The organism is Streptomyces galbus (genome assembly GCF_005280195.1).
GTDB classification, from domain to species: Bacteria; Actinomycetota; Actinomycetes; order Streptomycetales; family Streptomycetaceae; genus Streptomyces; species Streptomyces galbus.
Window position 1 is genome coordinate 1 of the sequence record NZ_SZPR01000022.1, and the last position, 56,244, is coordinate 56,244.

General features: G+C 70.3%; 54 protein-coding genes and 4 pseudogenes (1 of these 58 only partly in view). 35 read left to right on the forward strand and 23 right to left on the reverse strand.

All coding sequences use genetic code 11. The features are described 5' to 3' along the window. Positions 1 to 137 precede the first annotated feature (137 nt). Together E4U92_RS26815 and E4U92_RS26820 are read right to left on the reverse strand one after the other, a co-directional pair. Positions 138 to 590, reverse strand: a complete 453-nt coding sequence (locus E4U92_RS26815; protein ID WP_137303037.1) for a DUF6292 family protein — start codon at positions 588 to 590, stop codon at positions 138 to 140. Between the two features lie 31 nt (positions 591 to 621). Continuing rightward, positions 622 to 1,629 carry a DNA polymerase Y family protein gene (locus E4U92_RS26820; protein ID WP_137303038.1) on the reverse strand — a complete coding sequence of 336 codons (1,008 nt, stop codon included), beginning with the start codon at positions 1,627 to 1,629 and terminating at the stop codon, positions 622 to 624. 129 nt (positions 1,630 to 1,758) lie between these two features. Here E4U92_RS26820 and E4U92_RS26825 point away from each other — a divergent pair, with 129 nt between their 5' ends. From E4U92_RS26825 to E4U92_RS26835, 4 genes are all read left to right on the forward strand, one after another. Beyond that, entirely contained in the window at positions 1,759 to 1,959 is a 201-nt protein-coding gene (locus tag E4U92_RS26825) for a hypothetical protein (protein ID WP_137303039.1), read from the forward strand. Between the two features lie 450 nt (positions 1,960 to 2,409). After that, the gene (locus E4U92_RS26830; RefSeq protein ID WP_229863581.1) at positions 2,410 to 2,781 is read left to right on the forward strand and encodes a hypothetical protein; all 372 of its coding nucleotides are present in this window, start codon (positions 2,410 to 2,412) and stop codon (positions 2,779 to 2,781) included. After that, a complete protein-coding gene (locus E4U92_RS36815) occupies positions 2,782 to 2,970 on the forward strand; it encodes a hypothetical protein (RefSeq protein WP_229863583.1) in 189 nt (62 codons plus the stop codon). A 166-nt stretch (positions 2,971 to 3,136) separates the two neighbouring features. Further along, complete coding sequence (locus E4U92_RS26835; RefSeq protein ID WP_137303040.1) at positions 3,137 to 3,811, forward strand: HNH endonuclease family protein; 675 nt, start codon at positions 3,137 to 3,139, stop codon at positions 3,809 to 3,811. 100 nt (positions 3,812 to 3,911) lie between these two features. Here E4U92_RS26835 and E4U92_RS26840 read toward each other — a convergent pair whose 3' ends face one another. The 3 genes from E4U92_RS26840 to E4U92_RS26850 form a co-directional block, all read right to left on the reverse strand. Beyond that, complete coding sequence (locus E4U92_RS26840; RefSeq protein WP_308433344.1) at positions 3,912 to 4,799, reverse strand: ATP-dependent DNA ligase; 888 nt, start codon at positions 4,797 to 4,799, stop codon at positions 3,912 to 3,914. A 387-nt stretch (positions 4,800 to 5,186) separates the two neighbouring features. Further along, entirely contained in the window at positions 5,187 to 8,333 is a 3,147-nt protein-coding gene (locus tag E4U92_RS26845; RefSeq protein WP_137303041.1) for a hypothetical protein, read from the reverse strand. A 385-nt stretch (positions 8,334 to 8,718) separates the two neighbouring features. Continuing rightward, entirely contained in the window at positions 8,719 to 11,124 is a 2,406-nt protein-coding gene (locus tag E4U92_RS26850; protein ID WP_229863588.1) for a DEAD/DEAH box helicase, read from the reverse strand. Positions 11,125 to 11,271: 147 nt separating this feature from the next. Here E4U92_RS26850 and tap point away from each other — a divergent pair, with 147 nt between their 5' ends. The 10 genes from tap to E4U92_RS26900 all read left to right on the forward strand — a co-directional run bounded on the left by tap (position 11,272) and on the right by E4U92_RS26900 (position 20,658). Continuing rightward, positions 11,272 to 13,425: a telomere-associated protein Tap gene (gene tap, locus E4U92_RS26855; protein ID WP_137303043.1), complete on the forward strand. Its 2,154-nt coding sequence runs from the start codon at positions 11,272 to 11,274 to the stop codon at positions 13,423 to 13,425. 3 nt (positions 13,426 to 13,428) lie between these two features. Beyond that, positions 13,429 to 13,686: a hypothetical protein gene (locus E4U92_RS26860; protein ID WP_137303044.1), complete on the forward strand. Its 258-nt coding sequence runs from the start codon at positions 13,429 to 13,431 to the stop codon at positions 13,684 to 13,686. A gap of 5 nt (positions 13,687 to 13,691) precedes the next feature. Beyond that, positions 13,692 to 14,252 carry a telomere-protecting terminal protein Tpg gene (tpg, locus tag E4U92_RS26865; RefSeq protein ID WP_137303045.1) on the forward strand — a complete coding sequence of 187 codons (561 nt, stop codon included), beginning with the start codon at positions 13,692 to 13,694 and terminating at the stop codon, positions 14,250 to 14,252. Positions 14,253 to 14,266: 14 nt separating this feature from the next. Continuing rightward, the gene (locus tag E4U92_RS36020) at positions 14,267 to 14,410 is read left to right on the forward strand and encodes a hypothetical protein (RefSeq protein ID WP_168725211.1); all 144 of its coding nucleotides are present in this window, start codon (positions 14,267 to 14,269) and stop codon (positions 14,408 to 14,410) included. 442 nt (positions 14,411 to 14,852) lie between these two features. Beyond that, positions 14,853 to 15,293 carry a GNAT family N-acetyltransferase gene (locus E4U92_RS26875; RefSeq protein WP_137303047.1) on the forward strand — a complete coding sequence of 147 codons (441 nt, stop codon included), beginning with the start codon at positions 14,853 to 14,855 and terminating at the stop codon, positions 15,291 to 15,293. Positions 15,294 to 15,567: 274 nt separating this feature from the next. Next, positions 15,568 to 16,089, forward strand: a complete 522-nt coding sequence (locus E4U92_RS26880) for a hypothetical protein (protein ID WP_137303048.1) — start codon at positions 15,568 to 15,570, stop codon at positions 16,087 to 16,089. A gap of 675 nt (positions 16,090 to 16,764) precedes the next feature. After that, positions 16,765 to 19,011 (forward strand): pentapeptide repeat-containing protein, encoded by a 2,247-nt coding sequence (locus E4U92_RS26885; protein ID WP_137303049.1) that lies wholly within the window; start codon positions 16,765 to 16,767, stop codon positions 19,009 to 19,011. A gap of 172 nt (positions 19,012 to 19,183) precedes the next feature. Then, positions 19,184 to 19,480 carry a DUF6247 family protein gene (locus E4U92_RS26890; RefSeq protein WP_137303050.1) on the forward strand — a complete coding sequence of 99 codons (297 nt, stop codon included), beginning with the start codon at positions 19,184 to 19,186 and terminating at the stop codon, positions 19,478 to 19,480. Next, on the forward strand, positions 19,477 to 19,743 hold the full coding sequence (locus tag E4U92_RS26895) for a hypothetical protein (protein ID WP_137303051.1): 267 nt from the start codon (positions 19,477 to 19,479) through the stop codon (positions 19,741 to 19,743). The genes E4U92_RS26890 and E4U92_RS26895 overlap by 4 nt, the downstream gene beginning before the upstream one ends. A gap of 384 nt (positions 19,744 to 20,127) precedes the next feature. Next, a complete protein-coding gene (locus tag E4U92_RS26900; protein ID WP_137303052.1) occupies positions 20,128 to 20,658 on the forward strand; it encodes a hypothetical protein in 531 nt (176 codons plus the stop codon). Positions 20,659 to 20,962: 304 nt separating this feature from the next. Here E4U92_RS26900 and E4U92_RS26905 read toward each other — a convergent pair whose 3' ends face one another. After that, a complete protein-coding gene (locus tag E4U92_RS26905; RefSeq protein ID WP_137303053.1) occupies positions 20,963 to 21,445 on the reverse strand; it encodes a MarR family winged helix-turn-helix transcriptional regulator in 483 nt (160 codons plus the stop codon). A 50-nt stretch (positions 21,446 to 21,495) separates the two neighbouring features. Here E4U92_RS26905 and E4U92_RS26910 point away from each other — a divergent pair, with 50 nt between their 5' ends. Continuing rightward, on the forward strand, positions 21,496 to 21,912 hold the full coding sequence (locus tag E4U92_RS26910) for a nuclear transport factor 2 family protein (protein ID WP_229863589.1): 417 nt from the start codon (positions 21,496 to 21,498) through the stop codon (positions 21,910 to 21,912). A gap of 253 nt (positions 21,913 to 22,165) precedes the next feature. Here E4U92_RS26910 and E4U92_RS26915 read toward each other — a convergent pair whose 3' ends face one another. Continuing rightward, on the reverse strand, positions 22,166 to 22,585 hold the full coding sequence (locus E4U92_RS26915) for a helix-turn-helix domain-containing protein (RefSeq protein WP_137303055.1): 420 nt from the start codon (positions 22,583 to 22,585) through the stop codon (positions 22,166 to 22,168). Between the two features lie 55 nt (positions 22,586 to 22,640). Beyond that, entirely contained in the window at positions 22,641 to 23,261 is a 621-nt protein-coding gene (locus E4U92_RS26920) for a hypothetical protein (protein WP_137303056.1), read from the reverse strand. A gap of 872 nt (positions 23,262 to 24,133) precedes the next feature. Between E4U92_RS26920 and E4U92_RS37165 the strand changes: the two genes are divergently transcribed. From E4U92_RS37165 to E4U92_RS26955, 7 genes and pseudogenes are all read left to right on the forward strand, one after another. After that, positions 24,134 to 24,349 (forward strand): hypothetical protein, encoded by a 216-nt coding sequence (locus E4U92_RS37165; protein WP_308433345.1) that lies wholly within the window; start codon positions 24,134 to 24,136, stop codon positions 24,347 to 24,349. 452 nt (positions 24,350 to 24,801) lie between these two features. Beyond that, positions 24,802 to 25,011 (forward strand): annotated as a pseudogene (locus E4U92_RS26930) (hypothetical protein); the annotation flags it as partial. Then, positions 25,008 to 26,893: pseudogene (locus E4U92_RS26935) on the forward strand (SMI1/KNR4 family protein). The pseudogenes E4U92_RS26930 and E4U92_RS26935, both read left to right, overlap by 4 nt. Before the next feature lie 876 nt (positions 26,894 to 27,769). Continuing rightward, the gene (locus tag E4U92_RS26940; protein WP_241681784.1) at positions 27,770 to 28,771 is read left to right on the forward strand and encodes a bifunctional DNA primase/polymerase; all 1,002 of its coding nucleotides are present in this window, start codon (positions 27,770 to 27,772) and stop codon (positions 28,769 to 28,771) included. After that, entirely contained in the window at positions 28,768 to 30,303 is a 1,536-nt protein-coding gene (locus E4U92_RS26945; protein ID WP_137303058.1) for a DNA primase family protein, read from the forward strand. The genes E4U92_RS26940 and E4U92_RS26945 overlap by 4 nt, the downstream gene beginning before the upstream one ends. Further along, on the forward strand, positions 30,300 to 30,701 hold the full coding sequence (locus tag E4U92_RS26950) for a DUF6009 family protein (protein ID WP_137303059.1): 402 nt from the start codon (positions 30,300 to 30,302) through the stop codon (positions 30,699 to 30,701). The genes E4U92_RS26945 and E4U92_RS26950 overlap by 4 nt, the downstream gene beginning before the upstream one ends. A 72-nt stretch (positions 30,702 to 30,773) precedes the next feature. Further along, a complete protein-coding gene (locus E4U92_RS26955) occupies positions 30,774 to 31,196 on the forward strand; it encodes a hypothetical protein (protein WP_137303060.1) in 423 nt (140 codons plus the stop codon). A gap of 26 nt (positions 31,197 to 31,222) precedes the next feature. Here the strand turns inward: E4U92_RS26955 and E4U92_RS26960 are convergent, their stop codons facing one another. After that, complete coding sequence (locus E4U92_RS26960) at positions 31,223 to 31,942, reverse strand: SDR family NAD(P)-dependent oxidoreductase (protein WP_137303061.1); 720 nt, start codon at positions 31,940 to 31,942, stop codon at positions 31,223 to 31,225. Positions 31,943 to 32,119: 177 nt separating this feature from the next. Between E4U92_RS26960 and E4U92_RS26965 the strand changes: the two genes are divergently transcribed. Further along, a complete protein-coding gene (locus E4U92_RS26965) occupies positions 32,120 to 32,725 on the forward strand; it encodes a TetR/AcrR family transcriptional regulator (protein WP_137303062.1) in 606 nt (201 codons plus the stop codon). Positions 32,726 to 33,298: 573 nt separating this feature from the next. On the opposite strand, the gene E4U92_RS26970 is transcribed toward E4U92_RS26965, so the two are convergent. The 3 genes from E4U92_RS26970 to E4U92_RS26980 form a co-directional block, all read right to left on the reverse strand. Then, entirely contained in the window at positions 33,299 to 33,643 is a 345-nt protein-coding gene (locus E4U92_RS26970; RefSeq protein ID WP_168725212.1) for an STAS domain-containing protein, read from the reverse strand. Between the two features lie 222 nt (positions 33,644 to 33,865). Beyond that, complete coding sequence (locus E4U92_RS26975) at positions 33,866 to 35,992, reverse strand: GAF domain-containing SpoIIE family protein phosphatase (RefSeq protein ID WP_206666484.1); 2,127 nt, start codon at positions 35,990 to 35,992, stop codon at positions 33,866 to 33,868. A 1,009-nt stretch (positions 35,993 to 37,001) separates the two neighbouring features. Beyond that, complete coding sequence (locus tag E4U92_RS26980; RefSeq protein WP_137303085.1) at positions 37,002 to 37,436, reverse strand: MarR family transcriptional regulator; 435 nt, start codon at positions 37,434 to 37,436, stop codon at positions 37,002 to 37,004. A gap of 197 nt (positions 37,437 to 37,633) precedes the next feature. On the opposite strand from E4U92_RS26980, the gene E4U92_RS26985 reads away from it, so the two are divergent. The 6 genes from E4U92_RS26985 (at position 37,634) to E4U92_RS27010 (ending at position 43,535) form a co-directional block, all read left to right on the forward strand. Then, on the forward strand, positions 37,634 to 38,806 hold the full coding sequence (locus E4U92_RS26985; protein WP_137303065.1) for a PP2C family protein-serine/threonine phosphatase: 1,173 nt from the start codon (positions 37,634 to 37,636) through the stop codon (positions 38,804 to 38,806). Positions 38,807 to 38,937: 131 nt separating this feature from the next. Then, complete coding sequence (locus E4U92_RS26990) at positions 38,938 to 39,837, forward strand: STAS domain-containing protein (RefSeq protein ID WP_137303066.1); 900 nt, start codon at positions 38,938 to 38,940, stop codon at positions 39,835 to 39,837. Next, a complete protein-coding gene (locus E4U92_RS26995) occupies positions 39,834 to 40,253 on the forward strand; it encodes an STAS domain-containing protein (protein WP_137303067.1) in 420 nt (139 codons plus the stop codon). Before E4U92_RS26990 ends, E4U92_RS26995 begins: the two co-directional genes overlap by 4 nt. Then, the gene (locus tag E4U92_RS27000; RefSeq protein ID WP_137303068.1) at positions 40,253 to 40,696 is read left to right on the forward strand and encodes an ATP-binding protein; all 444 of its coding nucleotides are present in this window, start codon (positions 40,253 to 40,255) and stop codon (positions 40,694 to 40,696) included. Before E4U92_RS26995 ends, E4U92_RS27000 begins: the two co-directional genes overlap by 1 nt. Then, positions 40,693 to 41,760, forward strand: coding sequence for an ATP-binding SpoIIE family protein phosphatase (locus E4U92_RS27005; RefSeq protein WP_137303069.1), 1,068 nt, complete (start codon positions 40,693 to 40,695; stop codon positions 41,758 to 41,760). Before E4U92_RS27000 ends, E4U92_RS27005 begins: the two co-directional genes overlap by 4 nt. Further along, positions 41,757 to 43,535, forward strand: coding sequence for a PP2C family protein-serine/threonine phosphatase (locus E4U92_RS27010; RefSeq protein ID WP_137303070.1), 1,779 nt, complete (start codon positions 41,757 to 41,759; stop codon positions 43,533 to 43,535). Before E4U92_RS27005 ends, E4U92_RS27010 begins: the two co-directional genes overlap by 4 nt. A 2,452-nt stretch (positions 43,536 to 45,987) precedes the next feature. Here the strand turns inward: E4U92_RS27010 and E4U92_RS27015 are convergent. Further along, entirely contained in the window at positions 45,988 to 46,353 is a 366-nt protein-coding gene (locus tag E4U92_RS27015; RefSeq protein ID WP_137303071.1) for an STAS domain-containing protein, read from the reverse strand. Positions 46,354 to 46,524: 171 nt separating this feature from the next. On the opposite strand from E4U92_RS27015, the gene E4U92_RS27020 reads away from it, so the two are divergent. After that, positions 46,525 to 46,980: an ATP-binding protein gene (locus tag E4U92_RS27020; protein ID WP_137303072.1), complete on the forward strand. Its 456-nt coding sequence runs from the start codon at positions 46,525 to 46,527 to the stop codon at positions 46,978 to 46,980. 154 nt (positions 46,981 to 47,134) lie between these two features. Here the strand turns inward: E4U92_RS27020 and E4U92_RS27025 are convergent, their stop codons facing one another. The 3 genes from E4U92_RS27025 to E4U92_RS36820 all read right to left on the reverse strand — a co-directional run bounded on the left by E4U92_RS27025 (position 47,135) and on the right by E4U92_RS36820 (position 48,483). Beyond that, positions 47,135 to 47,377, reverse strand: coding sequence for an XRE family transcriptional regulator (locus E4U92_RS27025; RefSeq protein WP_137303073.1), 243 nt, complete (start codon positions 47,375 to 47,377; stop codon positions 47,135 to 47,137). Positions 47,378 to 47,542: 165 nt separating this feature from the next. Further along, positions 47,543 to 48,046, reverse strand: a complete 504-nt coding sequence (locus tag E4U92_RS27030; RefSeq protein ID WP_137303074.1) for a phosphatase PAP2 family protein — start codon at positions 48,044 to 48,046, stop codon at positions 47,543 to 47,545. Between the two features lie 71 nt (positions 48,047 to 48,117). Then, positions 48,118 to 48,483, reverse strand: coding sequence for an STAS domain-containing protein (locus tag E4U92_RS36820; protein ID WP_229863592.1), 366 nt, complete (start codon positions 48,481 to 48,483; stop codon positions 48,118 to 48,120). A gap of 193 nt (positions 48,484 to 48,676) precedes the next feature. Between E4U92_RS36820 and E4U92_RS36025 the strand changes: the two genes are divergently transcribed. Then, entirely contained in the window at positions 48,677 to 48,997 is a 321-nt protein-coding gene (locus E4U92_RS36025) for a hypothetical protein (RefSeq protein WP_168725210.1), read from the forward strand. Between the two features lie 70 nt (positions 48,998 to 49,067). Here E4U92_RS36025 and E4U92_RS37080 read toward each other — a convergent pair whose 3' ends face one another. Both E4U92_RS37080 and E4U92_RS27045 read right to left on the reverse strand, forming a co-directional pair. Beyond that, positions 49,068 to 49,199, reverse strand: a complete 132-nt coding sequence (locus tag E4U92_RS37080; protein WP_268253559.1) for a hypothetical protein — start codon at positions 49,197 to 49,199, stop codon at positions 49,068 to 49,070. 434 nt (positions 49,200 to 49,633) lie between these two features. After that, complete coding sequence (locus tag E4U92_RS27045; protein WP_137303076.1) at positions 49,634 to 49,831, reverse strand: hypothetical protein; 198 nt, start codon at positions 49,829 to 49,831, stop codon at positions 49,634 to 49,636. 506 nt (positions 49,832 to 50,337) lie between these two features. On the opposite strand from E4U92_RS27045, the pseudogene E4U92_RS36825 reads away from it, so the two are divergent. The 3 genes and pseudogenes from E4U92_RS36825 to E4U92_RS27065 form a co-directional block, all read left to right on the forward strand. Then, a pseudogene (locus E4U92_RS36825) lies at positions 50,338 to 50,491 on the forward strand (VCBS repeat-containing protein); the annotation flags it as partial. Between the two features lie 932 nt (positions 50,492 to 51,423). Further along, positions 51,424 to 52,008: a sigma-70 family RNA polymerase sigma factor gene (locus E4U92_RS27060; protein ID WP_137303077.1), complete on the forward strand. Its 585-nt coding sequence runs from the start codon at positions 51,424 to 51,426 to the stop codon at positions 52,006 to 52,008. Then, a complete protein-coding gene (locus E4U92_RS27065; protein WP_137303078.1) occupies positions 52,005 to 52,757 on the forward strand; it encodes an anti-sigma factor in 753 nt (250 codons plus the stop codon). Before E4U92_RS27060 ends, E4U92_RS27065 begins: the two co-directional genes overlap by 4 nt. A gap of 52 nt (positions 52,758 to 52,809) precedes the next feature. Here the strand turns inward: E4U92_RS27065 and E4U92_RS27070 are convergent. The 4 genes and pseudogenes from E4U92_RS27070 to E4U92_RS27085 all read right to left on the reverse strand — a co-directional run. Further along, positions 52,810 to 53,334 (reverse strand): annotated as a pseudogene (locus E4U92_RS27070) (DUF1295 domain-containing protein); the annotation flags it as partial. Between the two features lie 164 nt (positions 53,335 to 53,498). Further along, positions 53,499 to 54,236: an anti-sigma factor gene (locus E4U92_RS27075; protein WP_137303079.1), complete on the reverse strand. Its 738-nt coding sequence runs from the start codon at positions 54,234 to 54,236 to the stop codon at positions 53,499 to 53,501. Further along, positions 54,233 to 54,799 carry an ECF RNA polymerase sigma factor SigK gene (sigK, locus tag E4U92_RS27080; protein WP_137303080.1) on the reverse strand — a complete coding sequence of 189 codons (567 nt, stop codon included), beginning with the start codon at positions 54,797 to 54,799 and terminating at the stop codon, positions 54,233 to 54,235. The genes E4U92_RS27075 and sigK overlap by 4 nt, the downstream gene beginning before the upstream one ends. A gap of 123 nt (positions 54,800 to 54,922) precedes the next feature. After that, on the reverse strand, positions 54,923 to 55,354 hold the full coding sequence (locus tag E4U92_RS27085; protein ID WP_137303081.1) for an ATP-binding protein: 432 nt from the start codon (positions 55,352 to 55,354) through the stop codon (positions 54,923 to 54,925). Positions 55,355 to 55,556: 202 nt separating this feature from the next. Between E4U92_RS27085 and E4U92_RS27090 the strand changes: the two genes are divergently transcribed. Beyond that, positions 55,557 to 55,922, forward strand: a complete 366-nt coding sequence (locus E4U92_RS27090; protein WP_137303082.1) for a hypothetical protein — start codon at positions 55,557 to 55,559, stop codon at positions 55,920 to 55,922. 63 nt (positions 55,923 to 55,985) lie between these two features. Here E4U92_RS27090 and E4U92_RS27095 read toward each other — a convergent pair whose 3' ends face one another. After that, positions 55,986 to 56,244 carry the end of a DUF1295 domain-containing protein gene (locus E4U92_RS27095; protein ID WP_137303086.1) on the reverse strand. Its footprint extends 536 nt past the window's final position, so only the last 259 of its 795 coding nucleotides appear in the window; the start codon falls outside the window, past its right edge — the gene reads right to left on this strand; it ends in the stop codon at positions 55,986 to 55,988.

Sequence of the window (56,244 nt, forward strand, 5' to 3'; positions counted from 1 at the left end):
GCCCGGGCCGCAGCCACCACAAGCGGCACAAAGTGGGTGCGACCTCCCGGACCCGGGGGAGCTGGTAGCGGGCTCCCGTCCTGAAACCCCGAGCCCCGCCCGGATGCCAGCAAGGACGATGCGGACCGCAGCGCGTGTCAGGGGGAGGGCTGGCGGAAGGCGTCGATCGCTGCCCGAGTGCGGGCCGCATGCTCCCACTCCCGGTGGAAGCCGCCGGCCGGGCGCCGCCAGGTGCGCACCATGCGTTCGGCGACCTCGGCGATCTCCTCGGGGGCGGGGTAGATGCGGTGCAGTGCGTCGACCTGCCCGGCGAGGATCACCTGGTGCGGGGCGAGGCCGACCAAGGCGTACTCCCAGCCGGTGCCAGTTTCTTCCTCCCAGACGAGGCGCGCTCCGCCGCGGCCGCCGGTGCGGCTGGCGTCCCAGTACAGGCGCATGGTCATCAGCTCGCCGTGTTCGCGGCCGGTGCGGCTGATGCGCAGCGCGCCGGACGGGATACCCCGTGCGGTCAGGGCGGCGTCGACGGCCCGGAGGTAGGGCCAGTGCGGCAGCAGATGTGCCGGGAGCATGCCGGGCGGGTCGAGCAGCATCCTCACCTCCAGCCGAGTTGATGGGCCGGTTTCAGGAGGCGCGGCGGAAGACCGCGGCCAGGCCGATGGCCCGGTCGCCGAACTTGGCGCGGATCCGGTCGGCGGCCTGCTCGGCGACCAGGCGCGACTCGCGGACGCCGTCGAGGCTGATCTGCTCGGCGACCTGGCCGGCGTCGACGAGGTCCTCACCGCGCAGGACAAGGCCGGTCAGGCGGCCGCGCTGCAGGCCGGCGGCGTCCATCAGCTGGTAGGCGAGCTGGCGCAGGTCGTCCTCGTGCGCGGACGGCTCCGCGAGCCGTCGGGTCCTCTCCCAGGAGGTGCCGCCGGCGAACCGCATGGAGAGCGTCAGCGCGCGGGCCGCCTGGCCGCGCCCGCGCAGCAGCAGGCCGAGCTGGACGACGAGGTCGAGCAGGGCGGCGCGGACGGCGGCGCCGTCCAGGGTGTGCCGGTCGAAGGCGTGGCGCACGGCCGCCGAGGCGGGCAGGGCGCGCGGGACGACGGGTCGGGGGTCGATGCCGCGGGCCCGCTCGGCGGCCAGGCGCCCGGCCCGCCCGCCCAGCAGCCGCTGCACGGTGGCGGGGGTGACGGCGGCGAGCAGGCCGACGGTGTGGATGCCGTACTCGTGCAGAGCTTCGGCCTGCCGGGGGCCGATGCCCTGCAGGGCCTCCACCGCCAGCGGCGCCAGCCAGCCGGCCGCCTCGCCGGGTGCCACAGCGAGGACCCCGCCGGGAGACTCGACCTGGGCGGAGGCGGTCGCCGCCACGGTGATGGACGGCCCGATCCCGACGCGGACGTCGACCCCGAACCGCGAGATAGTCCGCACCCGCAGCACCTCGCCCAAACGGCGGGTGTCACTGCCGTGGTAGCGCAGGGCGCCCTTCAGCTCCACCAGCGCCGCCGACGGCGGCAACGCCTGCACCACCGGCGAGAGGCCGGACAGCAGCTCCAGGACCTGCCGGTAGAGCTCCTCCGGCAGCCGGTCCGGGCAGCGCACATGCATCACCGTCGGCACCTCGCCGCACGCCGATCCTGTCGCCATCACGACTCACCTCCCACACCATCCACGATATCGAACATATACTCGAAAACGGGAGGGTGCGATGCCGAGTCGTGCCGTGACCTGCATTGAGGTGACGCGCCTCGCCGCTCAAGAACAGGAACCACCCCTATGACGACTCCCGTACCGCCGGTCTCCGAACCGGACCCGTCCGCGCTCACCTGTCCCGGCGACCAGGTCGGCCCGTGCGCCACCTGCCAGCGAAAGATCCAGAAGTACGGCCGCGGGGGAGGACCCCTGTGCGAGTGGTGCTTCCGCTCTGCGCTGGAGCAGTGGGGCCCGAAGGTCCGCCACACCAGCACCCGGCCATGAGCCCCGTTCCCGAGCCAGAGGTCGCCCGCCCGTGGCGCCCTGAGGACGGACCCCGGCCGAAGGTGTGGACGTGGCCGCGGACAGACCGCCCGGCACTGTGGGTGCGCTCGCACGGCGCCGAGCGCTACGCCCCGATCGTTGCGAAGCAGGAGTGGGCGGACGGCACGGTGTACTACCAGGTGGAATTCGACCCGCACGGCGACCGGCGGGTGGGGATGCGCCTGTACCGGTGGCCCCAGCCGGGGCTGCGGATGGCTCGCGTGAGCCGCTCGCGGCCGGCCAGGGGAGTCGATGAGTCCCAGCAGGCAGCAGGGTGGGATGCCCCACCGAACTGCTCGTCCGGCGGGTTGAGCGGACCTGCTGACACTCGTGCGGGATGCATCCGTGCCGCGCAAGACCAATGCAGGTGAAGCCGCCCGGCGGCTGTTCTCCCCCGCCTACGCTGCGCCTGTGCGGAACACGAAGGCGTTCAAGGAAGCTGTTGCCCAGACGCTCACGGAGCTGGCCCACCGATGGGTGACCCTCGCGCCGGCGACCGTGCAGGACACCATCGAGCGGCAGATCACCACCGTGGCGCAACGGCTCCGGATCCAGGTGCGCTCCGCCTGGCGCTACTTCGACGCCTCCCTCACGGCCGACCGGCTCGCGCAGAGTGCGGCGTCGTACGAGGGGAGCAGCAGCGAGAAGGACGTCGGGCAGGCCCCGATGCCGCCGCTGGACAACCCGGAACTCGCCGTGGTCCTCGCCGGGGTGCCGGACTCTCTGGCCCGCAGCGGCGGCGACTTGTACGCGGTCATCATCAACGTGGCGGTCAACGCCTGAATGGCCGGCCACATCCACGGTGAGGACGGCTGCAGCGGCTGCGAGGGCAGCCGCGGCCCGGCCGGCCATGACTGGGCCGCGAGGATGCGCACCATCACCGACATGCAGCCGGACATCACCAAGTGGTTCGACCGCGACGTGTGGACCGCCGCCGTCAACGACGCGGGCTACACCGTCACCCGCCGCTGACGCCAGCGTGCAGAAACGGGCAGGACGCCACGTGCCCGCTGCGCATGCCGACGATCTCACTTACCGCCCGATCGGGTAGAGCCACAGCCGCTTGCCGGGCGAGCCGGCCGCACATCCCGCTACGAAGATCACGCACCGTCCGTGACCTTCAAAAGGGACCCTGCCCGTGCGCTTCGCCCGCACCGCCACTGCCGTGGCCGCCGTCCTCGCCGCCTTTTTCATCCCGCCGGGCGCGCACGCCGCCCCGGCTGCTCGCGCACCTGGTGAGACCGTCACCCTGCCCGTCCAAGACGCCCTCGCCCAGCTGCCGGTACGCATCGAGGACCGCACCGGATATGAGCGCACCGCGTTCAGGCACTGGGTCGACGCCGACCGGGACGGTTGCAACACGCGCGCGGAGGTCTTGAAAGCCGAAGCCGTCACCGCTCCGGAGCAGGGAGCGAGCTGCCGGCTGAGCGGGGGAGAGTGGTACTCGGCGTACGACGACCGCTACCTCCAGGGGCCGTCTGGGTTGGACATCGACCACCTGGTCCCGCTCGCCGAAGCCTGGGACTCCGGCGCCTCGGCCTGGAGCGCGGCGGAGCGCGAGGCCTACGCCAACGACCTCGGCGACGACCGCGCCCTGATCGCCGTATCGGCCGCCTCCAACCGTTCCAAGGCCGACCAGGACCCCTCCACGTGGCTGCCGCCGGCCACCGGGTACCGCTGCCAGTACGCCACCGACTGGGTCGCCGACAAGACCCGCTGGGCACTGAGCATCGACCCCGCCGAGGCCGACGCGCTCAGCGACCTGCTCGATGCCTGCCCCGACGTGCCGATCACCGTCACGACGGCTCACTGATCACACCTGAGCCGACGGGACTGCTTGTGCGCCATCGACGGCACTGCGGGTCACCGCCGGGCCTGTGCTGGATACGCCCAACGTCCGTCGTGTGCAGGGGTTACGGCTCGGCGGAATCGGTCCCGGACTCACCGAACCGCGGCACCTGCGCGATGTCGATGTCCGTGCGGATGCGGTGCGGGCGAGCCGGATGACGGAACCGTCCTGCAGCGTCCCGGGCGACGTCGACAGCCACCTCCAGCACCACCGCGGGCTCCACCAGGACGACGTCGAGCGTGCGCTGTGTTCCCCAGCCCGCCGAGAACGTCCACCCCTGCCACGGATGCACGCCCGCCGGCGGGACCAGGAGGTCGCCCAGGGCGCGGCCGGTGCGCTGGGAGAGGGTGGTGCTGCGTCCGGCGTACTGAAGGCGGCCCGTGGCGTCGTAGCGCCCCAGCAGCACCGTCCGGGGCGCCATCAGCGAGCCGGTGACGGCGCCGATGATGGCCTCGGCGGTGGTGCGCACCTTGTATTTCCGCCAGGCCCTGGCGCCCCCGGCGTAGGGCTCGTCCAGCCGCTTGAAGCACAGGCCCTCCAGCCCGGCCGCCGTCCACTCCAGCCACCCCCGCGCCACGGCCGGATCGGTCGTCGACGGACACAACGTCAGCGGCGCCACCAGCTGGCGCTCGGCGAATAGGGCCTCCAGGGCCGCGCGCCGCCGCACGTACGGCCAGCTGGTCAGGTCGGCCCCCTCCGCGTGGACCAGGTCGAAGACCACATAGTGCGCCGGCCACCGGACCGCCCCCTCGGCTGCGCCACTGCCCCGCCGGGCAAGGCGCTGCTGGAGCCGCTCGAAAGCGAGCCGCCCCTGCTCCCACACCACGAGCTCCCCGTCTAAGCCGGTGTCCGTCGGCAACTGCGCGAGGGCCGCGGCGCGGATTTCGGGGAACGATGCGGTCATGTCGGTGCCCTGCCTCGAGCGCAGCAGCACCTGCCCGCCGGTGCGCACGGCGAGCTAGGCGCGGAAGCCGTCCCACTTCGGCTCGGCCGCCCACCCTGCAGGCAGGGTCGGGCTGGTCACGGCGGTGGTGAGCATAGGTTCGCAAAGAGTCCAGGACATGCGCGGATGCCTTCCACACGGCCCGTTAGGTCACGCGCGCACCTGAAAGGCCGGAGCGCTCGTCACGGACCACAGCAAGTAGCAGAGAGGCATGGTCGCCTCGCCCGTCGGAGGAGCCGTCCCTGCCGGCGGGCTGATGGGGATGCCGCTCGCTCCTCCTTCCCCCCAGGCCCAGCCGCCCAGATCACCATCACGACGGCTCTCTGAGCACGCCTGAGCCGGCGGGCCGCTTGTCCGTCGTCGGTAGCACCGCGGTCGCCGCCGGGTATGAGCGGGTCAGTCCAGGTCGTTCCATGTCCACGAAGGCGCAGCACTTCCGTCAGGTTCACGTCCGAGTCGGAAGCGCTCCCGGTTCCCTCCCAGTTTGATGAACAGACCGAAGTGTCCGGCGGCAGGGAGCCGCCTGGCCAGGACAGTGACCTGATTGTCGGCTCCCGCCTCCTGCAACGTCCCCAGCAACGCGGCGACGCCGTACTGCTTGTCGAGTGCGGCGTGCGCGGCGGGGTCGCGCGCCAGCAGGGCCGCGACCTGATCGTCCGCCCCTACAACCCGCATCATCCGCAGCAGCCAGGCGACGGCAGACGGGTCTTCAAGGGCGGCGTGCGCGGCGGGGTCGCGCGCTAGCAGAGCCGCGACCTGACCATCCGCCCCCGCCTCCCGCATCTCCTTCAGCAGTCCGGCGACTGCAGACGGGTCTTCAAGGGCGGCGTGCGCGGCGGCGTCGCGCGCCAGGAAGGCCGCGACCTGATCATCCGCCCCCGCCTCCCGCAGCGTGGCGACTTGGGCTGCGTTATCAAGGGCGGCGCGCACGGCGGCGTCGCGCGCCAGCAGGGTGGTGACCTGCTCGTCCAGCTCAGCCTCCCGCATCTCCCGCAGCAGCCGGGCGAGGGCGGAAGGGTTGTTGAGGACGGCGTGCGCGGCGGCCCGCCCGGCCAGGGCCGCGACCTGATCGTCCGCCCTCGCCTCCCGCATCTCCTTCAGCAGCCAGATGAGGGCGGAAGGGTTGTTGAGGGCGGCGTGCGCGGCGGCCCGCCCGGCCAGGGCCGCGACCTGATCGTCCGCCCCCGCCTCCCGCATCTCCTCCAGCAGTGAAGTGAGGGCGTACGGGTTGTCGGGGGCGGCGTGCGCGGCGGGGTCGCGCGCCAGCAGCGCCGCGACCTGATCATACGCCCCCGCCTCCCGCATCTCCCGCAGCAGCGAGGCGACGGCAGACGGGTCTTCAAGGGCGGCGTGCGCGGCGGGGTCGCGCGCCAGCAGCGCCGCGACCTGATCATCCGCCCCCGCCTCCCGCAGCGCCTTCAGCAGTCCGGCGACGGCAAACGGGGCCTCAAGGGCGGCGTGCGCGGCGGGGTCGCGCGCCAGCAAGGCCGCAACCTGATCATCCGCCCCCGCCCCCCGCATCACCTCCAGCAACATGGCTAGCCACGGCGGGTCGTAGAAGGCGGCGTGCGCGGCGGCCCGCCCAGCCAGGACAACGACCTGCTCCTGCGCCCCCGCCTCCAGCATCACCCGCAGCAACACGTCCACTTCGAGCGGGTTGCCGAGGGCGGCCTGCGCGGCGGCCCGCCCAGCCAGGACAACGACCTGATCGTCCGCCCCCGCCTCCCGCATCATCCGCAGCAGCCAGGCGACGGCAGACGGGTCTTCAAGGGCGGCGTGCGCGGCGGGGTCGCACGCCAGCAGCGCCGCGACCTGATCGTCCGCCCCCGCCTCCCGCATCTCCTCCAGCAGTTGGGCGAGGTCCGACGGGTCATCGAGAGCGGCGTGCGCGGCGGCCCACTGGGCAGGGCGCGGGTCGCTGGGGTGTGAGGTGTGCAGGTGGTTGATGAGGGAGATGGCAGCGTGGGGGCTGCCATGGGTGGTGGCGTTTTTGTGGAGTTGGGCGGCGTCGCGGCACAGGCCGCGGTTCCAGGCGGCATTGCCCAACTCGGTGAGGTCGTTGGGATAGGCGTGATGGGCGGCCGCGGTCCAGAAGTCGATGGGCGGGATGGTGCCGGCGCGGTGGCGGCGGCCGTGCTGGTCGAGGTAGTCGGCCAGTAGGTAGTGCGGTCCTTGGGGATTGGGGGCTACTGGCCGGCGGCTGTTTCTCTGATTGTGGGAGCCTCTGACGTTGACGGGGGTGAGGATGCCGGGGATGCCGTTGCAGGGTGTGGTGACGTAGGCGAGGGCCTTCGGCAGCCAGTCGTCCTCCAGCGCGCGGTACTCGGTGTCGGTGAGGTAGCCGGGGGCGGCGTCGGCGAGCCAGGCCAGCGGGATGTGCAGGCCTGCACCTAGCCGGCGGGCGTCCATCGCGGCGTGGATGAGGGCCAGAGTGGCTCCCTCGGCGGCGTGGTAGCGGTCCATCAGGTAGGGCACACCGGCCAGGTACTGGGTGACCTGCGCGTCTTCTGCGTGCTGGGCGGCCTGCGTGAGGCGGGGGTCGGCATCGGCGGTTGCGCCGAGTGCGGCCAGTTCGGCCGAGATGAAGGCCTTCGGCACATCGATCTTGTGCCCGTTTAGGAGCGCGCGAACATTGGGACGCTGGTCATCGGTGGTCGCGGCGTCCCAGTGTTCGCGCCACAGAGTGCCTAGAACTAGTACCGGGGCTCGTGACGGATCGGTGAGCAGTTTCCGCAGGCCTGCGGCGACCTGCTCGCCGAGCGGGTGCGGCGCCAGGTAGTACTGGGCCTCGTTAAGCCACACCACTGTTCTCGGGGCGATGTCCGGCAGCGCGGCTAGGACCGCCTCAGGGGCGGTGGGGGTGAGGGGATGCAACAGCCGCCAGCCGTCCGGCAGCTCGCGAACGGCCTCCCACAGGGCGCGGGTCTTCCCTGTGGACGATCTCCCGACCAGGACCGTGATGCCGCTGTCTCCGGCGACTGCGGCATCGACCACCGTCTTCAGCCTCGCGTCGTGGTCTCTTGGGACATAGGTAGGCAGGATGCCGAAGCGGTCGCGGGCATCCTGGGCCTCCAGCGCCGGGTGGATGCCCAAGCCCCGGTCCAGCACGAGCCTGAGGTCGTCGCGGAGCTCACCGATTGGGCGGCCCACGCCTTGCGCCATCTGGGCCCGCACCCACAGCTCCCGCACCCGGCGCGCCATATCCGCCACATCCCAGGCGGCACGGCGAGCCAGCACCTTAGCCACGGACACCACATCAGCCTGCTGCTGGGCCCGTTCTCTGTCGGAGATGACACGGCTGATGGTGTCCCGGCTCGGTCCCCCCGGCAGATCCTCATGGACATCTGCAGCGATGTCTTCAGAGATCTCATCCAGACTGGGGGTGCCTGCTGCCAGGTAGACCTCGTACAGCAGGTCCTTGAGCTCGCGCAGTGCAGGCGGCCAACCGACCCGTGCCCGCGTCAGCAGCCGCGGCCGCGCCCGAGGCAGGCGCTTCGGCCCGCCGTTCCGGTCCGGCCGGCCGCCCCCCATGTCGCCACTCATCGCACCATCGTCTCCGAATCCGCACCCCGCCACGGCCTGAACAGCGCAAATACGTGAGCCTGTTGGCGACTCGTCGCAACTCGGCGACAGACGTTGCGGGGGTCTGAGGGTGGACAGCAGGCCGGCCGGCTGCTCATCCACCCATCAGACTCCCTGTGGAGGACCTCATGTCCCGCACGCGCCTGACGCGCAGCGAGCGCCTCGCCCTGGCCGGAGCAGCCCTGCGCGGTGCCGCCTCCGGCATTGTCCGCGCCATCGTCACCCGGCTCCTGGAGCACCTCGCCTGAGCCATGCCCGGCCGGTCCGCCGGTACGTGTCCCGCCTTCGGAAGGGGTGGGCCGTGCCGGTGGGCGGCGGCGGGTGCAGGGGGACGGCTGCTCGGTGGTCAGCGCCTTGGCTCTTGCTCCTCGACCCAGGCCAGCCCGAGGTCGGCCAGCGCCTGGAGCCTGTCGACCGTCAGCTTGGCGCGCCTGCTCTTGGTGTTGGACAGGAACACGCCGAGCTTGACCTCGGTGCCGTCCGCCAACTGCTCTACGTGGGCCCTGGGGACCTTCACTGAGCCAGTGCGGGCCTTGTACTGCGCCAGCGCTGCGACGCCCCGCTCGAAGGCGCCCGAGGGCGCTGTCGACGGCTTCGCGGGCTCCAGCGGCTCCGGGGCCAGCGGCACGATGCCGAGCTGCTGAAGGCGCTCGCGCTGCCCGTCCGTCAGGGCCTGCCAGACCTCGTACGTGCGCTGACGGGCCAGCCACTTGCCGATGTCCATGCCGTGGACCGTGAAGCCGGGCAGGACCTGCGCCTGGCCGTCTTCGTCGGCCACGAGCTCGCGCAGCGCGGCGTAGTGGCGCTGCCAGTCGGCCGGCCAGGCCGGGTTCCAGTCCGCGTCCACGGCTTCCAGCGCCGTCTTCCACTCGGGGTGGCCGTCCAGCGCGCCGGGGCGGCGGAGGTTGGACAGCCACTGCCCCACCGGCCGGTCCAGCGCCGTGGCGGAGCGGGGCGCGCACAGTGTCCAGTGCTGCTCGTAGTACGCCTTGGCGGCCTCCAGGTTCTCCTGGAACCGCTCATCCGCCAGCGACCAGACCATGCCGAGCTTCTCCAGCCGGCGGGCGCGCAGGCCGCTCATCTGCCCCGCACCGTAGGCCCGTCGCTGCTCGGCGACCCACTGCCCGAGGGGGTAGGCGCCCTCCTTGTGCCCGTACGGGACCCGGGCGTGGCCCTCGCGTTCGACGAACCGCTTGAGTGCTGCCCAGCCGCGGGCCCAGTCCTGCTTCTCGGTGTCGATGACGTTGAAGGACACCCAGTCCGCGACCATCGCCGGGTCACGCGGAGCCGCGAAGCGCAGCAGCAGACGGGATTCTTCCTCGCCTTCCTCGGGCTCCGGGCCGATGCTGACCGACGGCTGCGCGACGTCCTTCTGGGGCTCCTGCGGGATGGCCAGCAGTTCGACGGCCTCTTCGTCGTGCGCGCGCAGACCTGCTAGCACCTTCACCAAGGGGCGGTACGACCCCGAGGTGAACATGTCCTCCTGCCTTTCCCCGGGCTGGAGGAACACAGGCACGATCAGGGAGGCGAGCTTGCCCTGTCCGGGCTTTTGCCGGAGCGCGCGGCCGATGGCCTGGACGATGTCGTGCGGCGCGCCCTTGGGGTCCAGCAGGGCCACACTGTCCACCGCCCGGATGTCGACACCTTCGCCCAGGACGCGGCAGTTGGAGAGCACGGCCCGCCGCGCGGTGGTGCCGAAGCTGCCCAGGACCTCGCGCCGGTGCTCGGGCACGTGCTCCCCGCACAGCCAGTCCGCCCAGATCCGAGCCGGGTACGTCTCCGGCTCGTTGGCGTGCAGCTTCGCCGCAACCCGCTCGAGGCCCTCCGCGTAGGCCTGGGCCTCGATCGTGCGGTGGTGGAAGGTGATGCAGGTCTGCAGGTTGTGCTGCGCCATGGTGTGCAGCAGCGCGGCCTGCAGCGCCCCGAGCCGCTGCCCGCGGACCTCCTCGGTGTGCCGGTCCTCGCCCATCAGGCGTTCCGGGGTGACGACCGGGTCCTTCAGCTCCAGGACGATGATCTGGTAGCGCGCCAGCAGCCCGCGCGACACGGCCGAGGCAAGGCTGAGCTTGTACAGGACCGGCCCGAAGACCTTCTCGTCGTCCATGGAGGCCGCCATCTCGCGCGGCAGCGGGTCGCGCACTCCTTCGGCGACCTCGCGGTTCAGGCGCTCCTCCCAGATCCGCGGCGTGGCCGTCAGGTACAGCCGGCGCAGCGAGGGGATGACGCCCTGGTTGTGGACGTCGGCCCACGCCTTGCCCATCGAGCCCGACGTGCGGTGCGCCTCGTCGACCACGGTCAGGTCCATCGGGGCCAGCTGCTGGCCGTAGGCGCCCTCGAAGGCCTCCGCCAGGACGCCCAGCGAGGCGTACGTCGCGAAGACGGTCACCCGCCCCTGCCCGTGCCACAGCGCCAGCTGGATCGGGTTGGTGGTGCACCGGACCTTCAGGGTCCACAGCTCCGGGTCATCGTTGAGCGAGCACGCCGCCACCGCGGGGCCGGTGTGGCCGGCCGCGCGCCACGCCTGGACGGTCTGGGTCAGCAGGTCCAGCGTCGGCACCAGGACGAGAACGCGTCCCTTGGGGGCGATCCGCTTCGCGGCCGCCGCGGCCATGATGGTCTTGCCCGTCCCGCACGCGGCGTGCACCTGCCCGCGCAGCCCGTCGGCGGGGATCCCGCCCGGCGGGATGTCCAGGCCCCGCACGATGGCGGCGACGGCCTCGATCTGGTGGTCGCGCAGCTTGATCCCCGTCACAAGCTGTTCCCTTCCTCGCATCCGGTGCGGCCCGGGCAGGCGGCGCGCATACAGCGTGACCGGCCCGGCCTCACCCTAGCATTCATTGCAAATCCAAGGCTAAAGAACTGGACATATTCAGAGTTAAGCTCTGGTAGGGTGGGCGGTATGCCGAAGCCGACTGAGGAAGAGCTGTTCGCAGCGGTGGACCAGCTGCTCGCAGGTGAACCGGATCTGCCGCCGCCGGCCGAGCGGGCCCGGCTTCGCGATGCGGCCGGGGTCAGCCAGTCCCGTCTGGCCGAAGCATTGAAGACGACGACGCAGACGGTTAAGAACTGGGAGTCCGGGCGGTCCGAGCCCCGCGCGCCGCGCCGCCAGGCGTACCTGCGACTGCTGGAGGGCTGGGCAGCCCAGCACCCGGCCGAACCCGCACCGGTCCCCGCGACCTTCACCGGACCGGCGCCCGCACCGGCCGCATCCACCCCACGGCACGTGCCCGCAGAGCAGGCCGGCGCCGCCGGCGCCCCAGCGGCAGCGGCGCTCCCCGGGACCGGCGCGCGGCCGCCGCGCCCCGCTGCAGTTGCGTCGGGCCCGGCTGTAGCGGCCCGCACGACGTCACGGCGCCCCGCGAAGCCGAAGGCGGCCGCGCCGGCCGTCGACCCGCGCTTCCCGCACGGCCCGCTCGCCGTGCTGGACGGCGACGGCTCCGCGTACGGCGTCGACGGCCTGGTGCTCGACTGCCCGGCCACCACCGTGGTGGAGCTCGTGGAGTGGACGCTGCGCGAGTCCGGCCTCGGCGCGCCGAAGCTCAACCGCTTCGGCAAGGACTCCGACCCGCTGATCGTTCTCACGGCGGCGGCCGCGGTGAAGCTCGGCCTGCCCGAGCGCCTGGAGGGCCACGAGCAGCGCCGCTCGCTGCGCCTGCCGGAGGACCACCCGGTCGTCAAGCAGGTGGCGAAGGCCAAGTGGCACCTCACGCAGCGCGGGTTCGGCCCCTGGGCACGTATCTACCGCAAGGCGCAGGGCCGCGAGCGGCAGTGCGTGCAGCTGGCGATCCTGTCGTGGGACGCCCTCGATGAGCGCTCCTGGCCCGGCGTCGCGGAGATGGAGCCGGCCGACGTCGCCCGCGTCCTGGGCGTGTACGCGCAGCGGGTCATCACCCCGCGCGGCTCCACGGCCGTCTCCGGGCTGGAGCTGATGACGGCGCTGCGCCCGCCCACGAAGCCGGAACGCGACCCTGAGACCGGCAACTGGATCTCCGGCCACAACCCCGGCAGCCTGGGCACCGAGCCCATGGACCCCGCGCCGCCCGAGGCCACCGCGGAGCATCCGGTCGTTGTGGAGTCCGGCTGGACGGGCGGGTTCCTCAACGAGGAGGCCTATCAGTGGGTGCGGTCGGTGGACACTCTGACCGGCGCGGAGTGCGCGCTGCCCTTCGCGGTCGGCCTGGACCTGAACACCGCTTTCCTCGCCGCCGCGGCCCGCCTGGTCGTCGGCCTGTCCGCACCGGACCACTTCGTGGGCCCGAGGTTCAACCCGAAGATCCCCGGGAGCTGGCTGGTGGACCTCTCCCACATCGAGGTCGATCCGCGCCTGCCCAGCCCGTTCACCCCGGACGGCTCCCGCCCGACGGGACCTGCCTGGTACCAGACGCACACCGTCGCCTACGCCCAGGAGCTCGGCTACGACGTCCACCCGATCGAGGCCTACCTGCGCCGCGAGACCGGCGCTTACCTGGACCCGTGGCACGACCGCCTCAAGACCGCCTACGTCGACACCCTCGCCGACCTCGGCGTCACCAAGGACCTGGACGACCGTGCCTTCCTGGCGGCGATGGAGCAGCACAAGCAGGCCGACCCGGCCCTGGCCGCCGTCCTCGCGGCCATCAAGGCCACCGTCAAGGGCGGTATCGGCAAGCTCCGCGAGCGCCCGCAGGGCAGGAAGTACAAGGAGGGCGAGCGGTGGCCGGCCCTGAACCGGCCGACCTGGCGCCCCGACATCCGGGCCGCCGTCATCAGCAAGGCCCGCGTCAACATGCACCGCAAACTCAGCAACATGGCGAAGATGACCGGGCTGTTCCCGCTCGCCGTGCTCTCCGACTGCGTCGTCTACCCCTCGCCGGGCGCGAGCCCGCTGGACTTCCTGCCCTACGCGGCCTCCGGCAAGCCGCAGCCGGGCGGCTTCCGCCTCGGGCCGACGCCGGGCCTGGCGAAACTGGAGGGCGTCCAGCCGATGCTGTGGGCGGTGGAGCTGATGGAGCAGGGCCTCAATCCCGCCCGCCACATCAAGGGCGGCGACGCCGTCCTGGACGAAGGCGAGTAGGCCGTGACCACCGACACCGCCCAGCCCGCTGCCTGGGGCGGATCCGGCCCGAGCTCCGCGCCGTCCCTCGAGGCCGGCGCGGAGCGGGAGCGCACGCTGGACCGCCTGGAAGCGCGCATGGAGGCCCTGCAGTTCTCGATGCGCACCCGCAGGTCCTCGCCCCGCCTCGAGCTTTGGCGGCAGGACCTGTGCGAGACACGCGAGACCTGGATCCGGCTGGCCGACCCCGACGGCCAGGACCCCACCCGTGAAGGGAACTGACAGCCGTGGCCGGAGAGATCGAAGACGCCATCGAGCGCGCCGACCAGGAGTCGTTCACCAAGGAGCCCCCCAAGACGCTGAAGGGCCAGATCGGGTTCCTGATCCGGCAGTTCGGCAGCGCGAAGGCCGTCGCGCAGGAGATCGGCGTCACCGCCGACTCCGTCAACCGCTACCGGCGCGGCGCCCGCAAGCACGCACGCCCTGACGTCGCCGCGAAGATCGAGACCGCGGTGCGGGCCCGCTGGCAGCCGCTGGTGCGCAAGCGCCGGCAGCGCCAGGCCGCCTCCAGCACCGGCATCACCGTGGAGACCCGGGCCCGCTTCGGCTACACCGCCCCCGTCGGCACGACCGACGACGGACGCTTCCGCCGCCTCACCGTCCACCTGCCCCCCGAGTACGCGCAGCGTCTCTTCGACGCCCGAGACGCAGGCGCCAGCGACCAGCAGATGCGCCAAATCATCGCCGACGGGTTCAAGGAAATCTATTTCCAAGACGGCGGAGGACGCGCCATGGGACTGTCGGACGTGGCAATCAACGACATCGACTACCTCGATCTCGACTACTAATTCCGGAGCCCTTAATGGCGAGCATCAATTACCCGTTCCCTGACCCGCAGAACGACGCCGAACGGGCAGCGAACCGGCAGGCCGCCGACGACTACCAGCGCCAGGAAGAGGAAGGCGCCGACTTCGTCGACTGGGAGAAGGAGATGGGGTGGCGCTGACAGGCCCCGCCGAAGCCCCGGCCGGCGACGATCCCGGGTTTCCGCGAGAAGTGAGGACAGCGCTCATGCGGCAGTACCACAGGGCCGGAGACTCGGTCCTGGTCCTGACGGGCCCGGACACGGGGCAGACCTTGGTCGTCACGTCCGTCCGGATGTTCGCTGCCGACCCCGGCTACTACCTGCGAGGCGGCAGCGGCCTGTATGCCCCCGGGCAGGTCCAACTGGCCGCCGAACGAGCTGACGGCAACCCCTGCGGGAGTGTGTGCGAACCGTCGAAGCACGACGCCATCGGCACCTGTGATCACTGCCGGGGGACGTGTACGGAGCTCCCGGACCGCCAGATCTGACGCGGACCGGGCTGCCGACCCGAACACCTCGCACGTGAACGGCCAGGACCTGCTGCACAAGCCTGCCAACGCACGACGGGATCGGAGGACGACGAGTGAGTGACGACGTACGCCTGATCCGCGTCCGCGCGGACGCCCCGCGTCTGGTGTGGGAGGTGCACACGCAGACCGAGCGGGTTGCCTACCTCGACGCCCTGGACGGCGATGTCCTGTGGGTGAGCCACATCGGAGTTGAGCCGCGCTACCGCCGGCTTGGCCACGCCACCCGCCTGCTGCACGCCGTGCTGGCGCACGCCCGCTGCGGCCCCGTCGGTCTGGCGGCAGCACCCTTCCCCGCCTGGCGGGAGCAGGGGCTGCTGCACGAGGACCTGCGCACTTGGTACGCACGACACGGGTTTCACCCCGCGCCCAGTCCTCGGGACCCCTACCGCATGATCCGACCCGCCGTACGGCCTGCGGCGGCACGTCATGGCTGCGGCTGCGGCGAAGCAGAACCCGTCGAGCCCCACACGGAAGGGTCACTGCTGCTCGGATGAGGCTCGTCGTCGTCGCCTCGACCCTATTCGCATCCCGAACGCAGGCGACGTTGGAGCATGTCGTCGCGAGGACGTGACCGCGTCATGCTGATTTCGTTGGTCAGGGCGGTGCCGCTCCAAGCGCTGCGACGGTGCCCCGGCTGAAACACACCCGTACCCGTGAGGCGGGAAGTAGGCCCCAGCTGCCTGCGCGGCATCGCAGCACGCCGATGTGGCCTACCCCCGGCCACGGCCGCAGATCACGGCAGCGGCACCGGAGCCGGAAGGCATCCTCATGTCCTCTCACGCCCGCCGTAACGACGCCCGCCGCTACCAAGAGGCGCTCGGGGTCTCCCACACCCAGGCGCTGCGCCAGGTCCGCGAACAACTCCCGCCGGCCTGCAGTGCCTCGCGCGCTGCGGCCGTGCCGGTTTGCGACGGCCAGGCGGTACCGCCGGTGCTGTTGGTCGCGCAGGCCGACCTCGCCCGCTGGGCGATCACGCACCTAAACGAGGTGATCGCGCTCGGGCAGCGGCTTCCGCACAACCTGGATGAGTGGGCCCGCCTGTCCTCCTACGCCATGACCGACGCCCACACCTACACCCAGATGATGGCCGGCACCAACGGCGCCTTCTTCCAGATGCTGGGCTGGGACGACGACACGATCCGCCACCACCTGCAAGTTCGCGACGCCGACCGCTACGTCACCCAGCACGCGGTCGCCCATGCAGCTGGCCTGTTCGGTCAGCCGGTCCCGGAGGGCACCGACCGCGCCACCTGGTGGACCATCGGCAGCCAGTACGCCGCCGAGGACTGACCCATCGCCTCGACAGCGCTGCGGCGCAGTCGTCGAGGAAGATACGGCCGCGGGCGCGCCCTGTGCCCCCCGCGGTCTTGAGGGCCTGGCGAACGGCGACCAGGTCCGCGCCCTGGACACCGTGCTCCCGGCACGTCTTCCACCAGTCGTGCGTCTGCACCTCTGCCGTCGCCTCCCGCAGTTCCACCCACAGCCGGTCGTAGGCCGCGGCGTCGGCGGGGTGCCAGCGGGCTAGGGCTCGCGGCCGGCTCGCTCCTGGCCCCGTTCCTCCACCGCTGGCCACCCCTCGTGCGGCTCGCGGGACCAGGGGAGGCGCTCCTGCTGGGCGTGCAGCTCGGCGGCCCGGCTCTGGGCGTCATGCAGCGTCTGCGGGAAGTCGAGCGGGTCGAGCGGCTTCTCCTCGGCGGAGACATGCGCGGGGGGCCCACGCTTCGGAGCCCAATTCGAGCGACCGACAGTGCCCCGGCTCCGGCTCGTTGCGTCGTCGGCACACGCCAGGACGTCGGACACCGCTTCGCCGAGGCGGGCCGACGCGAGCCCGCGGCGCCGACGGGCGCGCTCGGAGTACGGGAGTCGATCGCCCGATGTTGATCACCGCTGAGTGCGAACCGTTTCCGGTCCTCGGGGCGTCCGTACAGGCGCCGTGACACCAGGACGCCATGGAGCCGCCACAACATGAGCAGATACGCACTACCGGCATGGCCGCACTGCGCATACGGTGCAGACCCTGCTGCCGATCCCGTCGGCTGCCGCGGCATCAACGTCCCCGGCCACACCGCGTGCTTCGCACACCTGGCTGACCCCGACCGCAACGCCTATCTGAGCAGCCTGGCTCCCGGCGCCAGCATCGACCACCGGGGCATCACCTTCACTCCACCCCTCCTGAACGTCTTACTGGACACCCTTCGTGACCCCACTACGGGGCACCCCCGCTTAGGCGAAGCCCGGTTCGAAGGGGCGACGTTCGAGGGCGACGCAGGGTTCGAGTCAGCGACCTTCGAGGGCGTCACAAGGTTCGAAGGGGCGACGTTCGAGGGCGCTGCCTGGTTCGGGTCGGCGACCTTCGAAGGCGACGCCTGGTTCAGGTCGACAACCTTCAAGGGCGACGCCTGGTTCAGGTCGACAACCTTCAAGGGCGACGCCTGGTTCAGATCGGCAACGTTCAGGGGGCACGTCGGGTTTAGATCGGCAACCTTCGAGAGCGACGCAGGGTTCGGATCTGCGATCTTCGAAACCCACGTCAGTTTCGCTTCTGCGATCTTTGAGGGCGATGCCTGGTTCGAGCCGACGACGTTCAAAGGCGTGGCCCGATTCGTGTCGGCGATCTTTAAGGGCGATGCCTGCTTCGAGCCGACGACGTTTGAAGGCGACGCCCAGTTCGAATCGGCGACCTTCGAGGGCGATGCCCGGTTCGAGTCGGCGACCTTCGAGGGCGTCACAGGGTTCGAAGAGGCGACGTTCAAGGGCGTCGCCCGGTTCGAGTCGGCGACTTGCAAGGGCGTCGCCTGGTTCGAAGGGGCGACGTTCGAGGGCATCGCCTGGTTCGGGTCGGCGGCCTTCGAAGGGGACGCCTGGTTCAGTTCGGCGACTTTCGCAGACGTCGCCCAGTTCGGGTCGGCGACCTTCGGAGGCGCCGCATTGTTCAGGTCGGCCACCTTCCAGGGCGGCGCTGGGTTCTGGTCGGCGACCTTCGAGGGCATGGCCCTTTTCAACTCGACGACCTTCGGGAGCGACGCCAGGTTCGAGTCGACGATCTTTGAGGGCGACGCCCGGTTCGAGTCAGCGACTTTCGGGGGCGACGCTCTGTTGGAGTCGGCGACCTTCACTAACGCTGACCAGTTGGGCCCTTTTGCGTGTGTCGGGCGCGTTGTGCTGTCCGGTGCGGCATTCGGTGGCCCGATGACCCTCTCGTTCGCTGCGCGCCGTCTGGAATGCCGTCGTACTCGCTGGTCATCGACGGCGGAGATCCGCCTGCGCTATGCCACGGTGGACTTCGCTCATGCCGTGTTCGAGTACCCCCTCACGATCGCAGCCGAGCCGGATCGGTTCGTGCTCAACAACGGCCGCCCGCTCGGCGAAGATCTCTTCCCGAGCGCGTACGACCCCGGGGTGCGGGTGGCGTCGCTGCGCGGGGTGGATGCGGCCCATCTGGTGCTGGCCGACCTGGACCTGTCGGAGTGTCTGTTCACGGGCACGGTCCACCTGGACCGGCTCCGTCTGGAGGGTGCTTGCATTTTTGATGCCGCTCCGCCGGCGGTGCACTGGCGGCGCTGGCGACCCGTGCGGTTCACCGAGCGCCGTGTCCTGGCCGAGGAACACCACTGGCGCGCCCGCCAGCCGGGAGCGGTGCCCGGCTGGGTTCACGGCACCGGGCGGGCAGGGCCGTTGCAGCTGGCTCCGGTGTACCGGGCGCTGCGCAAGGCCTTCGAGGACGGCAAACACGAGCCGGGGGCGGCGGACTTCTACTACGGGGAAATGGAGATGCGCCGCCACGCCGACGACATCCCCCGCAGCGAACGCGGGCTGCTGACGGCGTACTGGGCGCTGTCCGGCTACGGCCTGCGCGCCTCCCGGGCTTTGGCCTGGCTTGGGGCGGCCATGCTCGTCACCATCGTCCTGCTGATGGCCTTCGGCCTCACACAGGACACCCCGAAGCAGACCGCAACCGGCACCGTCCCGGCCGGCGGCGGCAAGGTCACCTTCGAGATCGACAAGGACGATCCCCAGAACCCCACCGGCGACCGGTTCACCGGTAAGCGCTTCGAGAAGGCCCTGAACGTCACCCTCAACTCGGTGGTGTTCCGCGCCTCCGGCCAGGACCTGACCACCGCCGGAACCTACATCGAGATGACCTCCCGCCTGAGCGAACCCATCCTCCTGGGCCTGGCCGTCCTCGCCGTCCGCAACCGCGTCAAACGCTGACAGCCCTGCCCTGACCCGCCGCGCCGGATGCGGTCGGCGAGATCCTCGGCGACCGCACCGACGACGACGTCATCGACTGACAGCGCCCGGCACGGGAAGGGGATCACCGCATCCCGTCCCCACCGCCCCGCAACGCGCGTACGGTGGCGATACGACCCGCCAGGAGGAACCGATGAGCGCGCAGCCCGAGGAAGCTTCCGCCCTGCCGACCCCCGCGGCCGCTGCCCAGTTACTCGCTGAGCTGCGCGCCGACCGCCGTGCCGACACGTGGGTGCCCGCGTTCGAACAGGACTGGGCACGCGCGCTGGATGACGCCCGGCACTCCTTCAGCCTCACCCCGGTCCACCTGGTCATCCGCACCTGGCGGGCCCGCCTCGCCTCGGCTCCGGCTGTCGACGCCTTCATCGAGGGTGGGTGCGACGACTCCGACGGCATCGACCTGGACCAGGTCCTCGGAGCCCGGACGTGAGCGACGCACAACCGCCCCGGCCCGCCCGCCTGTCGCCCCAAGCAGCAGGCGCCATCAAGGAGTTGCCCGGCCACGCACGCGAGATGCTGAGGGACGTCCTGGACATCGCCGGCCGCGACCCGTGGTCGTTCCCGCCCTTCAACCCCCGCGACCCCGAAGGCGAGGACGTCCGATCCGCTTCGGTCGGACAGCTCACCGCCGTCTACTGGATCAACCGCCCGGCCGGACGCCTGTACGTCGTGGACATCGTCTGGCTCGGCTGAAATCTTCGACCAAGCCGCTCCGCCCCCGGCATGTCAGCGCCGGGACCTGGGTACGGGCCGTCGAACGGCACCGACAGACCACCGACCCGGTGCGCGCCACGGCACGACGCACCCTGGCCAACCTCGGCGAACTCGCGCTGCTGGGCTGGCCCGGCACCATCCTGCCCAACCCTCTGGTGAGCGAGCTCGCCACACTCGCCCGAACCGCGGGGCTCACCCTGCCGTGGACCGAGGAGCTCGCCGCTGACATCTTCATGGGCACCTTCACGCCCAAGTTCCCCGACGCCGCGCGGGCTGCGGCCGAACTCCTCGACGGCACCCTGTACGCGGCCTACTACGGAATTGACTGCGCGGCCGTCGTCGACCTAGGGCAGGAGGCCGCCGATGCCAGGGCGCCGCGGTGCTTCGCAGTTCGCGGCGCTGTGCCACGAGCGGGCCGGCGTCGTGGGGACGACCTGGCTGTCGGTCGCCCAGGGGGGCGCGGTGATCGAGCAGGCCCAGATCCTCACCATGCACAACCTCGCCCTGCTCACCGGCCCGGTCGGTGTGACTCCACCGTCCGGCTGGGCGGCACTTGCCCGCGGAGCGTTCGCCACCACCTGCCGCCTGGCCGCGCGGATTCATGGCAACCCGCGGCCGCTGACGACCATCAAGGACATGGCCTACGCCTGGCGGCAGGTCCTGTTCTACCTGTCGATGGCCACCGCCGACGAGCGCGATGCCGTCCTGGAGCAGTTCGACGACGACGTGGCGCGGTATCCGGACGATGCCCGTGGGCGCCTCGCGCCGGTTTTGGCGGGAGTGCGTCTCGTGCGTGAGGGCGGCGACTTCGGCCCCGGTGACGATCCGGCGGACGGCGGCGCACGCCGGCTCGTCGGCTGGACACCCGTCGGCCGCCACTGGCTCCAGGCATAGGGCAGGCGCCCGCAGCCCGCACGCCGAACGGACCTGCGCGACAAGTTGGCTGCCAAATACCGCGAGTCCCAGATACCGATGCTTCACCAGTGGTCGCGGGTGACGGCCGAGGCACTGGTCGGCGGGGTCACCGGCCAGCTGGCGGCTCCCGCGTCGCTGCTGCTGGCCCGCTACGACGATGCGGGCAGGCTCCGGGCGCCAGTACGTCGTCGACTGACCAGGTCTGCACCTTGGACGCCGTCTTGGGTATCCGCATCGAACGCGCTCCCGGCCGCGTCCCGGCCCTCGGCGGCGCACCGCTGTTTCAGCGAGGTGGCCTGACGTCGCGGCGGCTGACCGCCGCCGTGCCGCCCAGTTCGTCCAGGAGACCAATGAGGACGGACCGGGCCGCGTCGAAGTCCGGCGTGCCGGTGCGCTCCCGCAGACGTCGTTCGAGCCGTTGCCGCGCGTCCCGGGCGGCGGTGACCGCTGCCTTGCCCCGGCGGGTGAGGGCGACGTGGCGGACACGGGCGTCGTGCGCGCTCGGCAGGCGCTCGACGTAACCAAGCTGCTCCAGCTCAGCGACCACTTTCGATGCTCCCTGCTGGGTCATGTCGAGTCTGGCCGACAGGTCGCTCACGGTCGGCCGGGCGTCGATCAGGTGCTGGAAGACGTACCCGTGGGACGTCCTGAGGTCGCCGAACCCCTGCGCGGCGAGGTCCTCCTGGACGGCGCCGGCGGCGGCGGAGCCGACGAAGAGGGCGAGGGTGCCCAGGTCGAGGTCGGACGGGTCGACTGGTGTGCTCATGAGGCCAGTCTCTATTTGACAACCATGGTTGTGCAACTATGGTTGTGCTTATGAGTGAAGAGAGCACCCATCCCTACGTCCATACCGCCCTGCGCTACCACGAGGCGGTGGCCCGGTTGGCGCCGCCGGAGGAGCTGGAGGACTTCCTGCACCCGGACATGGTCCACACTCAGCTCCCCAACGCGCTGTTCCCGGCCGGTGTCGAGCGCGACCTGACAGCCACCCTCGCCGCGTCGGCTACGGCCCGCTCGTTGCTGACCGGCCAGGACTATAAGGTCCTGAACGCGGTGGCGTCCGGCTCCCAGGTGGCCCTGGAGGTGGTCTGGTCGGGCACACTCGCCGTCCCCTTCGGGACCCTGCCGGCCGGCCACATCATGCGCGCACACATCGCGGCATTCCTTGAGTTCCGGGACGGCAAGATCATCGCCCAGCGCAACTACGACTGCTACGAGCCCCTCCCCGCTTGACCCTTCGACCGCGGCCCTCAGCGCACCGCTGATACCGCCTGCACCCGCCGCGCACGGGTGGATGCGAGTGGAAGGGGGGAGCGGGCTGGGCGTTGTTCTGCTCCCGCATAACAAACCGGTTTACCTGGTGCTACCGGATCGGCCGTGGCGGGCATGAAGAAGGCGCCGCACCCCGGAGGGCGCGGCGCCTGTGGTCTTCACGGGGGCGGGCCAGGAGACCGCTGGAGGGCCGCTCAGGGCCTCGGTGGGAGTTTCAGCCGGTGGCGTCGAGGTTGGCCGTCTGAGCGGCGTAGCGGGCTCGTCGCTGCTCGGTGAAGCTTTCGGGGTCGACGGCTTTGATCTCGGGTACGGCCATGACGGGGGAGGAGACCGCGCCGCCGGTCAGCAGGGGGTGGAGCTGGTAGCGGCCGTCGCCGAGGCGCCAGGCGAGTCCGCACTCGCGCAGTTCCTTGAAGCCGCGGTTGACGGTGGGCTTGCTCGCGCCGAGCTCGGCGCACATCTCGTTCTGGCTGATCTCGGCGGTGCCGGTCTCGGGGTCGCTGAGGTAGAGCAGTTCGTCGAGGACGCGGCGGGCGGCGGTGGAGACGTCGACCAGGGCCAGGAGGCGGAAGGCGTCACGGGCGATCGTGACGGGCGCCTCGGTGGGAGGGCTGGGGACGTAGGAGCTGCTCACGGAGCCTCACCGCTTCCGATCAGGTTGGCGTGTATCGAGGATATGCCGCGCGCGGTCATGCGCTCGCCCTGCGTACGGGCCGCCGCTGCCGGAGCGTGACGACCTTCTCCTTGCGGCGGGCGGCCTCGGCGGCCTTCTTCTCCGCCTCGCGGGCCTGGCGCCACTCGGTGGGGTAGTCGGGGTGCGGGATGATGCACGCCGGGGCGCCCGCGCTGTTCCACAGCACCTGCCACTTCTCCTGCTCGCCGGAGGTGCCGGCCACCGTCAGCCACGGGTTCAGCTGGAGGATGCCGCGCTTGGCGGTGCGCACCCAGCCGATGTGCGCAAAAAACTGCGACGCCTCGTTCACCGAGGCGGCCGACAGGTTGCACCGGGCCTGCAGATCGCGCTGAGTCGCCCTGACGAAGCCGCGGGCGGCGGCCCGGGTGGTGTCGTCGGCGCGGTTGGCGTTCTGCAGCGCCACGAGCTTGCACCAGACCTGGAACCAGCTCCCGGGCATCTTCAGGCCGCCGAGCACGTCCATCAGCAGCCGGGCGTCCAGGACGTAGCCGCTGCACTGCGCGCTCGCGGCGAACTCGCGGCCCTTGATCTTCTCCACGCCCAGGATCAGGCCGCCCTTGCCGTCCGACCGCGCGACGACGCGCTCGCCGGGGCGGACGATCGGCAGCTGTTGCATCTGCGGTCCTCCAGCGATGATCAACGTTCGGGCAGCACGGTAGCACTATGTAAACCGCTTTGTTCTGGATAGGCAGAACAAGCAGTGCCCCACAGGCACCTGACGTTGCGCCAGCTCCGGGGGCTGTGTGTTCTGAATCACCAGAACGCCCGGGACGCGTTTGTTCTGCAGATCCGCGACAAACGGTCTCACATCACCCCAGGTCAGAGCCGGTTTCAGCCCGGAACGCTCTTATGCGTCACTAGAGCCCCGGCCGTCACCGAACCTCCGGCCGTTCGCGCAGGGCACTGCCCTGCGCGAACGGCCGGCAGCAGCGGGCGTGTCGGCGCTGACCACCGGATCGAGAAGCCGTCGTTGCTGAGCTCGCCTAGCGTGCGGCGCCCCGCGCCGGTCGTCTACGGACGCGGGGGAGGGCAGCGTGGGTGCGCTCTCGCCGGCGGTGACCACGGGGTGCCAGCCGTGGCGGTCCAGGGCGTCGACCCTGATGAGCGAACCAGGCAAATGGGCGGCGGGCTGACGTACTTTCGCACCTATGACGCTTGGCTTGAGATCCCGGCTGGTGGCCCAGTGAGCGGCTGGTGGGCCTACTTGGAGGAATGGATCCGCCGAGAGGTCGACGCAGACGTGCTGCGCGACCGACGGATGTCGGCAATCAGGTCCGTGTCGGAGGCCCTGCGCCCGTTGGGGCTGAGCTTGCATGAGGCAGAGCGGGTGGTCCACTCGCGATACGAGACTCTCGGCGACCAGGTGCAGCACACGCCGCCCGATCCGCTCGATATTCCGTCGCTCGCAGCCCGTGCCGCAGCTCTCCCGGGCCGTGTAGCTGCGGTCGAGGCCCTCTGGGACGGCGCGATACCGTGCACGATTGGTTCGTGCTGCTGATTGCAGTCCTGGACGACCCAGACCGGGAAGGCCACTTGGCGACCGTCTACCAACGCCGCGGCTCCCCAGCGGGCGCTGCCGCCGCCGAGGTCGGCCGAGCACTGGCCAGCCACCTTGGCGTGCCGTTCCACTTTGCCTCGCCGGACGTTCCTGACGACGAGGCACCCCGCTGGCGAACAGGCCAGCCGCTGGCCGAAGAGCCGTGATGCCTCAGCTTGTTCCGGCGCCACTGCCTCCGACGGCATCAGCAACCAAAAGCACCAGGTGTGCACGCCCAATGTCCCTACTCCCCCCCCCGGAGCTGCTGCCCGGCTTTCGCCAGCTTCCCCGGCCGCGCGCCGAGCAGCTCTGTGGCTGAGGCAGCTTCGCGTGCGGCTTGGCCACTTCAGCGCGGGTCGTGGAGGGCAGCATCGGCTCTGAGTCTCGGGGGGTAACGGCCGGGACGCTCAACAGCCTTGAAGCGTGGCGGGTCCCGGTGGGCGGTTCCGCCGCCCAGCCCTGGGGGCTGTTCGGCTCCGGTACCTCCGCACGTCGAATGTGCAGCGCGCATATCGCGGCTTCCTTTCTATGGCTGGCCTTGCGCGCCCGCGAAAAAGCCTTGCGGACACTGACCAGCGTCCCGGCCGCCCCCTGACCTCGGCCACAGCAGCGAACGGAATGGCCGGACACCTGGGAGCGAAGCCGGCCAGCGATGCTCGCCACCGCGGCCGCCGACGAGGTGGTCCGCTACCTCGGCTTGCAGGACTGTGCCGCACTGCCGGCCGGGATGCTCACCGCGTGGGCATGGAAGCCCACGGAGGGCTTCGGCGGCCTGCTCACCTCGGCAAGCGGCGTCACTGTCAGTGCAGCGTGCCACCATCCGCCATGAGTGACGAGTTGAACTGGCTTGACTTCCTTGGGCGTTGGCAGGATGAATGGGTTCCGCGGCCCGATGAGGAGGTGAACGCAGCACAATCCTCCATGCCTCTCGGAGGGCCCGGGGCGGACGAGGCGGCGATCGCCGCGGCGGAGGAACGGCCCGGGCGCCGGCTGCCGCCCTCGTACCGCACGTTCCTGGCCGTGAGCGACGGGTGGCATGTCGAGCAGACCACTGGGATCTATCAGCTCGGCGGTACCGCAGACATCGACTGGTTCGGGGACCCGTATGACATGGCCCGCTGTACGAGGAAAGCCTCGACGAGCACCCGCTCAGGGAGGAGGTCCTGCTGGCCGGGATGTGGCGACGGGCGCTGCGGCTGAAGACGGACTCCGACATGTCGCACGCCCTGCTCGATCCGGGCGACATCGGCCAGGACGGGGAGTGGGCGCTTCACGTCTACAAGGGCTGGAGCGGTGAGATGCCGGACCGCTATCCGTCGTTCCGCGCCTATATGAAAGCCATGTACAGGGGCTTCCACGCCGACCGGGCCGCGCCCCGACTTCGCCAACGCCACCACGCGGACCCAGGACGAGCGCGTCGACCGGGCCGGCCGGCTGGCTCTGCAGGGACGGCACGAGGAGGCCCTGCCTCTCCTTGAGGAGGCGTCCTCCTTCGGCCGGCCACACAGCACCGTCCTGCTGTCCCAGCTCCGGCAGTTGAACACTCCTGGCAACCCGCTGAGTCACGGCCTGCTGGCGGCCGACCCGCGCTACTTGCCCGACGTGCTCCCGGTAGAGGCAATGGCACAGGCAAACAACACCTGGCGACCGGACGGTGATGACCACTGGCTTGGGATGATGGCGGCTCGGGGAGTGGCCTGGAACACCGCCGAGGCCGTGCTGAGCGGCGTGCGGGACGGCACCTACCGCTACGCACCACCCTCCGGCCCTTGGGGCCGGGCCGTCGCCGAGGCCCGCGAGTCGGCCCGCTGAGGCGCGACCGACGCCGCCTGGCGGACGCTGGCCGACGCACTCCCTCAGTGGGAAGCGCCTGGGCCGTCATTGATCGCCCCGCTCGGCGACCCGGTCCTCGGCCCGCTGATCACTCCGGACCTCGGACGGCAGATTCTCGCAACACCGTGGGCGGGCCACTCGGGTCGCGCCCCCGAGCCGGTGCCCGATCTCGATCCGCCCAGCCTGCAGTGGCTGACTGAGCCCGCACGGTACGGGCAGCCGCTCGACGGATACCGCTGTGTCTGGGTCGAAGGCGTCGACCCGGTCCGTCTACCCGCTTTGATCGGTGAAGAGGACGCCCAGCTGAGCCCGCTCGTGGACCTGTTTGGAGTGCGCTGGCGGGCGCCCCGATCCGGCGGGCCGCAGGACACCGAGCCCTGGGAGGACAGGGCGGTGGTCGCAGTGGGCGGCAGCTCACAGGGTGGGCTTTCGCTTTCGACGGCCACTCCCAGCGCCGGATGAGCCAGATGTTCCAGCCTCCAGTGGCGGCCGCGTCCTCCTGTGGCCGTGCGGTTGTGGTGTGGCGGGACCCGAAGACCTTCTCCGCGGAGGGACACCCGGCCGCGTTTCACCTCTCCGTTGCAGAACGGGGCGAAGAGCTGTACGCGTTCACCGTACGGGGGACGCACGTCGAGCGCTCCGGCGCGATACCCGAGGCTTTGGACCCTGCTCGCCTCAGCGACCCGGACGACACCGAACTGGTCCGTGAGCAACGGATGCTGGCGGCCCTGCACACAGAACTTGGTCTTTCACTGCCCCGCTTCGCGCTGACCCAGGGAAGGCTCTGCACGTTCACCACCCGGTCCTGGACGAGGGCGCCGGGCGCGGGGGAGGGGTACGCCTACATCACTCTCAGCCGCATACGCCCGCATCTATGACCCCAAGCCCCCCAACAGGGTGACCGACCCGCCCAGTACCTCGCCAGCCCGGCGTGCATCCTGCGTCTGTACACCATCGCAACTGGGCCGGATGCCGGGTCGAGGGAAGGGCGGCGTGTTCACCCCAGACGCCAACGCCCGGGCTGGGGGGCCGGGCCCCCAGCCCGGGCGTCCAGGTGCCTCTGTGCGCACCTCGACTGGACCAACCTGGTCATCATCGGTGCCTCCACCAGGCCGATCAGAGCCAGCGCGAGGGACTGGTCGGCTTACCGGCTCTTGCGAATGCGGCTTGTCCGAAGTTCGGTCGCTCCGGTCGCTTGGGTCGCTTGGGTCTCTGCGGGAGGCGGGCAGCGACCGAACCGTCAGCTACCAAGCAGGGCTTCAGTCGCTCCAAAGATGTGCCTGTAAATGTGCAGGTCAGCAAGGGTTCATGGATTCCGCAGCGACTGAAGCGACTCAGGTTCGCTATATACCTGCCTCTCCAGGCTCTGTACGTGTGCGTTACAAACAGCAAGCTTCAGTCGCTTCAGTCGCTGATCTGCGTCTCGCGAGCTTGTAACCAGCCACTTTCCACTACAGAGACTTCAGCGACCGAACTCCTCCTTGGTCGCTGCTGGTCCTTTCGGTCGCTGGCAGCCTCCCGATACCGGTCCCGTCATCGACACGGCAGCACTGATGTTCCGCATGTGCTGCACGACCACCCCGGCCTCATTCGCTAGTCTGTGTCCGTCATTGAGTCGCTTCGGTCGCTGGGAGGAGAACGAGATGCCCTCTGACCTGCATGTTTCTCCCAGCGACTCAGCCGAGCCCGGCCAGGACCTCTCCGTCGCTGCCTCCTGGGTCACTGCGCAATGGTGTGCCCGCCGCGGCTGGCCGGTGCATCCCCTTGCTCCAGGCCGCAAGATCCCCGCCGCGAACTGCAGCCGCTGCCGAGAGCACCCGCACCCGCCAGCCGACTGCGCCTGCCTGAAGGCAGGACGCTGGTGTCACAGCTTCCACGCGGCCACCCTCAGCCAGGCCCGCATCAACCAGTGGTGGGGGCAGAACCCCGAGTTCGGGATCGGCGTCTCCTGCGGTCCGGCCGGCCTGGTCGTCGTCGACATCGACGCCCACCCCGCTCAGCCGCCGGCCAGGGACCGGATCCTGCCCGGTATCCCCATCAGCGATCAGGTCGACCTGACCGGTCTCGCCAACGGGTTCCACACCCTGGCGGTCCTCGCCGCGCTGCGCGGCCAGCTCAGCCCAGCCGAAGACAGCACCACGCTGAGAGTGCGCACCCCCTCTGGGGGCCTTCACGTCTGGTACCGGGCCCCACGGGCCCGGCGCTGGCTGTCCTCCGTAGGGTCCAGCCCCGGCCGGGCCCTGGCCTGGCAGGTCGACATCCGCGCCCAGGGCAGCTACATCATCGCTCCCGGCACCACGACCCAGCACGGCACCTACACACCGCTGGGGGAGTGCCGCGAGCCAGCACCACTGCCGGAATGGCTGGCCCAGGAACTCGACCGTACCGGACACCTGCCCGCACCCACCGTCCCCGCCCCCAGGCCCGTACCCGCGCGCGCCCAGCAGGCCGTCTACGCGGCCGGCGGCGGCCGCGGCCACACCGAGCGCACCCTCGCCGCGGTCCTGGGCCCTGTCGAGGCCTGCGGTCAGGTCGCCGAAGGCGCAAGCTTTTCCGACATCCTCAACCGCGCCGCCTACACCCTCGGCGGCCTGGCCGCTGCTGGCCGCCTGCCCCGCGAGGAAGCCGAGCAGGCCCTGCGAGACACAGCCCAGGCCGCTCGCCCGGGCCAGGAGCAGCGCATCGAACAGATCATCCGCAGCGGCCTCGAGGCAGGACTGAAGAAGCCGCTCCACACCACGGGGAGGCGCCCATGACCTCCCCCGGCCACGAGACGCTTTTCGAGTTCAACGCTGAAGCCGTCGCCGCCCAGATCCGCAGCCAGGCCGCCGCCGTCCCCCTGCCCGCCCAGAGCGCCGCCGAACGGCCCTCCCCCGACCGGCCCGCCGGCGAGGCGACCGCCAACGGACTGCTGCCGGACACCCTCACCGACCGCGGCAACGCCAAGCTCTTCATCCAGCTCTACAACAACGACTACCGCTACGTGCCCAAGATCGGCTGGTACCGGTGGGACGGCACCCGCTGGCAGATGGACGAAGAAGACTCCGTGCTGTGGGCCGCCGGCGACCTCGCCGAACACATCGCCTCCCACGACCCCCGCGGCCTGTTCACCACCACCGCCCTGCACAAGCACCGCACCCGCGCCATGTCGACCACCGGCATGAACGCCATGCTCTCCCAGGCCAAATCCGCCCCCGGCATGGTCCTCAACGCCGACCGCCTCGACGCCGACCCCTACGCCCTGTGCACCCCCGCAGGCGTCGTCGACCTGCGCACCGGGCTGCTGACGGCACCCGACCCCAACAAGGACTTCCACTCCCGCTCCACCACCGTCGGCCCCCGGCCCGCCCCCATCCCGCGCTGGACCCGCTTCCTCGACGACACCTTCGGCGACGACGCCGAAGGCCGCGAAATGATCGACTACCTGCACCTGCTGCTCGGCTACTCGATCACCGGCGACGTCGGCGCCCAGATCCTCCCCTTCCTCTGGGGAACGGGCAAAAACGGCAAGTCCGTCCTGCTGGACGTCATGATGAAGCTCCTCGGCGACTACGCCGACGCCGCCCCACCCGGCTTCCTCATGGCCAAGCCCTTCGAAGGCCACCCCACCGACCTTGCCGAACTCCACGGCCGGCGCATCTACGTCTGCTCCGAAATCCGCCCCGACGACAAGTTCGACGAAGCCCGCGTCAAACACCTCACCGGCGGCGACCGCATCAAAGCCCGCCGCATGCGCCAGGACCCCTTCAGCTTCGAACCCACCCACAAACTCTGGCTGCTGGGCAACCACAAACCCGAAGTCGGCACCGGCGGCTTCGCGTTCTGGCGCCGCATGCGCCTGATCCCCTTCGAACGCGTCGTCCCCGACGACCGCAAGATCGACAACCTGGCCGACCTCCTCGTCATGGAAGAAGGCCCCGGCATCCTCGCCTGGCTCATCGACGGCGCCCGCCGCTACCTCGCCAGCGACCGCGACCTCACCGGCCCTGGACGCGTACGCATCGCCACCACTGCCTACGCAGAGACCGAAGACCACACCGGCCGCTTCTACGACGAATGCTGCCGCCTGGCCCCCGACCTGCGCGCCGAGCAGACCACGCTCTACGCCGCCTACAGGGCCTGGTGCAACAATGAAGCCGCACCTGTCATGTCCTCACGCGCGTTCGCCGCCCGTACCCGGGAACTCGTCGGGCTGGCCTCGCCCAAGGAAATGATCCTGTCCAACAGCCGCAAGTACTACCCGGGCATCGGACTGCTCACCGACGAGGAAAGGGACCCGCAGGCATGAGTTCCCTCATCAGTGCGGACGAGATCAGCCACGAGGCCGAACTCGTGTGGCTGGAAGACATCGACCAGCTCGACTACGTCCGCCAGAGCCTGGACCGCCTGCCCACCCGCAAAGGCAAGCCCCCCTACCACCGCCCCGGCCGCATGGTCGGCTACGCCATCCTCGACGCCGACGCCAAAGCCTCCCGCGCCTCGGGCACCTTCCGCCGACGCGTCTTCTGGCTCCAGCCCCACGACCGCGACAGCGACCCCGACGGCCTCTACGCCAAGAGCGCACCCGCCGAAGCCGTCGACCCCCGCACCCTCCAGCCCCGCGTCAAGGGCTACAAAACCGAACGCTCCGAAGGCGGACCCCCCTCAACCGCCATGCAGGAACTCGGCATAACCCTCCCCCTCTGACCCGGCACCGACCTGCAGCTCGCCTACGCCGAGCCTTTGCGGTGGTGACGGCCAGCAGGTAAGGGGCGCGCTGTGTCTGAGCGCACCATCCAGTTATGCATGGACGGCGCGAGAGGCAGCAACGGCCACCACGCCGACGAATGGGACTCGCCCGCGACGCCGACCGCGAGCTGCAGGTCGGACCATGGCGGTACGGACAAGGACGCGATGATGGGAATCGCCGTTTCGGCGAGGGCCAACACACTCGTGCGCTTCGCCTGTACCGTCACAACTGTTGCTCTCTCGCGGTCGCACTGCGGCCTGCCATCGCCCATGCTGCCCCGGCCCGCGCCCTACACCGCGATCGCGGTCAGCCAGAGCATCGCCCTACTCGTGCACGAGACCGTGAACCTACAACCCCCGTGGCTACGCACCCGGCCCGGCGTGATGCATCTGCGGATCACCGGCGACCAGATCGAGATTGCGCTCCGGGACTCCGTGCCAGAGCTGCCGTAACCCAGGCTGGCTTGTGGCCTCATCACCTATACGGCACGGGCGTGGACGCCGATGCCGCCGGAGACGAGCAGGTTGTCGCCGGTGATGTAGCCGGCTGCGTCGGAGGCGAGGAAGGCGACGGCTTCTGCAATGTCCGCGGGGGCTCCGAGGCGGCCGAGGGGAACGCCTTCACCCCAGGAGGCGATCGTGTCGGGGGAGATGCCCATCTTGCTGTACGCAGGGGTGTTGACCACGCCTGGGCTTACCGCGTTGACCCGGATGCGGCGTGGGGCGAGTTCGATGGCCAGGGAGCGCATGAGGGGCAGCAGGGCTCCCTTGGCGGCGGTCATGGCTGCGCCGAGCCCCTCGGCGGCGCCGACGGTGAACACCACGGACGCGCCCTCGTTCAGCAGGGGGAGCGCCTTTTGCAGTGTGAAGAAGGTGCCCTTGACGTTGATGTCGAACAGGGCGTCGAAGGTGGCCTCGTCGGTGGACTCGATCGAGAGGCCGGGGCGGGGGAGGCCCGCGTTGAGGTGGAGCAGGTCGATGGAGCCCAGGTGTTCGCGCGCCTGGTCCAGGGCCTGGTCGATGTCGGTCAGGGAGCCGATGTTGGCCTCGACGGGGAGGACGTCTGCGGGAAGGCCGGCGCTGTCCAGATCGCCGAGGCCGGTGACCATGACGCGATAGCCGCGCGAGTGGAGCAGTTCTGCGGTGGCCTTGCCGATCCCGCTGGTTCCGCCGGTGATGAGTGCTGTCTTTGTTCCCACGCTGTTCTCCTTGCTGATGGGGCGGGGGCCTCCAGCTCCGTCACCGCAGGGGGAAGGGAACTGCAAGGCGCAGCGCCGTGCAGATGCCCGGCCGCTTCTGGCAGCGTACGCCCATCTGTCAGTCGCTGCCAAACTCCATGTGAGTGTCAGGTTGGCAGGCCGCGCTAGACTGATGACATGGCGCAGGGAACATCAGGCAAAGAGGCGGCTACGTCCACGCTGTGGGATCGCACGCGGCAGTTGGCCGCCCAGGAGATCCTTCAGACCGCGTTGCGCCTGTTCACGCAGCAGGGGTACGACGAGACGACCATCGCGCAGATCGCCCGCGAGGCCGGCGTCTCCCAGCGCACCCTCTTCCGCTACTTCGGCACCAAAGAAGACCTCATCGGCGGCAGCGAGGAACAGTTCGTCACTCTCGTAACGGAAACCGTCCGCAACCAGCCCGCCGATGCAGGCGCCTGGGAGGTGCTGCGTGCCGCGTTCGAGGCAGCGCTCTCCCTCCACACGAGTCGCGAGGAGGCGCTGGAGCGATTCCGCCTGGTGCACGACACCGACTCGCTGCGGGCCACCTACCTTCGCAAGCGTGCGCGCTGCCAGGAGGAGCTGCTGCCGCTGCTCGAACCAAGACTGACGCCCCCGGGGACGGACAGAGGACAGGCCCGCGCAATCGTCGCGACCGCGTTCGCATGCTTCGATGCCGCCACCGCGACGTGGCTCGAGGGCAAGGGGCAGGGCGACATCCTCGACTTGTACGACCAGGGCCTGGCCGCGGTACGCGGCTAGAGGGCCCCTTACGTTCGCACGTCGACCCTGACCGCCGGTTGGGGCAGCACATCAAGTACCGGCCGGCGGTTTGCTGCGCTCCCACGACCGCGCCGTCCGGAACCTCGGCCCCCCGCGCTGCGCGTCTGACCGAGCGCTGCGGCGCCTAGACGTCCCCGCCAGCCTCGAGTTGAACGGCCCACCACTTGGCCCGCCCCCAAGGCCCGCAGCACGGCGGCCCGGCCCGCGGTGAGGGGGACGCCGACGATGCCGTATCCGTCGAGCAGGGCCTGCGGCAGTTCGGCCAGCAGGGGGCGGGTGAGCTCTTGGGAGGCGGCCGTCATCCGCAGTCCCAGGAAGTCGCCGAAAAGTGACGGCGTCGTCGTCGGCGGGGAGCACACGGTGCCCGCGCGAGCCGTGGTGGTCGCGGCGGATGCCGTGACGGCGGCCCGGCTGCTACCCGACCTCGCCGTGCCCGCATACCGGACGGTGACGACCTACTACCACCTCGCATCTGAGAGGCCGTGACCGGCCAGCGCCCCAAAGCTCTCGCTGGCACGTTAGGGCAGCTGCGCTTCCGAAAGGCCTGGCCAGTCAGCCGTCTGAAGGGTCGGAGGCAGCGGTACGGGGGGTGATGGTTAAGACGCTGTCCAGGCCGAGCCGGCGGAGCACGTCGTACAGGTGTGCATCGACGCTGCTCAGAGTCAGGGTGCCGCCGAGAGACGTCAGACGCTGCCACCAGAGGATGAGTGCGGTCAGACCGGTGGAATCGAGGCAGGCCATGCGGGAGGCATCCAGGGTGAGGTGGCGGCAGCCTTCGTCGATGATGCGATCGCCTATGGCACGCAGGCTGGGCGTGGTGTCGAGGTCGACGTCCTGGGGCAGCCGGGCAGTGACGCGGTCACCGCTACGGTTCGTAACGTCCAGCACAGCGGGCACTTCCGTCTCTCCAGCCGGAGTAGATCCCTGAGCGATGTGGTCGCTGGGCTGGGTTGTCCACGGTATGCCGTCGGCGGGAATGTTCTGTCGGCTGCAAGGGAATCGGGTCGGTTTGTGGCCCGAGTGTGACGATTCTGCGCTCTGCGGCGAAGGTCCTGGACCGCACATCGGTGTGACCTCTCACCACACCCGTTTCCGCAGTCCCAGGGGCGCTCCCGCGCGTCAGAGCAGGCACAGCGCCATGACGGCGAAGTCGTCGTCCAGGGGGCGGGGGGTGAAGTCGATGATGGCTTGCTCGAGGGCGGCGATGACGTCCTGGGCGGATCCGTTGCGGGTGGCGTGCAGGACGTGCCGGATGCCTTCTTCGCCCAGCATCCTGTCGGGGGCCCGTCGTTCGGTGACGCCGTCGGTGTAGAACAGCAGCAGGTCACCGGGATGCAGCGGGTAGGTGATGGTGTGCAGCCGGGGCGTGGGGACGACTCCCAGGAGGGTTCCTGCCTGGCCGAGGGCGGTGATCTGACCGTTGGCGTGACGCAGGAGGGGTCTGGGGTGACCGCCGAGGGTGAGGGTGAGCGTGGCGGTGTGCCGGCCGAGGTGGAGCCGGGCGTAGGCGGCGGTGCAAAAGCGCGGCTGCTGCGATTCGGCGAGCACGGCGGTATTGATGGCCTGCAGGACCGCGGCGGGATGGTCGTCGGCTCTTGCGGCGGCACGGGCGGTGTGCCGCACGAGACCGGTCAGGGCTGCGGCGTGTGGTCCTTTGCCGCACACGTCCCCGATGGCAATCATCCAGGTGTCCTTGCCGGTGGGGACGATGTCGTAGAAGTCGCCGCCGACAAGGGTGCCTTCCGCTCCGGGGTGGTAGCAGGCGGCGAGTTCCATACCGGGAAGACTGGGCAGTTCGCCCGGCAGGAGACTGGCCTGGAGCGTGTGGGCGACATCGCGCTGTTCCGCGTATCGGCGCGCGTTGATGACGGCCTGGGTGGCGCGTTGAGCGAGTTCCTGTGCGAAGGGGACGTCCGCGGGTGTGAAAAGGGCGGAGGCGGTTGCCGACTGCATGAGGACCATGGATCCGATGACGCTGCCAGTGTGGGCCATGGGTACGGCAAGCCACGATGCGGCGGGGACCAGGCGGCGCAGCGCGGCCCGGTGTTCTGTGCTGCGGGCCAGCTGATCGAGGGTGCCAGGCACGTTGGTGACCAGCTCGTGCTCTCCGGTGCGTATGACAGCGCCGATGCCCCCTGCGGCGTCGAGTTGCGGAGGAAATCGGTGTAGGAGGGAGCGCAGGCTTTCTTCCTGGTCAGCGTCGTGGTGCCGCACGGTCGCCAGGGCGGGTTGTCCGGTGCGGTCGACGAGATGGATGACGCAGCCGTCGGCGATGCGGGGGACGACCGCCTCCACGATGTTGTCGAAGGTGGTGCTGGTATCCAGCGAGGTGGGCAAGAGGCGTCCCAGGTCGGCGAGAACCTGGAGCTGGGCGTGGGCTTTGTCGAGGGTGGCGCGCAAGCGGATGCGTTCCACGGCCTGCGCGCAGTGGTCGACCAGGGCGGTGAGGAAGGCTCGTTCTGCGGCGTCGAAAGGGTGCCGGATGGCGAAGTGGAAGCTGACAGCCCCCAAGAGGGTGCTGCTTGTCTGCAACGGCAGGACCGCGGTTGACTGGTGCCGGTCGGTGAAGAACGGCGCGGCTTCGGGGAATGCCTCGCCTCGTTCTGCTGAGGTGCTGAAGTACAGCGGTTGTCCCGTGCGAGCGGTGTGCGCCATGGGATACGGCGCGTTCACGCTGAAGGGAACAGGAGGGCGCGGCCCCTCTTCGGCGTCATGGATATGACGCACGACGTAGGTGTTGCTGTCCGGCTCGTTCAGCACAGCACCACCCGCTGTTGCGCCGACCGCAGGCATGATTTGGGTGGTCAGCGTGCGCAGTACCTCGTCCGTCTCGGCCGCGCTGGCCAGTTCCGTGGTGACGGCGGCGAGCAGTTCCGCGCGCAGCACGCGGGCGCTGTTGTCTCGCAAAACCCACAGCAGTCGGTTGTCGCCGATGCGCAGGGCTTGGTACTCGTAGTCCGCGGGACGGTACGTCGCGTCCTGCGTCCACACGAAGGCACCAGACTCGCTGACACCGGTGTTGAGCACACGCATGCAGGCGGCGAACGAGCCGTTGTCCACCATCTGCGGCCACAACTGGCTGCACAGACCGCCGATCGCAGCTCCGGGGTTAGGTTGCCCCGATCTGGCGGCCTTGTTCATGTACTCCACGCGCATGTCCACGGCCTGTCCGGCGTCATTGCGCAGGGCGGCGGACACAGACACGGCGTCCGGCAGGTGCTCCAACGCGTCTACGAAGCCCGACATCGGCAACGGCCACCGGCCGACGGGTCTGTGAGACGAGGAAGGTTGTTCCTGTCCGGAGGCGAGCATCGTTGGTGCTTCCTTACCGCTGGATCTACGGCGTGCGTTGCACGGGGCACACAACGTGCCCGCTCAGTATGACTTCGGCTCGCGGTGGCCTATCACGCCCGGCACCGGAAGTTACGTGATGATGGGCACGTTCTGACTGCCATTTTGCTGTTTCACCCGGCATGTCCTGCTGAGGCGGGGGCATAGGCGGCCCTCACGCCTGGAAATGGAAGGTCTCGGCGGATCGGCGGCATCGTCGCTTCGACGGAATGCGGCCTGCCGTGTCGGGAGGGCCTGCGCCGCTGTCCGCCCCTGGATAGCCACCCGTCGACCGGGTAAACGAACGTCCTCGGCGGTGTCCAGAAGGGAGGGATGGATGCACCGAACGCGCAAGCCGGCCAACCCGATCACGCTGGACGAGCGGAGGAAAGGGTGCCGCCCCATCCTGGTCGCCTGCGTTGTTTGACCGGCTATGCCAGAGAGGTGTCGCTGCTGCGGGCCGACCGGTGTTGGTTCGACTCGGTACGCAGGGATAGATGCTGCCGCGCCCGGCCTGCGAGCCCCACTGCATCCTGCGGACGCTTTCCGTTAACGGGCGCCGGCTCAGCCGTCCTCCACGGCGCCGTGGGCCGACTGCGCGAGCTCTCCTCGGCGGTGCCCCTAGCGTCTCGGCCCGCCCGCTCCCGGGTCGGCGCAGTCCCAGGCGAAGTCCCGCTCGGCTGCGAGGTCGCGACTCAAGGACTTTCGCGTAGACGTCTCACGTGTGGCCGATCACGGGTAAGTGACTTCACAAGCGGCAGCTCCAGCGACTGTTGCCGTTTGACAACAATGGTCATGAGGCAACAAAGTGGCGGTGTCGGATGTACGCGGGAGGACCTGGAATGCTCCGGTGGACGGAGACCGCTCCGTGTGCTGGCCACGGCCGCCGAAGGCAGGCGGTTGCGCAAGGGCCGGCACCGGCCCTTCAGGCACTGCGGCTTCCGGAGTCCGGCGCGTCGTCGTGTATCTGCGTTGCCGCAGTGGCGCAGAACGACTCCAGGCCCTCCAGCAGCGCGATGCGCTTGGACGCCGGCATATCAGCCAGCACTTTCTGCAGTTCTCTCTCCCTGCGGGCGCGCAGGTCGGCGAGGAAGGCCCGGCCGCGGCCGCTCAGGTGCAGCCGCACCTCACGCCGGTTTTCCGGGCTCGGTACCCGCTCCACGAAACCGGCGGCCTGGAGCCGGTCGCACAGCCGGCTGGTGGATGACGGGGTCGATGCCAGGTGTTCCGTCAGTGTGCGCAGGTTGATGCCATTGTGGTGCCCCAGGATGTGCAGCACGCGCAGTTGAGAGGCGGAGGTGGGCGCGGTGGATGTCCGGCCCCACACGACTTCCAGCAGCTCGACGGCCGTCGTGGTCACGCGCGCGACCTCGTCGGGCTCAGGGCGGCGGAAGGCAGTCACAGTCACACTCTCGCAGGCACTGGGATAGCTGCCAGCGTACTAGGCGCGTGCGCTGGCCACAGATGGCTCGTGCGGCCGCACACCTTCTGGCAGAACTCTTGCCGTGTAAGTGAGACATATGCGTATTCAGGCATAAGATTGGTTTAGGTTCCTTTATGTATAGATTCCAAGCCGCTGAACGTGCCCTGCGCACGGCGGCTCCCCACGATCTGCTCGACGCTGTCCGGGCCGTACTAGCGAAGGAGTACGGCGCGGAAGCCGTTGAGCTGTTCATGGCCGACTACGGCCTGACGGTGCTCCAGCCTGTGTCGGTGCTGCCGCACACCCTCGAACCGGTCTCTGTGCACAACAGCCCAGCGGGCCGGGCCTTCGGGTCGCAGGAGCTGCACGGGGAGGAGCTGGGTGAGGGGAAGGTGCGGCTGCACCTTCCGGTCACTGTGCGCGGCGACAGGCTGGGAGTGCTGTCCGTGACGCTGCCGGACAGGGACGCTGCTCTCGACCGCGCGGAAGAACTCTGCGACGTCGCCGATGTCCTGGGACACGAGGTGATCGTGGCCGAACGGGACACCGACCTGTACCTGCAGGCTCGCCGCAAGGACCGGCTCACACTGGCTGCCGAGATGCAGTGGCAGCTGCTGCCCGGCCGCTCCTGCTCGCGCCCCGAATACGACCTGGGGGCACAACTGGAACCCGCCTACGCGATCTATGGTGACAACTTCGACTGGTCAGCCACCGCCGACCGCCTGATGCTGTACGTCACCAACGGCATGGGCGAGGGCATAGAGGCCTCCCTGCTGACCAACCTGGCCATCAACGCACTGCGCAACGCCCGGCGTGCCGGCATCCCTATTGCTGACCAGGCAGCCCTGGCTGACCAGGCTGTCTACGCCCATTACCAAGGGCGCGCCTACCTGTCGGTGGTGATGTTCGACTTCGAGCTGGCGAGTGGCCGTGCCAGGGTCGTGGACGCCGGTTCCCCCCAGCTCCTGCGCCTGCGGGGCGGCGTCATCGAGCCGGTCGCCTTCGATGCTCAGCTGCCGCTGGGCATGTTCGAGGAGACCGACTACGTTGCGCAGGACTTCCAGGCCGAGCCCGGCGACCGGCTCGTCTTCGTCAGCGACGGAGTCCATGCGGTGGCCTCGCCCAACGGCGAGGCCTACGGGGAGGCAGCCCTCGCCCGGGCCATCCAGTCCACCCGCCTGCTGCCCGCCGCCGAGGTGCCGCGCGCCATCCTGCGGGAGCTGACCGGTCACCGCGGCGAGACCGTGCCCGACGATGACGCTCTGGTGGTCTGCCTGGACTGGCGCGGTCGGCCGGAGGGTTCCTGACCGTGCCTTGGGGCGATCGTGACAATCACGTGTTGTTCCGCTTACCGGCCCGGGTTAACGTTTGTCATATAGCAATATTTGCATGATGGCTTGCCGCGTGGCGGGCCGCAGAGCCTCGCAGCAAGGAGACGATGCAGGTGGCGGAGCAGCACGACGTGACCCCGGAAGTCGCGCAGGAGTTGGGAGGCTTCCTCGAACAGCGCCGTGAGCAGATCGCCCAGCGGTGGGCGGACGCCGCCCTGTTCCGCACCGTCTTCACCGTCTCGCGCGATGAGGCGGTCGAAGCGTGCAAGGCCGTGGTCGACGCCCTGGCGGACGTGGCCTGCTCCGGCCGGCTCGAGGACATCCACGCACCGGGCTTCGACACCGTGAGAGAGCAGCTCAGCCGGATGGCCGCCACCCGCGCGCAGGCCGGCTTCAGCCCCTCCCAGGTCGCCGGCGAGGTCGCCGGCCTGCGTCAGCCGGCCGCCGCCCTGCTGCAGGCCGAGTTCGACGACCCCCGCGCCGAGCACGCGCACGCCTGCGCGCTCGCTCTCACCGTTCTCCTCGGCACACTGCGCCTGGTAGTCATGGAGACGACCGTCAACTCCGGTGAGGCACTGATCGCCCGGCAACGCGAGCAACTGCTGGAAGTGGCCACCCCCGTCATCAAACTGTGGGAGAACATCGTCGCCGTGCCGCTGATCGGCACACTGGACAGCGCCCGCAGCCAAGTCGTGATGGAAAGCCTGCTCGAGGCGATCGTTCACGAGCGAGCCCGCTACGCCATCCTCGACATCACGGGTGTGCCCACCGTCGACTCCCTCGTCGCACAGCACCTGATGAAGACCGTCGCCGCCGCCCGGCTGATGGGCGCCCACTGCATCGTCTCAGGCATCCGGCCGGCGATCGCACAGACCATCGTCCACCTCGGCATCGACCTGGGAACGATCACCACACGGGCCGGACTCGCCGATGCCCTGGCGTATGCACTCGGCCAGCAGGGCATCGTCGTCTCCCCGAGCCCCGCCGCAGGAGCGATCCCGCGGTGACCGCGAGCTCCGCCACGCACGCGAACGCAGTGCCCGTCCTGGCGCTCGGCGACATCCTGCTGATCACACTGCAGGGAGAACTGCACGACACCTCGGCCGAACAGCTGCAGTACGACATCTCCCACCGCATCGCCCACAGCCCGCTGCCGGTCAACGGCGTCGTCATCGACATCTCCGGTGTGGACATCGTCGACTCCTTCCTCGGCCGCATCCTGGCCGAGATCGCAGCGACCGCCCGCCTGCTGGCCGCACAGACAGTGCTGGCCGGGATGCGCCCGGCCGTCGCCATCACTCTGGTCGAACTGGGACTGACCCTGCCCGGACTGGACACCGCGCTGAACGTCGACAGGGCACTGGCCCTGCTGGGCCGCGCCCCTGCGGCACCCCCACCCACACGCCCGGAAGAGGGTGCGTGATGCATGCCCCACTCGCCCCGACCACACATCTACCCATCGGCTCGGACGCAGACCTCGCCTGGGTACGCCAGCAGGTGCGCAAAACCGCTACCGACCTCGGTTTCGGCCTGATCCAGCAGACGAAGCTAGTCACCGCGACCAGCGAGCTGGCCCGCAACACGCTGGTGCACGGTGGGGGCGGCCACGTGGAAGTAACCCCCCTGCGGGCCGGACACGTCTGCGGTCTGCGCCTGTCCTTCGTCGATGCAGGTCCCGGCATTCGCGACCTCGACCTGGCCATGACCGACGGCTACACCTCCGGCGGCGGCCTCGGCCTGGGCCTGAGCGGAGCCAAACGGCTCGTGCAGGAACTCATCGTCGACAGCTGTCCCGGCCGGGGCACGACCGTGACCGTCACCGACTGGGCCTCGGGCCTGCCCGCACCGCGCACAGGCACGCGATGAGCAGGGTCTGGGACATCCCGGTCCAGGACTCCACCCGGGTCCGGGATGTCCGCGTCGCCGCCGAAGAAGCCTGCGCCCACGCCAGCCTGGACGCGCACCGCACAGCGGTCGCGGCACTGGTCGCCACCGAGCTGGCCACCAATCTCGTCAAGCACGCCAGTGAGGGCCGCATCGTCATCAACCTGGCCAGCCCCTCAGACACCCGGACACAAACCGTGTCCTGCGTGCAGATCACCTCGCTCGACCACGGCCCCGGCATCAGCGACGTGTCGGCCGCGCTGCGCGACGGCTACACCACCGCCAACTCCCTCGGCGCTGGCCTGGGCACCTGCCTGCGGATCGCCGACGAGTTCGACCTGCACTCCCGCAAGGGAACAGGCACCGTCGCCGTGGCGCGTATCAGCCCGCCGCAACCCCCACCCGCAGCCTCCTGGCCCCCGCGCCCGCATACCGGCGCCCGAGCCGGGGGCATCACCACATCCCTCTCTCAGGCCGAGCACTGCGGAGACGCCTTCGCCTGGGTACGCTCCGGCTCCACGGTCACCTTGCTGCTGACCGACGGACTCGGACACGGACCCAAGGCCGCCGAGGCGTCCACCGCCGCCGTGCAAGAAGTCCACCGACACGCTGGTCGTGCACCCACCGACCTCCTGCGACTCCTGCACACCGCACTGAACAGCACACGCGGCGCAGCTATCGGCATCGCCCAACTCGACGAAGACACCGACCAGCTCTCCTTCGCCGGCGTCGGCAACATCGGTGCCAGACTGCGCACCCGCGACGGGTGGCAGCCCCTCATCTCCCACCCAGGAATTCTCGGAGCCCGGTTCCCCACGACCGTGCCGCTCCAGCAAGCGCCCTGGCGTCCGGACAGCCTCCTCGTCCTGCACAGCGACGGACTGCCCGCACGCTGGACCCCGCCCGACGACCCCCGGCTCACCGCCCATGACCCCGCCGTGACCGCCGTGGTGATCCTGCGAGACGCCGGCAGCGGGGCACGCCCGCTGCGCGACGACACCAGCGTGGCCGTCCTGGCCCCCGCCCTCCAGGACGAACGGCTATGACCGCAACTCCCGAAGTCTGGAAGATCGCCTCCGTCACCGACGCGGCACAGGCCCGCGCCGCCGTCGATCAGATCGCCACAGAGGGCCAGGCTCCCGCACTGGAACGGGCCCGCTTCCTCACGTCCCTCACCGCGCGGCTGCGCCGCTGCCTGGACCAAGGAGGCCAGTGGGAACTCCTGCTCCACCGACGGCACAACACTGCCGCTCAAGACGGCCGGCTGGAAGCCGTGCTGCGGCCGGTCAACGCACCCGCGCCCGCCCTCGGCGGGGACGAAGCGCCCCTCACCTGCCCCCTGCCGCACCCGCCGTTCACAGGCCGTGTGTCCTCCCACACGCTGCTGCCCGAGGCACTCCTGCGCGCCGACGAGAACACCGCGGCCATCCTGCGCCTCCTCCAGGAACAAGAACACCTGGTACGCCTGCACCGCGAGGAACTGCACCACACCAACCAGGGCGTACTGGCTCTGCATTCCGACCTGGAAGCCGCCTCCCTGACCCAGCAGGAACTGCTGCAAGCCGAACAGGCCGCCCGCGCCGAAGCCGAACGGGCCCGCCGCCTGCTCACCTTCCTCGGAGACGCCAGCGCCGCCATCACCGTCTCCCTGAACCCCACCACCATCCTGCGCCGCCTGTCCGACCTGCTGGTACCCGACTACGCCGCCCAACTCGACGTCTGGCTCTTCGCCGAGGACAACGACCACGGCCAACAAATCGGCGAGCACGCGGCCGCCGCAGTGACCGCCGCCCGCACAGGCCGCCCACAGCATGCCGCCCCCCACCCCGGCAACCTGCCCGGCATCAACGACCTGCCGCCCTCCGCCCTGTGCCCCGACAAGCCCGTGCTGGCCATCCCCCTCATCGCACACCGACTACTGGGCGTCCTGACCCTCACCGCGCCCGGCCCCCAATTCGACCCGGACACCTGCATCATGCTGGTCGAACTCGCCCGCCGCGTCAGCATCGCCCTGGACAACGCCCGCCGATACGAGCAGTACCGCGACACCGCCGAGACCCTGCAACGCGCACAGCTCACCGACCTGCCCGCCGTCCCCGGCCTCCTCCTGGCCGCTCGCTACCTTCCCGCCACCCTGGGCCTCAACATCGGCGGCGACTGGTACGACGCCTTCCTCCAGCCCGACGGAAGCCTGGTCGCCGTCATAGGAGACGTGACCGGCCACGGACTGCGAGCCGCGGTCGTCATGGGACAACTGCGTACAGCCCTGCGCGCCTATGCTCTCGAGGACACCACCCCCGGCGAAATCCTGACCCGCCTGCACCGCATGGTCTGCCACCTGCAGCCCGAGCTCTACGCCACCGCAATGATCGCCCGCATCCGGCCGGGCGACCCCGAGGTGACCTGGGCATCCGCCGGCCACCCGCCCGCCATGCTCCGCAACGAAGACGGCACCGTACACGTCCTGAACGACAAGCCAGGCGTCATGCTCGGTATCCCGGTGACCTACACCTACGCCGATCACACCGCCCAACTCCCGCCCGGCTCATCCCTGATGCTGTACACCGACGGCCTGGTCGAACGCCGGGAACACGGCATCGACCCCGGCATCGAACGCCTCACCCACCTGCTCAGCGCACTACGTACGGAAGAACACGACCTGAACACCACTGTTGAAGCCCTGCTCAAGCCACTGCTCGCCGACTCCGAACGCGACGACGACGTATGCGTGCTCCTGTGTCACGCACTGCCACCCACCAAGCCGGAGCAGGCCACACGGGCGGATCCGCCCAAGGCACAGCACAACCCGGCGCCGGAGTGACCGAGCCTCACGGCAGCAAGGCACGGATGCCCGACGCCCATCACTCCTCGCAGGGCCAGCGCCCGCCCAGTCCGGTCCAGAGCAGCCACAAAACCCCGCAGACCCCGTACGAGGGCCTCCCGATCACCCGACCCCATGGTGCCGAGCACCGCAGCAAGCGCCCCAGACCGGCCGGGTGGCCACCTCATCGAAAACCTGCTTACCGCGGCCTGCCAGGCTCACATGGACTTCGCGTCGCTTCTGCGGGTGCAGATCTCGCTCCAGCAGGCGCGCCGCCTCTTAGGGGAGCCGCTTCCGCAGCGTGTGGAGTGCGGCGTAAGCCTCAGCGAGCTCGCGCTTCGCGTCGACCAGGTGGCCGGTGCGGGCACGACGTCACTGCGTCGGCCGGGACCACCTGGGGGGCTTCCCCGTGCACGGTGGACAGCTCGACGTGGTCGTCTGGTTCGCATGGGCCCGTGCTCCGGGCAGTGCTCGGCGGCCAGCCGGAGGCCCAGCGGGGTGCGCCTTCCGTCATCCTCCGCCTTGATCTCCTCCCGGGTGCGCAGCTCCGCAGGCGGAAATCAAACGCGTATGGGGCGAGGTCGTCGACCCGCCGGATGAGGCCGAGGACGTCCTCCGGCTTCCGGGGGTCGGTCTTGCCCCACAGGGCGGCCAGGTCCCCGGGACGTCCGGGAGCCGCTCGGACGCCAAAGCCTCCGAGTTGAACTCCCGCACGGTCTCGCCCTGGGCGTCGCGCACGGAGTGCAGCTCGATGTCGTCGTCGTAGTCGCCGATCGGCCGCTTGAAGACGCCGACGACGTCGCCCGCAAGGAAGCCGCCGCTGAAGCAGCCCGCGTCCAGACCGCAACACCGGAGCCGGAGCACCATCAGGAGCCGGGCAGGCTCCGCGGCCTCTTCCACCGCCGCGGCTGACCCCACTGGGCGACGCTGCCCTTCCCTGTCGGGTAGGGGCAGGGGCGGCGTCAACGAGCGGTTCCGCTCCTGCGGCCGAGTGCACCGCGACGGACGACAGCCGCCGAATCGGCTGAGGGGCGGGGCCCAGTCCTGCCGCGTCCGCGGCGGGCGGAGGCACAGGACAGGGCCGGGTGCTACGCCCGCACGACATGCAGCGTCCAGTGTGCCGCATTCGGGGCCGCATGCGTGGCCTTGGCGACGCTTCGGGCCGCCCCCTGAAGGTGTGGACGTGTGATGACGCGAGCCCCCCGGGGATTGGTCCGGGGGGCTCGCTCGCGTATCCGTGGGGGTTCGGATGTTCATGCACGCCTGTTTGGGCCAACGGTTACAGCGGGGGCGGTTACGGCTTGTGTGACCGGGCGGGCGACCTGCTTCGTCGGTGTCTTCGGCGAGCGTCTCCGTGCCGTTGGTCCGTGCGCCCCGGGTGTGCTGTGGGCAGCCGACCTGCTGCGAAAGCGGCGGGTGCCGGAACGGATGGGGCTGTGGTGCCCGCCTGCGGGACGGGGTGCTGCTGCGGTGCACCGGCATGGCTTGCTGAATCGTGCCTGCGTGGCGTACACCGCGCTTCATAGTCATCAGGACAGCAGCGTCCCGTGCGGGGGAGCGGCATGGGGCCGCTCGGGCGGGGTGTGATGTGAGGGGGGGAGTGAGCGGTGATGTACGGGCCGCACTGGTTGAAGGAGGCTCCTGCGGTGGGGGTCGGCGTGGTGGGGCAGGAGGGCCCGTTCAGGCCGGGCTGGAGCGGCGACAACAGCGCGGGGGAAGCAGAGGGCGGCCTGGACGTGGCGGTGGACGCCTATGCCGCGTACGTGGCTCATATCGAGGGCTGTGGTGAGTGTGGGGCGCAGCGGTGTGTCGTGGGGCAGGAGCTGGTGGAGGTCTACCTTCGCGAGGTGCGCCGTCGCCGGTAGAACGTTGAGAGCCTTGCCCCGGCTGCCCCAGAGCGGCGGGGGACAGGAGTGCTGGGGTGCCGGCCGGGGCGCACGCCTAGCGGTCTGGCCGGGGAAGCGTGTGGCGCGCGGCGGCAGCGCCGGAGCACCTTCGCGTCAGGGCCTTTCTTGCCGCAGCGTGCTTGCTCACGCGGGGCTCTTGAGGAACTTGTAGACCGTGCATTACGGCTCTCGTACGGCTGCCTCTGCGCGTGGGTGGTCGTGGGCGTCGTCTTTCGCTCCGAGCGCTGCGGCCGCTGTGACCGAACGATGCTGGGCAGGCTTTCGTGGGCGGCCCTGCGGCATGCGGTGGTGCGGCGGGCGGTGCGCTCCTGCTCGCTCACCCCGTCGAACACCGACGGGAAGGCGGCTGCGTGGTACAGCGCAACGTCCAGCATGGTCGCCTGAGCGACCGCTTCCGCGTAGCCCCTGGCCGTAGCGGCCCGCAGGTCTTCCAGTATCGTCGCCCGCACTGCTGCTCCCTGACGGCCGCCGCACGGCGCCGGTACCACTTCCTGGTTAGCAAGTATGTACACAGGCCCGGGTGCCTCTGCGGGGGTTGGCGCTGGTCAGTCGGTCAGGGCCTGTTCGAGGGTGGGGCGGCAGGGGATGAGGGCGTCGATGCCGACCAGTTTCAGGACGCGCAGGACGGGTTCCTGGGCTGCGGCGATGCGTACCCAGCCGCCTGCTCGGCTGACCTGCTGGTGGGTGGCGACGAAGACGTTGATGCCGCTGGAGTCCATGAAGGTGACGTCGCTGAGGTCGGCCACGATCCTCGGCTGCTCGGCCGCGTCATCGGTGTGCAGGGCCTCGCGGAGCACCTCTTTGGCGTCGAAGTCGATCTGGCCGCGCAGGGTCACGACGCGAATGCCGGCGACGGTGCGCTTCTCAGCGCACAGCCGGGCGTGCTGGTCGGCGTTCTCGATCTGGGTCACCGTTTCCTCGACTGCGTCTAGGCCTTCCCCTGGCCGGGGGCTGTGTGGACGATTCTGCCCGGCTGCCCCGGCCGAACGCGCTCAAGCAGCCGTAAAGCACAACCCGGTGCGGCATGTGCGGCCGAGGAGCGGGTACCTACGGGCGCGGGGCGCACAGTGAGGACGGTGCCAATGGACAGTGCCGAGGGTGACGGCTGTACGGCGCCGGACGTGTACCTGATGCGGACCGGCTTCGCCCTGACCGCCGACGGCACGTGCATCGCGGACGCCCGCCACCACGCCGCTGCCTTCCTCGACCAGGCCCACGCCGACCACCAGGTGCCAGTCCCCTCCCGCGTGAGGGACCTGACCCAGCTGGTGGTGAGCGAGCTGGTCACCAACGCCCGCAAGTACGCCCCCGGCCCCGTCCTGATGGAGCTGCGCGTGAGGCTCCGCGCGGTGGACATCGTGGTGTGGGACAGCGAGCCCGCAGTCCCCGCGGCGCGGGCCGCGGATCCCGGCCGGGTCGGCCAGCACGGCCTGGAGATCGTCCAGGCCGTCACCGAGGACCTGTTCATCGAGCAGGAACCGGCCGGCAAGCGCATCACGGCCCGCATCACCCTGGACGACGCCCCCAGCATGACGTAGAGCATGGCTCGTTCCTCGGCGATGGCACCACGAGGTCCTGGGCACCACCCTCAGCGGCACGATCGTGTCCGCTCACCTCAACCCGAATCGGGTTATGGGACGGCTATCCGGCCGGTGGTGCAGCCGGGCCGGGGCATGCCGAGGGCGGGGAGAGTCAGCTTCGCTGTCCGGCCGCGGCGACCGCGCGGTGCGCCTCCTGCGTCACGCTCTCGGCGGGCAGGGCCAGAGTGTCGGCCAGCTCCTTGAGTTCCTGCGCGGTGGGGTGGACGGGCCCGTCGGTGCCGTCCTCGAGGAACGCCTTGATCCGTGGGGTGCGGATCCCGGTGGCCAGCGCGAGGGCTTCAACACTGAGGCGGCGGCGGTGCATCGCGGACGCGAGCAGCTGGGCCAGGTGCATGGTCGACCTCCTCTGAACCGGCCACCGTTCGCGAGCTGCGAGGAGCTGTCGCGGCAGGCCGGCTGATGGACGCATGCAGGTGCGTATGCCCGGCACACGCCGTGACATGGCATTCGGCGCGCGCCCAAGGGGTAGGAGGCCCCCGCCGGGGCTGCGGGACGGTCGTCACCCGGGCATGAGCCGTCGGCGCAGCAGATTCGGCACGCGGGGGGTGAGCCAGGCGGTGGCCAGGCCGATGGCGGCGCCGGCGGCGACGTCGCTGGGGTAGTGGGCGCCGCTTTGCACCCGTTCGACGGCGACCGCTGCCGCCGGTACCGCGCACAAGGCGCCGACCAGCGGCCATGCGGGGGCGCCCGCGGTGTGCGCGGAGGGGTAGGACGAGGAGTTGGGGCGGTCCTCGACCTCGCCGTGCGGGATCCATTCCTTGGGCGGACCGGCGCCGCTGGACACCAGTTGCGCGACCGCGAGCGCTGTCACCCCGGCTGCTGCCGCCCTGCGGCCTCGCCGGCCGCCCATCGACGCCATCAGCGCGGCCGCGCACCACAGCTTGCTGCTCCGCGCTGCTCTCTCGAGCGCCGACAGCGTCTTCCCCGCCGGGGCGGGGGCGCGGGACGCCGCTTGTTTCGTCATCGCCCGGTCGGTGTCACGCACCTCGTCCAACAGCTTCATGCGCTGCCGGTACCCCGAGCCCTGGCCTGCACCGCGCCGGTAGCGGTGCAGGCCATGGGCCGCCGGCCAGGTCAGCCGGCCAGGGCCTGCTCGAGGGTGGGGTAGCAGGCGATGACGGTGTCGACGGTCACCAGGTGCAGAACCTCCTGGACCGTGGCCTGCGGGGCGGCGATGCGCAGCCAGCCGCCCGCAGCGCTGATCTGCTGCTCGGCGGCAATGAACACGCTGATGCCGCTGGAGTCCAGGAAGGTGACCTCGCTGAGGTCGGCCACGATGCGCGCGGGACGGGCATCGTGCAGGCCGAGGGCCTCGCAGAGCAGGTCTTTGGCGTTGTGGTCGATTTCGCCGTGCAGGGACACGACACGGATGCCGGCGACGGTGCGCTGCTCGGCGCGCAGCCGCCGGGCGTACTGGCCAGCGCTGTCGAAGGGGGTCACCGTCTCCTCATCTGCGTTCGGATCCGTTCCCGGGCCGGGACGTGCACGGCTTGATTCTGGTCTACTGCTGCGCTCGGATGCAGCCAGACGCCAGCAGAGGGAGGGGATGACGGTGGAGGGCTTCGCCAGGACGGAAGGCGAGCTGTGTCCGGACTGTAAGGCAGGTCCGGACCCGCAGAACGTCTGTGTCGGAATGGGGCTGCCGATCCAGATGTGGCACAGCCCGAACTGCCCCCAGTGGACGATCATGCAGATCGGCTGGGAAGCGAGTTCGCAGCGCATCAGGGAACAGGACGAGTGGGCCAGAGGAGTCTTCCCGGCCGTGCGCTGGCGGATGAGGCAGGCCGCCGCCAAGGTCCCGCCGGGCACAGCCGCCCAGCCGTTCGTCGACGCGTTGTGCGAGCTCGTGCAGGAGCAGACCGGCCACGGGTACATCCCCTTGCACCGGTGGCCGCAGATTCTGGAGCGGCACTTCCCGCCCGAGCTGCCCGACCCCGGCCACACCACCGCATAGCCGAGACCAGCAACGCATCCGGGGCGACGTCCGTGCGGACGCGGTCATGGGGGAAGTTGTCGCATCCCGGTCACGCGCAGGCCGAGCGATCTGAAGCGGCGAGCAGGCCGTACAGGTGCGCTGCGTCGAGCACCGGGCTATAGAGCAACGTCTGGCCCCAGACCAGCACGTGACCGAGTTCGGGAAAGACCGCGGTCGCCAAGGCATGGGACACCCGGCCCGCGACGCGGACCTTGCCTGCGGCTCCTGTCCATCGACCAGCAGAGACCGACGACTGCGCTAGCTGCGGCGCAGTCACATGCATCGAAGGCTTGCCAGCCGGCCGGGGCAGCACCTCAAGCCCCGGCCGGCCGATTCTTGGCGTAGCGGCACCTGGCTGCCGCCCGTCTAGCAGGAGTGACCGCGCCGCTTACGGGCGGGGCGCCGGGGCAGATGCTGGTGGAGTGCCCCGCCCGGTTCCTGGGTGCGCTGCAGTGCGGGGCGGGAAGAGGCGAGCTGCAGCCACCCCTGAGTTGACTGCGTCCTCCACCCGGCCCGCCCCTGGGCTTCCGAGAGAGGCGTCGCCGAGGTCGGCAAGTGGGCCAGGCCGGTGCTCCTAACAGCGGCGGTTGCCCAGCGAGGTTAGTACGGACCTGGTCAGTCGGGAAGCTGTCGCAGCTCCATCACGCGCAGGCCCAGCGACTGGAAGCGGTCGAGCAGGTTGTACAGGTGCGCTTCATCGACCACCGGGCCGTGGAGCAGTGTGTAACCGGCGATCGTTACGTGGTCGAGTTCGGGGAATGCCTTGGCCATGATCTGTGACACCTGGCCCTCGACGCGGATCTCGTAGCGCATGCTGCTCCCGTCAGCGGTTGATGACGACGTGGAGTGCCCTGTCCCTCCAGGCTCCCGGCAGTCCGTGGCTCCGAGCTTCACCCGGCGCAGGTGAACCCGGCGTTCCCAGCCTCCGGACGGCCTTGGACTGGCGCGTGTCTAACGTGGCACCGGTACGGATGCCCGCGCCGCCGGCCGTGTGCGGGCCGGTGACCGGCGGCGCCCGCTTGGCGGGCGAGAGGGGTGGCCAGAGGCGTGAGGGCCCGGGCTCACTGACGAAGGCGTGCCCAGGCCCTTAAATCGCCTAACGCATCCGCAGGGCGACGGATGCGGCCGCGACAATCACTCCAACGACAAGATGGCCGGCGGGTCACATGTGCGCGTCCGGGAGTGCGGGAGGCGTCAGGTCCCGAGTGCCAGCCGGGGTCGGCCTCGCCGAGCAGCAGCAAGTCGCCAGGTGCTTTCGGCCGGTCCGTCGAGCGACCAGTACGCCGCGACGGCCGGGTCGTTCATCCACGCGGTGATCAGGGGGCGGGTACGACGATGACGCGGGCGTCTGGCGCGTCGACCGACACCCGCGCTTCCTCGCCGACGTCACCGGCGCGCGTCGACATCGTCGGCTTCGGCAGCCCGGGTGTGTACGTGGCCCATAACCTCTTCCGCCGATTCAGAACCCGATAGCCATCTGCCCGTCCTGCAGTGTCCCGGGCGACGTCGACGGCCACCTCCAGCACTACCGCACGTCCACCAGGGCGACGCCCATTGGGCGCTGTGGTCCCCAGCCTGGCGAGAACGTCCATCCCTGCGATGGGTGCACACCCGTTGGCAGGGCCAGCACGTCGCCCAGGGCACGGCATGTCGATGTCGTCGTCACCGAACCGGAGGGCGAGCGACCCAGGCACCGCCTCACCCTTCGCTAAGGGCCCTCACCCACCGCTAGGCCCTCGTCCCCGCACCAGCCCGGCCTCCTATTGACACTGACCGAGCGGCGATTGCTGGAACCCTCGCCGGGCCAGGGCGTGAACGGCGTCGCGACCGAGGGCAACCCGGCCCCGCTCGACCGCCCTGAGGCCCACTGGCAGGCCGTCCCCTCGGCGGCGGCTGCAGCAACGGCGCGCAGCAAGGTGCGCCAACTGGCCCGCGCCGGGCGACCAGGCGGCATGAGGGCGTGCCCCGCAAGACCGTCTCCGTGTCCGCGAAGCTCACCACACTGTTCTGTTGTGGTCGGATCACCGACCTCCCTGCGGCAGCTACTCGGTCGATGTCCCGAGTAGCTGCCGCAGGGGAAGTGAGCGCCGTGCGCACGACGGCGTGCGTGTGGGACTCGGCGCCGGTGCTGCCGGTGGTCCGCGCCGCGGACGCCGGTTGCGTCGGGCAGCGCGGAATGGAGATCGTCATGATTGTTGCCCAGGCCTTCGAACTGCAGATGGAGCCGGTCGGCAAACGCATTACCGTCCGCATCGTCCTGCCCGCCCAGCAACCGGTGGGCGATCCTGACCGAACGCGATGCCGGCGAGACCCCAGGTGTCGCACGTACGCGACCAATCCGCAGCTCCCGTGGCCCCGGATTACACCGGGCCGGTCCGGCCCGTCGTGCCTAGGAGAGTGCCATTGTGAAGGAACCGGTGTTCATCGGCAGTAATCCGACTGCCAAGCCTGATCTGCAACAGCTGGTTCGTGAGGTGGCGCTGGGTAATCAGGAGGCTTTCGCCGCGGTCTACGACGCCGTGGCCGGCTCCGTTCTCGGGGTCGCGAGGGCCGTTTTGCGTGATCAGGCGCAGTCGGAGGAGGTGGCGCAGGAGGTACTGGTGGAGGTGTGGCGCACAGCCCCGCGCTACCGGCCCGAGCGGGGCACGGCCATCAACTGGATCCTCACCCTCGCCCACCGGCGGGCGGTGGACCGGGTCCGCTCTGTGGAGGCCGCGGTTGCCCGGGACACAAAGGCTGCACTGCTTGAGCATCAGCCAGCCTATGACGAGGTGACCGAGCAGGTCGAGACACGGCTGGAGCAGGAGCAGGTGAGGCGGTGCCTGCGCACCTTGACCGAACTGCAGCGTCAGTCGGTGACGCTCGCCTACTACAGGGGGCTGACCTACCGTGAGGTCGCCGAAGCACTGGCCTTGCCGCTCGGCACGGTTAAGACCCGGCTGCGCGATGGACTCATCCGGCTCCGTGACTGCCTGGGGGTAACCGCATGACCACGACCGAGCTGCACGCGCTGACCGGTGCCTATGCCATGCACGCACTGGACGGTGAGGAACTGGCCGCCTTCGAGCGTCACCTGGCTGACTGTGACGCTTGTCAGCAGGAGGTCGCGGAATTCACGGCTACCACCGGGCGCCTGGCCCTGGCCTCCACGGCGCGCACGCGCCCGGTCATGCGCGAGCAGGTCCTGCAGCGGATCACCACCGTGCGGCAGGTGCCGCCCGCTGCCGCGCCACTGGAGCGGATGCGCCGTGGCGCGCGCCAGGGACGGGGCCTGGCCCGGTGGACACTGGCCGCCAGTGTCGCCGCCGCTGCCGCGTTCGGCGGCACCGCCGCATGGCGGCAGTACGAACGCGCCCAGGACGCTTCCCACGAGGCCGCCCAGGCGCAGCGGCACGTCGAGGTTCTGGCGGGGGTGCTGGCCGCGCCTGACGCCAAGTCGCGCTCGGCGAAGATGGCGGGCGGTGCGGGCACGCTGGTGGTTTCCGCCAGCCGGGGCCGGGCCGTGTTCGTCTCCTCGGGGATGACCGCGCCGCCGCGGGGCAAGGTGTATCAGCTGTGGTTCGCCGACGGTGGGAAGATGCGTTCGGCCGGCCTGATGGACCCCGACCGCAGCAGCCAGGCAGTGCTGATGCAGGGTGCGGTCGACGGTGCCTCCGGGGTCGGCATCACGGTGGAGCCGGCTGGTGGATCGAAGCAGCCGACCTCGGCGCCGGTCGCCCTGCTCGGCGTGCCAGCGTAAGGGTCCGCGTGGGAAGCCTACCTGCCTGCGGCTGGGGCCTCCAACGCAGTTCTCAGCCTCGGCGTGGCGGCCGGGGGAAGAAGCCGCTGGTGCGGGTGGCATACGCGTCCCACCCGGGGCGAATAGCCATGTGCCGTTCCAGGAGCCGTTTACCGCTTCCCCTGATCAGCAGGACACTCATCACCAGCGGCGAGGCCAGGGACACTGCCGCCGCCTGCCAGCCCCCGTCGCAGGCGATGAGGAACAGTCCCCACCAGACGCAGAAGTCACCGAAGTAGTTGGGGTGCCGGGTCAGCCGCCACAGCCCCCGGTTCATGATGCGGCCACGGTTGGCGGGATCCGCCTTGAAGCGGGCCAGCTGGGCGTCGCCGACGGCCTCGAAGAACAGGCCGACGGTCCAGAGCGTCGTGCCGGCGAAGGCCCAGGCGGACAGCGGCCGAGAGATGTACTGCGCTGCCTGTACCGGCAGGGACACCAGCCACATCAGGGGACCCTGGAGCAGGTAGATCATCCGCGGGGCGTACCGGTTCCGGTTCCCTCGCACGCGGGCCAGCAAAGCAAATGCGGTTACCCGGGGCTGGTCGCACCGCGCGCGACCAGGCTGGCCGCGCTCCGACCTCCTCCTCGCCTACTTCTCTCCCGGGCAGCGCGACGCCCTCGCCACCGTCCTGCGCGACCTTGCCGCCGCCCTGGTGAAGCCTGCCCCGGTGACATGAGCCGGTCTCGGGGCGTCCCCTTCGGTCACGACGTGATCGGGATGATGCCCAGCGGCTTGGTGGTCGGCTGCTTCGAGCCGCTCGCCGGCTCCAGCGTGATGCCCACCGCCACCGCCTCGTCCGGAGGGCCTTCCAGCATGTGGGCGGCGTGGCGCGCGTCCCCCGGGATCAGCCCGGCAGGGTGCAGGTCACCGCTGCCGTAGGCGTACCAGAGCTCGTAGGTCTTGCCGCTGCCCGGTGGCGGGAGGCCCTGGGCGGCAAAGACCGCCTTGTCTCCGCTCCGGGAGACGGCGACCGCTCCTCTGGCTCCGTCGGCGAGCTCGGCGGTGTGCACGGTGACGTCCGGTGCCACGAGGAGGTCCGTGAGCGCCTGACTCGAGGAGCGGGCCTGGGCCGCCTGGGTGCGGGCGTGCTCGGCGTCGGTGTACTGCCACACCGTCGTCCCGGCCAGGAGGGCGGCCGCCGCGATGCTTGCGGCGAGCAGGAGGGCCGGCTTCCGGCGTCCCGCCGTGCGGGTCGGCCGGACGGCGCCTTCCTGGTCCACGCGGGTGATGGCCTCCAGCGTGGCGGCGCGGAGGTGATCCGGTACCGGGGCGTCCCCGGCGGCGGCCAGCTCGGCGACGACCTGGCGGAGCGCGGGGAGTTCCGCACGGCAGGTGGCGCAGCCGGCGAGGTGTGTCTCGAATGCGGCTTCCTCGGCCGGTGGCAGGGCGTGCAGCACGTAGGCGGCGAGCGCCTCGTGCGTGTCTTCCTCGGCTGTCACCTGCCGGCCTCCATGCAGGCCCGCAGCTGCCGCAGGGCGGCTCGCATGCGGGATTTCATCGTGCCCACCGGGGCGGAGAGGGCGTGGGCCACCTCCAGGTAGGTCAGACCCTGGTAGTAGGCGAGCACCAGGGGGACGCGCTGACTGCGCGACAGCGAAGCAAGGCAGCGGTAGATGCGCCGCTGCTCGTCATGGTGTTCGGCGGTCTCCGCCACCACGTCGAAGGCGCCCTCGGGTAGCAGCGCGCGGGCGCGCTGTTCGCGCTCGGTGCCGGCTTGGGCGGCGCGCACGCGGTCCACGGCCCGTCGGTGTGCCAGGGTGAGTACCCAGGCCTTGGCGGACCCCCGCTCGGGGACGTAGCGGTCCGCCGTGCGCCAGACCTCGATCATGACGTCCTGGGTCACCTCCTCCGCCTGCGCCGGATCCCGCAGGATCCGGCACGCCAGGCCCATGACCGCGCGGGAGAAGGCGTCGTAGACCCCGGCGAACGCGTCCTTGTCGCCGCGGGCCACGCGGACCAGCAGATCCTCGGCCCTGTCCTGCGGTCCGGACCTGTGCAGCATGCCCACTCCCGTCATGCTGTGCGCCGCGGTCCGGCCGGACCCGCAGCGCGTGACGAGCCCGACTCTTCCATCCCCGGCCACGTGGTGCAGGGCAGCCGTGGCACCGGGGTGACGGGCACGGTGTCACTCGCTTCGCCGGGCGTCGGGCCCGGGGCACAGGGGCAGGACGACGTGCACCGTCTTGCCGCCGAGCCCCGGGATCACGGTCAGGTCTCCCCCGAGCTGTTCGATGATGTTCATGCCGAAGCCGCCGCCGTGTGCCGTGCGGCCCGCGTGCCGGTCGATCTCGGGCAGGTCTTCGCTGTGGTCCGCGACGGCGATGTCCAGGCGGCCGTTCTGCAGACTGAGTGCGAGCCGGCAGGACGCTTCGGTGTGGCGGACGGCATTGGTCACCAGCTCGGACACGATCAGTATCGCGTCGTCGAGGCGGTGGGTCTGTTCGGCCGTCTCGAGCCAGCGTTGTGTGATGTGACGGGCGACGGCCGGTGTGTGCAGGCCCCGGGGCAGGTCGATGGCATGACGCGGGGCGGTGGGGGACGGTGCTGTGGCCGACATGACGGCTCCCTCGGGTACTGCTGATCGGGCGGATGGGGGCGCAGGGGATTCGTAGCCGAAGTCTCGGCGGATGGAGGCCGTCGCGCACGTGAGCGGCGGAGTCTCTCCGTCCCGCCGTCATCCGTCGCGACGCCCGCTTCGAATACCTGGCATCCGGCCCGTGAGCCGGGAAGCATGCCACCACCGCCAAGGAGACAGAGCGATGCGTACATCCATACGAGTGCGGCGACTGCTGGCCGGAGCGGCCACGACGGGCCTCCTGGCTGGCGGTGCCGCTGTCGGCCTCGCGGGGACCGCGAGCGCCACACCCGCGCCGGCATCCGTCGTCAGCGGTGCCCAGCACCACGACCAGTGTCAGTGGCACAAGGGGCACTGGGAGAAGAAGTGGGTGAAGGCCCACTGGGAGAAGAAGCCGGTCCACCACAAGACCTGGCATCCCGGCCACTACGACCAGCACGGCACGTGGCACAAGGGTTACTGGAAGGACAGCTACACCTACAAGTGGGTCTACGTGCCCGCCCATTGGGAGCACCACTGGGTCAAGGGCTACTGGGACTGCCGGCACTAGTGACCGCGCGGGCATCACGTCGGGCCGCGGTGGCCCGGGTCACCGCGGCAGCCAGCCCGTACTTCAGCTGCGGCGTGGCGGCCGGGGGAAGAAGCCGCTGGTGCGGGCGACGTACGCGTCCCACCCGGGGCGAATAGCCATGTGCCGTTCCAGGAGCCGTTTACCGCTTCCCCTGATCAGCAGGACACTCATCACCAGCGGCGAGGCCAGGGACACTGCCGCCGCCTGCCAGCCCCCGTCGCAGGCGATGAGGAACAGTCCCCACCAGACGCAGAAGTCACCGAAGTAGTTGGGGTGCCGGGTCAGCCGCCACAGCCCCCGG

Coding starts and splice junctions, on each gene's coding strand:
- E4U92_RS27000 (WP_137303068.1), top strand. CDS start 40,253: ATGCATGCCCCACTCGCCCCGACCACACATCTACCCATCGGCTCGGAC.
- E4U92_RS26950 (WP_137303059.1), top strand. CDS start 30,300: ATGAGTTCCCTCATCAGTGCGGACGAGATCAGCCACGAGGCCGAACTC.
- E4U92_RS26880 (WP_137303048.1), top strand. CDS start 15,568: ATGTCCTCTCACGCCCGCCGTAACGACGCCCGCCGCTACCAAGAGGCG.
- E4U92_RS26945 (WP_137303058.1), top strand. CDS start 28,768: ATGACCTCCCCCGGCCACGAGACGCTTTTCGAGTTCAACGCTGAAGCC.
- E4U92_RS27020 (WP_137303072.1), top strand. CDS start 46,525: ATGGACAGTGCCGAGGGTGACGGCTGTACGGCGCCGGACGTGTACCTG.
- E4U92_RS36025 (WP_168725210.1), top strand. CDS start 48,677: ATGGGGCTGCCGATCCAGATGTGGCACAGCCCGAACTGCCCCCAGTGG.
- E4U92_RS26825 (WP_137303039.1), top strand. CDS start 1,759: ATGACGACTCCCGTACCGCCGGTCTCCGAACCGGACCCGTCCGCGCTC.
- E4U92_RS26900 (WP_137303052.1), top strand. CDS start 20,128: ATGCCAGGGCGCCGCGGTGCTTCGCAGTTCGCGGCGCTGTGCCACGAG.
- E4U92_RS26985 (WP_137303065.1), top strand. CDS start 37,634: ATGTATAGATTCCAAGCCGCTGAACGTGCCCTGCGCACGGCGGCTCCC.
- E4U92_RS27085 (WP_137303081.1), bottom strand. CDS start 55,354: ATGTCGGCCACAGCACCGTCCCCCACCGCCCCGCGTCATGCCATCGAC.
- E4U92_RS26890 (WP_137303050.1), top strand. CDS start 19,184: ATGAGCGCGCAGCCCGAGGAAGCTTCCGCCCTGCCGACCCCCGCGGCC.
- sigK (WP_137303080.1), bottom strand. CDS start 54,799: ATGCTGCACAGGTCCGGACCGCAGGACAGGGCCGAGGATCTGCTGGTC.
- E4U92_RS26975 (WP_206666484.1), bottom strand. CDS start 35,992: ATGTCGGGCTTCGTAGACGCGTTGGAGCACCTGCCGGACGCCGTGTCT.
- E4U92_RS26815 (WP_137303037.1), bottom strand. CDS start 590: ATGCTGCTCGACCCGCCCGGCATGCTCCCGGCACATCTGCTGCCGCAC.
- E4U92_RS26920 (WP_137303056.1), bottom strand. CDS start 23,261: ATGCAACAGCTGCCGATCGTCCGCCCCGGCGAGCGCGTCGTCGCGCGG.
- E4U92_RS27030 (WP_137303074.1), bottom strand. CDS start 48,046: ATGAAGCTGTTGGACGAGGTGCGTGACACCGACCGGGCGATGACGAAA.
- E4U92_RS27010 (WP_137303070.1), top strand. CDS start 41,757: ATGACCGCAACTCCCGAAGTCTGGAAGATCGCCTCCGTCACCGACGCG.
- E4U92_RS26845 (WP_137303041.1), bottom strand. CDS start 8,333: ATGAGTGGCGACATGGGGGGCGGCCGGCCGGACCGGAACGGCGGGCCG.
- E4U92_RS27045 (WP_137303076.1), bottom strand. CDS start 49,831: ATGCGCTACGAGATCCGCGTCGAGGGCCAGGTGTCACAGATCATGGCC.
- E4U92_RS26990 (WP_137303066.1), top strand. CDS start 38,938: ATGCAGGTGGCGGAGCAGCACGACGTGACCCCGGAAGTCGCGCAGGAG.
- E4U92_RS36815 (WP_229863583.1), top strand. CDS start 2,782: ATGGCCGGCCACATCCACGGTGAGGACGGCTGCAGCGGCTGCGAGGGC.
- E4U92_RS26885 (WP_137303049.1), top strand. CDS start 16,765: ATGAGCAGATACGCACTACCGGCATGGCCGCACTGCGCATACGGTGCA.
- E4U92_RS26905 (WP_137303053.1), bottom strand. CDS start 21,445: ATGAGCACACCAGTCGACCCGTCCGACCTCGACCTGGGCACCCTCGCC.
- E4U92_RS27005 (WP_137303069.1), top strand. CDS start 40,693: ATGAGCAGGGTCTGGGACATCCCGGTCCAGGACTCCACCCGGGTCCGG.
- E4U92_RS36020 (WP_168725211.1), top strand. CDS start 14,267: ATGGCGAGCATCAATTACCCGTTCCCTGACCCGCAGAACGACGCCGAA.
- E4U92_RS27090 (WP_137303082.1), top strand. CDS start 55,557: ATGCGTACATCCATACGAGTGCGGCGACTGCTGGCCGGAGCGGCCACG.
- E4U92_RS26820 (WP_137303038.1), bottom strand. CDS start 1,629: ATGGCGACAGGATCGGCGTGCGGCGAGGTGCCGACGGTGATGCATGTG.
- E4U92_RS26965 (WP_137303062.1), top strand. CDS start 32,120: ATGGCGCAGGGAACATCAGGCAAAGAGGCGGCTACGTCCACGCTGTGG.
- E4U92_RS27025 (WP_137303073.1), bottom strand. CDS start 47,377: ATGCACCTGGCCCAGCTGCTCGCGTCCGCGATGCACCGCCGCCGCCTC.
- E4U92_RS27065 (WP_137303078.1), top strand. CDS start 52,005: ATGACCACGACCGAGCTGCACGCGCTGACCGGTGCCTATGCCATGCAC.
- tap (WP_137303043.1), top strand. CDS start 11,272: ATGCCGAAGCCGACTGAGGAAGAGCTGTTCGCAGCGGTGGACCAGCTG.
- E4U92_RS26910 (WP_229863589.1), top strand. CDS start 21,496: ATGAGTGAAGAGAGCACCCATCCCTACGTCCATACCGCCCTGCGCTAC.